This window comes from Vibrio splendidus (assembly GCF_002873455.1).
GTDB classification, from domain to species: domain Bacteria; phylum Pseudomonadota; class Gammaproteobacteria; order Enterobacterales; family Vibrionaceae; genus Vibrio; species Vibrio splendidus_J.
This window is the reverse complement of record NZ_MCUN01000014.1, coordinates 57,672-104,506: the sequence shown is the minus strand read 5'-3', so window position 1 is coordinate 104,506 and position 46,835 is coordinate 57,672. Positions and strand designations below refer to the sequence as shown.

Annotated in this window: 40 protein-coding genes, 10 tRNA genes, 1 rRNA gene and 2 pseudogenes (2 of these 53 cut by a window edge); 13 read left to right on the top strand and 40 right to left on the bottom strand. The window is 42.0% G+C overall.

The window, feature by feature from the left end; translation table 11 throughout:
* From rrf to BCU75_RS14930, 3 genes are all read left to right on the top strand, one after another.
* A 5S ribosomal RNA gene (gene rrf, locus BCU75_RS14940) occupies window positions 1-56 on the top strand; it begins 89 nt to the left of the window's first position.
* 30 nt (window positions 57-86) lie between these two features.
* Window positions 87-163 (top strand) — tRNA-Asp (locus BCU75_RS14935).
* Between the two features lie 1,236 nt (window positions 164-1,399).
* Complete coding sequence (locus BCU75_RS14930; RefSeq protein ID WP_102353152.1) at window positions 1,400-1,795, top strand: DUF2391 family protein; 396 nt, start codon at window positions 1,400-1,402, stop codon at window positions 1,793-1,795.
* Window positions 1,796-2,140: 345 nt separating this feature from the next.
* Here the strand turns inward: BCU75_RS14930 and BCU75_RS14925 are convergent.
* From BCU75_RS14925 to mutY, 13 genes are all read right to left on the bottom strand, one after another.
* Window positions 2,141-2,216: transfer RNA gene (locus BCU75_RS14925), tRNA-Asn, on the bottom strand.
* Window positions 2,217-2,245: 29 nt separating this feature from the next.
* Window positions 2,246-2,321 (bottom strand) — tRNA-Thr (locus BCU75_RS14920).
* Window positions 2,322-2,357: 36 nt separating this feature from the next.
* Window positions 2,358-2,433 (bottom strand) — tRNA-Asn (locus BCU75_RS14915).
* Between the two features lie 24 nt (window positions 2,434-2,457).
* A tRNA-Thr gene (locus BCU75_RS14910) sits at window positions 2,458-2,533 on the bottom strand.
* A gap of 56 nt (window positions 2,534-2,589) precedes the next feature.
* Window positions 2,590-2,665, bottom strand: a tRNA-Phe gene (locus BCU75_RS14905).
* Window positions 2,666-2,900: 235 nt separating this feature from the next.
* Window positions 2,901-4,526 (bottom strand): methyl-accepting chemotaxis protein, encoded by a 1,626-nt coding sequence (locus BCU75_RS14900; RefSeq protein ID WP_076672340.1) that lies wholly within the window; start codon window positions 4,524-4,526, stop codon window positions 2,901-2,903.
* Between the two features lie 381 nt (window positions 4,527-4,907).
* Window positions 4,908-4,983 (bottom strand) — tRNA-Asn (locus tag BCU75_RS14895).
* Between the two features lie 56 nt (window positions 4,984-5,039).
* A tRNA-Phe gene (locus BCU75_RS14890) sits at window positions 5,040-5,115 on the bottom strand.
* A gap of 7 nt (window positions 5,116-5,122) precedes the next feature.
* Window positions 5,123-5,198: transfer RNA gene (locus tag BCU75_RS14885), tRNA-Thr, on the bottom strand.
* A 74-nt stretch (window positions 5,199-5,272) separates the two neighbouring features.
* Window positions 5,273-5,348, bottom strand: a tRNA-Phe gene (locus BCU75_RS14880).
* A 103-nt stretch (window positions 5,349-5,451) separates the two neighbouring features.
* Window positions 5,452-6,585: a membrane-bound lytic murein transglycosylase MltC gene (gene mltC / locus BCU75_RS14875; RefSeq protein ID WP_065102928.1), complete on the bottom strand. Its 1,134-nt coding sequence runs from the start codon at window positions 6,583-6,585 to the stop codon at window positions 5,452-5,454.
* Window positions 6,586-6,654: 69 nt separating this feature from the next.
* Window positions 6,655-6,927, bottom strand: a complete 273-nt coding sequence (locus tag BCU75_RS14870) for an oxidative damage protection protein (RefSeq protein ID WP_010435637.1) — start codon at window positions 6,925-6,927, stop codon at window positions 6,655-6,657.
* 28 nt (window positions 6,928-6,955) lie between these two features.
* On the bottom strand, window positions 6,956-8,017 hold the full coding sequence (mutY, locus tag BCU75_RS14865) for an A/G-specific adenine glycosylase (protein ID WP_102353371.1): 1,062 nt from the start codon (window positions 8,015-8,017) through the stop codon (window positions 6,956-6,958).
* Window positions 8,018-8,182: 165 nt separating this feature from the next.
* Between mutY and trmB the strand changes: the two genes are divergently transcribed.
* Together trmB and glsB are read left to right on the top strand one after the other, a co-directional pair.
* Complete coding sequence (gene trmB, locus BCU75_RS14860) at window positions 8,183-8,902, top strand: tRNA (guanosine(46)-N7)-methyltransferase TrmB (protein ID WP_102474317.1); 720 nt, start codon at window positions 8,183-8,185, stop codon at window positions 8,900-8,902.
* Between the two features lie 183 nt (window positions 8,903-9,085).
* Window positions 9,086-10,006, top strand: coding sequence for a glutaminase B (gene glsB, locus BCU75_RS14855; RefSeq protein ID WP_009847707.1), 921 nt, complete (start codon window positions 9,086-9,088; stop codon window positions 10,004-10,006).
* A gap of 166 nt (window positions 10,007-10,172) precedes the next feature.
* On the opposite strand, the gene hemW is transcribed toward glsB, so the two are convergent.
* The 7 genes from hemW to BCU75_RS14820 form a co-directional block, all read right to left on the bottom strand.
* Window positions 10,173-11,360 (bottom strand): radical SAM family heme chaperone HemW, encoded by a 1,188-nt coding sequence (hemW, locus tag BCU75_RS14850; protein ID WP_102353372.1) that lies wholly within the window; start codon window positions 11,358-11,360, stop codon window positions 10,173-10,175.
* Window positions 11,360-11,959, bottom strand: coding sequence for an XTP/dITP diphosphatase (locus tag BCU75_RS14845; protein ID WP_017080776.1), 600 nt, complete (start codon window positions 11,957-11,959; stop codon window positions 11,360-11,362). The genes hemW and BCU75_RS14845 overlap by 1 nt, the downstream gene beginning before the upstream one ends.
* A gap of 49 nt (window positions 11,960-12,008) precedes the next feature.
* Window positions 12,009-12,440 (bottom strand): DUF4426 domain-containing protein, encoded by a 432-nt coding sequence (locus tag BCU75_RS14840; protein ID WP_102474316.1) that lies wholly within the window; start codon window positions 12,438-12,440, stop codon window positions 12,009-12,011.
* Between the two features lie 28 nt (window positions 12,441-12,468).
* Window positions 12,469-12,759 (bottom strand): DUF167 family protein YggU, encoded by a 291-nt coding sequence (gene yggU / locus BCU75_RS14835; RefSeq protein WP_009847703.1) that lies wholly within the window; start codon window positions 12,757-12,759, stop codon window positions 12,469-12,471.
* A gap of 29 nt (window positions 12,760-12,788) precedes the next feature.
* A complete protein-coding gene (locus tag BCU75_RS14830; RefSeq protein WP_017067798.1) occupies window positions 12,789-13,346 on the bottom strand; it encodes a YggT family protein in 558 nt (185 codons plus the stop codon).
* Between the two features lie 92 nt (window positions 13,347-13,438).
* A complete protein-coding gene (gene proC, locus BCU75_RS14825) occupies window positions 13,439-14,257 on the bottom strand; it encodes a pyrroline-5-carboxylate reductase (RefSeq protein WP_102474315.1) in 819 nt (272 codons plus the stop codon).
* Between the two features lie 82 nt (window positions 14,258-14,339).
* Window positions 14,340-15,044, bottom strand: a complete 705-nt coding sequence (locus tag BCU75_RS14820; RefSeq protein WP_102353374.1) for a YggS family pyridoxal phosphate-dependent enzyme — start codon at window positions 15,042-15,044, stop codon at window positions 14,340-14,342.
* 26 nt (window positions 15,045-15,070) lie between these two features.
* Here BCU75_RS14820 and BCU75_RS14815 point away from each other — a divergent pair, with 26 nt between their 5' ends.
* Window positions 15,071-16,108, top strand: a complete 1,038-nt coding sequence (locus BCU75_RS14815; protein ID WP_004735478.1) for a type IV pilus twitching motility protein PilT — start codon at window positions 15,071-15,073, stop codon at window positions 16,106-16,108.
* Between the two features lie 14 nt (window positions 16,109-16,122).
* A complete protein-coding gene (locus BCU75_RS14810; protein ID WP_102279316.1) occupies window positions 16,123-17,232 on the top strand; it encodes a PilT/PilU family type 4a pilus ATPase in 1,110 nt (369 codons plus the stop codon).
* Window positions 17,233-17,308: 76 nt separating this feature from the next.
* Here the strand turns inward: BCU75_RS14810 and BCU75_RS24445 are convergent, their stop codons facing one another.
* The 6 genes and pseudogenes from BCU75_RS24445 to BCU75_RS14785 form a co-directional block, all read right to left on the bottom strand.
* Window positions 17,309-17,470, bottom strand: a complete 162-nt coding sequence (locus tag BCU75_RS24445; RefSeq protein ID WP_170960663.1) for a hypothetical protein — start codon at window positions 17,468-17,470, stop codon at window positions 17,309-17,311.
* A gap of 99 nt (window positions 17,471-17,569) precedes the next feature.
* The gene (gene ruvX / locus BCU75_RS14805; RefSeq protein ID WP_017062240.1) at window positions 17,570-17,992 is read right to left on the bottom strand and encodes a Holliday junction resolvase RuvX; all 423 of its coding nucleotides are present in this window, start codon (window positions 17,990-17,992) and stop codon (window positions 17,570-17,572) included.
* Window positions 17,993-18,040: 48 nt separating this feature from the next.
* Entirely contained in the window at window positions 18,041-18,604 is a 564-nt protein-coding gene (locus BCU75_RS14800) for a YqgE/AlgH family protein (protein WP_102279318.1), read from the bottom strand.
* A gap of 115 nt (window positions 18,605-18,719) precedes the next feature.
* Window positions 18,720-19,670, bottom strand: coding sequence for a glutathione synthase (gene gshB / locus BCU75_RS14795; RefSeq protein WP_004735482.1), 951 nt, complete (start codon window positions 19,668-19,670; stop codon window positions 18,720-18,722).
* Between the two features lie 9 nt (window positions 19,671-19,679).
* Window positions 19,680-20,411: a 16S rRNA (uracil(1498)-N(3))-methyltransferase gene (gene rsmE, locus BCU75_RS14790; protein WP_017077778.1), complete on the bottom strand. Its 732-nt coding sequence runs from the start codon at window positions 20,409-20,411 to the stop codon at window positions 19,680-19,682.
* Window positions 20,412-20,570: 159 nt separating this feature from the next.
* Window positions 20,571-20,756: pseudogene (locus BCU75_RS14785) on the bottom strand (endonuclease); the annotation flags it as partial.
* A 568-nt stretch (window positions 20,757-21,324) separates the two neighbouring features.
* Here BCU75_RS14785 and BCU75_RS14780 point away from each other — a divergent pair.
* Together BCU75_RS14780 and BCU75_RS14775 are read left to right on the top strand one after the other, a co-directional pair.
* Window positions 21,325-22,926 carry a metallophosphoesterase family protein gene (locus BCU75_RS14780; RefSeq protein WP_102474314.1) on the top strand — a complete coding sequence of 534 codons (1,602 nt, stop codon included), beginning with the start codon at window positions 21,325-21,327 and terminating at the stop codon, window positions 22,924-22,926.
* Window positions 22,919-23,764: an HAD family hydrolase gene (locus BCU75_RS14775; RefSeq protein WP_102474313.1), complete on the top strand. Its 846-nt coding sequence runs from the start codon at window positions 22,919-22,921 to the stop codon at window positions 23,762-23,764. Before BCU75_RS14780 ends, BCU75_RS14775 begins: the two co-directional genes overlap by 8 nt.
* Before the next feature lie 410 nt (window positions 23,765-24,174).
* On the opposite strand, the gene BCU75_RS14770 is transcribed toward BCU75_RS14775, so the two are convergent.
* From BCU75_RS14770 to BCU75_RS14755, 4 genes are all read right to left on the bottom strand, one after another.
* Window positions 24,175-24,699: a hypothetical protein gene (locus BCU75_RS14770; RefSeq protein ID WP_102474312.1), complete on the bottom strand. Its 525-nt coding sequence runs from the start codon at window positions 24,697-24,699 to the stop codon at window positions 24,175-24,177.
* A 141-nt stretch (window positions 24,700-24,840) separates the two neighbouring features.
* Entirely contained in the window at window positions 24,841-26,052 is a 1,212-nt protein-coding gene (locus tag BCU75_RS14765; RefSeq protein WP_102474311.1) for a serine/threonine-protein kinase, read from the bottom strand.
* 126 nt (window positions 26,053-26,178) lie between these two features.
* Window positions 26,179-26,820, bottom strand: a complete 642-nt coding sequence (locus BCU75_RS14760) for a Shedu anti-phage system protein SduA domain-containing protein (RefSeq protein ID WP_102474310.1) — start codon at window positions 26,818-26,820, stop codon at window positions 26,179-26,181.
* 291 nt (window positions 26,821-27,111) lie between these two features.
* Window positions 27,112-27,318, bottom strand: coding sequence for an antitoxin Xre/MbcA/ParS toxin-binding domain-containing protein (locus BCU75_RS14755; RefSeq protein ID WP_102474309.1), 207 nt, complete (start codon window positions 27,316-27,318; stop codon window positions 27,112-27,114).
* A 300-nt stretch (window positions 27,319-27,618) separates the two neighbouring features.
* Between BCU75_RS14755 and BCU75_RS14750 the strand changes: the two genes are divergently transcribed.
* A complete protein-coding gene (locus tag BCU75_RS14750; protein WP_102474308.1) occupies window positions 27,619-32,094 on the top strand; it encodes an ATP-binding protein in 4,476 nt (1,491 codons plus the stop codon).
* Between the two features lie 334 nt (window positions 32,095-32,428).
* Here the strand turns inward: BCU75_RS14750 and BCU75_RS14745 are convergent, their stop codons facing one another.
* Both BCU75_RS14745 and BCU75_RS14740 read right to left on the bottom strand, forming a co-directional pair.
* On the bottom strand, window positions 32,429-33,808 hold the full coding sequence (locus BCU75_RS14745) for a DEAD/DEAH box helicase (protein ID WP_102474307.1): 1,380 nt from the start codon (window positions 33,806-33,808) through the stop codon (window positions 32,429-32,431).
* A complete protein-coding gene (locus BCU75_RS14740; RefSeq protein WP_277868914.1) occupies window positions 33,808-34,314 on the bottom strand; it encodes a hypothetical protein in 507 nt (168 codons plus the stop codon). Before BCU75_RS14740 ends, BCU75_RS14745 begins: the two co-directional genes overlap by 1 nt.
* 114 nt (window positions 34,315-34,428) lie before the next feature.
* On the opposite strand from BCU75_RS14740, the gene BCU75_RS14735 reads away from it, so the two are divergent.
* Window positions 34,429-34,749 carry a helix-turn-helix domain-containing protein gene (locus BCU75_RS14735; protein WP_102474305.1) on the top strand — a complete coding sequence of 107 codons (321 nt, stop codon included), beginning with the start codon at window positions 34,429-34,431 and terminating at the stop codon, window positions 34,747-34,749.
* Window positions 34,750-35,111: 362 nt separating this feature from the next.
* Window positions 35,112-35,822 (top strand): HNH endonuclease family protein, encoded by a 711-nt coding sequence (locus BCU75_RS14730; protein ID WP_102474304.1) that lies wholly within the window; start codon window positions 35,112-35,114, stop codon window positions 35,820-35,822.
* Between the two features lie 254 nt (window positions 35,823-36,076).
* On the opposite strand, the gene BCU75_RS14725 is transcribed toward BCU75_RS14730, so the two are convergent.
* The 8 genes and pseudogenes from BCU75_RS14725 to metK form a co-directional block, all read right to left on the bottom strand.
* Window positions 36,077-36,604, bottom strand: coding sequence for a hypothetical protein (locus tag BCU75_RS14725; protein ID WP_102474303.1), 528 nt, complete (start codon window positions 36,602-36,604; stop codon window positions 36,077-36,079).
* Between the two features lie 11 nt (window positions 36,605-36,615).
* Window positions 36,616-38,595 carry a site-specific integrase gene (locus BCU75_RS14720; protein WP_133148298.1) on the bottom strand — a complete coding sequence of 660 codons (1,980 nt, stop codon included), beginning with the start codon at window positions 38,593-38,595 and terminating at the stop codon, window positions 36,616-36,618.
* The gene (locus tag BCU75_RS14715) at window positions 38,558-40,399 is read right to left on the bottom strand and encodes a hypothetical protein (protein ID WP_102474301.1); all 1,842 of its coding nucleotides are present in this window, start codon (window positions 40,397-40,399) and stop codon (window positions 38,558-38,560) included. The genes BCU75_RS14720 and BCU75_RS14715 overlap by 38 nt, the downstream gene beginning before the upstream one ends.
* A gap of 4 nt (window positions 40,400-40,403) precedes the next feature.
* Window positions 40,404-41,801: a tyrosine-type recombinase/integrase gene (locus BCU75_RS14710; protein WP_102474300.1), complete on the bottom strand. Its 1,398-nt coding sequence runs from the start codon at window positions 41,799-41,801 to the stop codon at window positions 40,404-40,406.
* Between the two features lie 104 nt (window positions 41,802-41,905).
* A pseudogene (locus tag BCU75_RS14705) lies at window positions 41,906-42,463 on the bottom strand (endonuclease); the annotation flags it as partial.
* Between the two features lie 97 nt (window positions 42,464-42,560).
* Entirely contained in the window at window positions 42,561-43,061 is a 501-nt protein-coding gene (locus tag BCU75_RS14700) for a SprT family zinc-dependent metalloprotease (protein WP_102464274.1), read from the bottom strand.
* A 78-nt stretch (window positions 43,062-43,139) separates the two neighbouring features.
* Window positions 43,140-43,937, bottom strand: coding sequence for a DUF2189 domain-containing protein (locus BCU75_RS14695; RefSeq protein ID WP_076678816.1), 798 nt, complete (start codon window positions 43,935-43,937; stop codon window positions 43,140-43,142).
* Between the two features lie 368 nt (window positions 43,938-44,305).
* The gene (gene metK, locus BCU75_RS14690; protein ID WP_102464276.1) at window positions 44,306-45,460 is read right to left on the bottom strand and encodes a methionine adenosyltransferase; all 1,155 of its coding nucleotides are present in this window, start codon (window positions 45,458-45,460) and stop codon (window positions 44,306-44,308) included.
* 389 nt (window positions 45,461-45,849) lie between these two features.
* Here metK and tkt point away from each other — a divergent pair, with 389 nt between their 5' ends.
* A protein-coding gene (gene tkt, locus BCU75_RS14685; protein ID WP_102474299.1) for a transketolase crosses the window boundary here: on the top strand, window positions 45,850-46,835 show its 5' portion. Its footprint extends 1,009 nt past the window's final position; the window shows 986 of its 1,995 coding nt (coding positions 1-986); the start codon lies at window positions 45,850-45,852; its stop codon lies beyond the right edge, outside the window.

The following is a 46,835-nucleotide window of genomic DNA, read 5'->3' as shown; positions in this document are numbered from 1 at the left end:
AATAGCGCCGATGGTAGTGTGGGGTTTCCCCATGTGAGAGTAGGACATCGTCAGGCTTAAATTGCATTATGCTGAATAGACACTGCGGAGTGGTAGTTCAGTTGGTTAGAATACCGGCCTGTCACGCCGGGGGTCGCGGGTTCGAGTCCCGTCCACTCCGCCACTTATTTAGAAGCCTCGCTAGAAATAGCGGGGCTTTTTTACATCTAAATAATTGTATTTTCCCTTCGAACGACGAGTCTCGCAAAGGGGCTGCCCGAAGTTCATAACGACGACCGTTTCATCAGTTATCAGAAAGCCTAGTCTTACGACGTTTCCAGTATTATATTTGGGGTTAAACTAAAGGCTTCCCAGAAATTTAATCACTGTTCAAAACGCTTTTTTAGAAATAGTGAGGCTTTCTACATTTTGAAAGTGAGCCTAGCTCATTGAGCGGCCATGCAATCTGGGTCATTTCAGCCCCTCTCATAAAATCAGCCTTTGCAGACTAAACTTGCCCTTTACTTGAATAAGGTTTCTCAGTGCGACCTGCAATCCCAATAGCTTGCAATGCCTCATATCTAGGTACTTATGGGGGAAGCTCTGTTATCAACAGCTGGGCTTTCTTACGATTCTAATCGAGAATGACTTAGATATGTTTTAACTGTCTATATAATTAGTTACTTAACTTATTAAGGGATCGTAATCGAAAGTGTGGAGTTATAGGGGGTTGTCCCTTGGTAAATCAAGTCGTGCAGGCTCATATACAGTATCCCTAACTGTCTACCGCTATATGAGATCTATTGATAGAGGGAATGCCCAGTTTCGTTTGGGTTGTGCCATCATGACTTCAGTTAGGTTATTACTATTGCTCTTTAATATTGGCAATGTGCTTGTCTACGAACTCGACTATCCTTTCGGTCGGAATTCTTTGATGAAGATAAGGCTCTCGCTGTGCGTTAGAAACCTATTTAGAGCGTGGTATAGCTTGTCGATATTAATAACGACTCCTAGTATGCATTAACCCTAAAGCCATTTTGAAGCGTATTTGAGCGCCTTGTTTCATTTGCTTAGTAAAGGCTACCAATTCCAGATATAGCATTTAAGTGACTAGCAATTTGTTGGTTTGCAGTTAATCATTAGAATAGCTGAGATTTGAAATGACAATGTTCGATCAATTAAATAGATAGAACATCTCCCGTATCCTAGCTTGGAGGATGAATCGATACACGTCTTTGCCTGTGAGTCATTTGATTTATTGCTTACTAGTTTAAGTTGTGTGTTGGTAAAGGCGACTAGTATAAGGTTACGCAAAGTTATCTTTGTTAGTTGGTAGCCCAAATTACTCAAGATTATGAACTGATAGTTTTGGGATTGGTTCGATAAACCGATTAAGCCCTAAAGTCTTAAAGGTAGCTCTATGAAATTAAGCTTTAACTTTGAAGATGCCAGCCAGATCTTTGTAGGATCTTTTGCTTTGGCCGTACCAATTTCTTTTTCTGAAGAGGCGTGGAAGTTAGGGGAGACTTTACCTACAACTAACTTGCTGCTGTTGTTTCTATTGTCTGCTGTATTCCTGGGTTTTTACACGTATGAGAGTGTATTTCAGAAAGATATTGTCGCTCGGTTGCCGGTGTTTATTTTCAGAATAGTTATTGCTTACGTCATGACAGCAATGGTCGTTGCTTTAGTGCTAACTTGTTTGGATAAACTCCCTTTATTAAGCGACCCAATTGTATCTATCAAAAGGGTTATCGTTATTTCCATGCCAGCGTCTATGGGAGCTATCGTGGTGGATAGTTTCGATAAAGAGTGAATCGTATGGCACTTCAACTTAAGCAGCCAACAGAGCCTTTCTAGAGCTTATTTGATTCTTTATTAAGTTGTCTTGTTTCCAGACTTAGTCGTTGATTTGCTCAGCCGAGATCTTCATCAATGACATAAATGGTAAGTATATTATGAGTGACTCTTATTTAAATGTGTTGCTGTTGCTAGGCTAGGGATTCAAAGCGAATTAAAAATGAAGCTTGGTAGTTTTGTAAGAGTATCAAACTGTTAGTTACTGAATCGAAAAAGGATTAGAGAGGGGAACGTACTTGCATGGAGAAATTCGGATCTTTAAATGCAAAAAGGCCGCATCAATGATGCGGCCTTTTCTAATTGGCTCCCCTTGCAAGACTTGAACTTGCGACATACGGATTAACAGTCCGCCGTTCTACCAACTGAACTAAAGGGGAATTGATTGTTTAGTCTCTAATCAAGAGAATGGTGCCGACTACCGGAATCGAACTGGTGACCTACTGATTACAAGTCAGTTGCTCTACCTACTGAGCTAAGTCGGCATCATGAATCAAAAAGCTTATGCTTGATGATTAACTTGGCTCCCCTTGCAAGACTTGAACTTGCGACATACGGATTAACAGTCCGCCGTTCTACCAACTGAACTAAAGGGGAATTATTCTTAAAGCTTTAAAGAAATGGTGCCGACTACCGGAGTCGAACTGGTGACCTACTGATTACAAGTCAGTTGCTCTACCTACTGAGCTAAGTCGGCACATAATATTTCTTTGTGCTTTACTGTTGTTGTCTAGGACACCAACAAATAAATTGTGGTGCCCGGAGGCGGAATCGAACCACCGACACGAGGATTTTCAATCCTCTGCTCTACCGACTGAGCTATCCGGGCGACGAGGTGTATTAAACGTGTTTTCGCGTTCTGGGTCAACATTAAATTGCAAAAAAAGTATTGTTTGATGTTTTTCTATACTTAGTGGGTTGTTTTTGTTCATTTGGGGCAAAAAACCTAGGTCTAGCATGCTCTAAAAGATAGTGAAAGTACGGTTAACTACACTGAATGGGCGTCGAAATAAAAAAAGCACGTATGAAAACGTGCTTTTATATTTAAGAATTTTGCTGAGAGTTTAGTGTTTTACTTCAAACCTATTAACCCAAGCTTCTAATTCATTAGAAAGAGAGGCGAGTGTTTGAGTGCTGTTATGACTTTCTGTCACTACATTACTCAGTTGGTTGCCACTTTCTTCGATCATATTGATACGCTTCGAAATATCATCACTCACCTGAGTCTGTTCAGCGGCGGCTGTCGCGATTTGATGACTCATTGATGAAATAGACTCTAACGCCACAACTATCTGTTGTAATGCTTCAGAGGCATTCTGGGACTCTGTTACGGTGCTTTCACTGGTAGTCGCACATACTTCCATAGTTTTTATCGCGTTACGAGAGCCTTCTTGAAGGTTATTGATCATTAGCTGGATTTCTTTGGTGCTTGACTGTGTTCGACCCGCAAGGTTGCGAACTTCATCTGCTACAACGGCAAATCCGCGACCTTGTTCACCAGCACGCGCCGCTTCAATTGCCGCATTCAGTGCTAGAAGGTTAGTTTGTTCTGCAATATCACCGATGACGTCTAAGACCTTAACGATGTTATGTACATCACTGTCTAAGTTAGCGACGGCTTCACTTGCTGTGCCGAGTTGGCCTGCCAGACCTTGAATGTTATCTACTGTGTTGTGAATTAGGCGCTGAGTATGTTGGCTCTGTTTATCAGCTTCGTCAGTATTACGCGCAGTATCGCCAGCTGAATCAGCAACGTTGTTGGCTGAAGAGGCCATTTCCGTCATAGCTGTCGCGATCATCTCAGTCGACTGTTGCTGAGTCTCGGTCAGCTGAGCTATGGAACCTGCACGATCTTCCACGCGCTGTAACTCACCTCTTAATGCCAGCATTGATGCATTAAGGTTTGAGACTAGCTCGGCTAACGACTTACTCATTTGTTGTACGGCGTGATAAATACTGCCGTTTATTGCCTGAGTTTCAAAAGAGGTTTGAATGCGGCCTTCTGCTACGGCTTGTACCGCTTCTCTTACATCTTTAGGCTCGCCGCCAAGAAGCGCTAGCATTCGCTTAATAGATACGATTAGGCTTGATAAAATAAGGCCAGCAATCACGACACATAGAAATAATTGCCATTGAGCCGTTGACCAGAAACGTGCATTGACTTCATTGAAGCCGATACCTGTGCCGACAACCCAACCCCAATGCGGGGTCTTCTCTGCAATAGACAGTTTTTCTTCAATCGTTCCGTCTGGAAGCTTTTGTGTCCAGGTGTATTCAATGATCTGGCCAGTGCGATTGCCAAGTACTCGTTGGATGAGTTGGCCAACGCTATTTCCATCACCGTCTTTAAAATCATTAAAGCTGGTTCCGTGTAGTTGTGGATCCAGAGGTGTCGCAACAAATGTCATGTTTTCATCTGCAACATAAACGTATTCATTGTCTTTATAGATGTTGTTACGCAGTAGGCGAGTAGCAAGTTGTTTAGCCTGTTGTTCTTCTAGAGTGCCATCAATAGCCATTTTTTCGACTTCAGTAAGAATGCTGTATGCGCTCTTAAATAGCTCTGTCACACGAGCTTTGTTGTCCATGTTACTAGCGACTCTCAAGGTCCATAAACCAGTAGCAGTTAGCGCCAGCAGAGCGATCAAGATGATGCCCGATAATAAGTAAGCTTGCGTTTTTAATTTCATATTTTCCTGCGTAGCGATTCAATAATTAGTATTAGATATAATTCATCGAATCTTAATCTAAGTCGTGTAGGGCAGATATCAGAAAGATATCAAAACATGATGAAGATTAAATTTACGAAGCAAAAAAAGTAACAGGCCGTCATTCTGTTTGTTTTTATGTGACGATACGCGGCTAAAGGTGCTTAATTTCAGAGGTGGTTTAGTTTGTATCGAGAGGGTTTGAACGAATTCAAGGATGGATACTGTCGAGATAGGAAAGGGGATGCTTTAACTTTATGGGCGTGATCAGGGCTTGATGTTGAGTTGGCGGCAATACTGAATAGAGTTAGCTTTTGCTCAAACAAAAAAAAGCCAAGTCTTTCGACTTGGCTTTCTTGAATGTGGCTCCCCTTGCAAGACTTGAACTTGCGACATACGGATTAACAGTCCGCCGTTCTACCAACTGAACTAAAGGGGAATTACTTGTCTTAACATCAGGTCTATAAAGACCATTATTTGTTAAGTACCAAATAATGGTGCCTCGAGGCGGAATCGAACCACCGACACGCGGATTTTCAATCCGCTGCTCTACCGACTGAGCTATCGAGGCAAAAGAATGGTGCCGACTACCGGAGTCGAACTGGTGACCTACTGATTACAAGTCAGTTGCTCTACCTACTGAGCTAAGTCGGCACACTAAATTCTTTATGCTTTTGTTCGTGTTGCTACTCCCTGTTAAAGAGTAATGACACCAACAAATCAAATTGTGGTGCCCGGAGGCGGAATCGAACCACCGACACGAGGATTTTCAATCCTCTGCTCTACCGACTGAGCTATCCGGGCAACGGAGCGCTATTAAACGGATTTTCTGCATAACCGTCAACACCTTTTTTGAAAATAATTAAAAAAAACGTTCGTTAGTTGTTTTTTTATTCAAAAGTGAGGCTTACGTTTTACCTTGGTTAAAATCTTTCTTGAATTTTGTTACTTTTTCTAAGTATCGACGCGACTCTTTGTTTGGGTGTTTCTTTGTCAGTGCCCAGTACGCTTGACTAGGTTGCAATGAGTTTAGGTCACGCATTGCCCGCTTTCTGTCCTTGCTGAAGGTATTGAGTACCCCACCAGTGCCACCGTTGTATGCTGAGATCATGCTGTATTCAAGTGTGGTTGGGTGTTGCACGTCCTTCAAATAACGATTTTTAAGGATGTAAAAGTACGCAGTGCCAGCATCTATGTTGTTTTCTGGATTGAATAAGTACTCAGGACTAGGCTCTCCAGGTTTCTTTTTGACGAGTTTAAAGACATCTCGGCCTGCCGTTTTTGGGACCACCTGCATAAGACCATAAGCATTCGCCCAGCTCACGGCGTATGGATTGAAACTGCTTTCTGTTTTGATGATTGCGTAAATCAAGTCTTCAGGAATGTCATAACGTTGAGATGCGCGACGAACGATATCGGCGTACTTATAGCTTCGTTTGCTGGCGTGATCGGCCACCATTGGAATTTCGACGTAATACGCTTTTTTAAAGTCGACTTCCTTGGTTTTTAGATTATTGGCGATCAGGTAATCAGCAAATTTGTTAGCACGCCATGTCCATTGGATAGGCTTCTTATCCTGATCAACGACTTGGTTATAGAGGAAAGGTTGACCTTCTAACTTGATGCTTTTGGAAGAGAATAGATCGACATTCGCAGGATCATCTGGCGTTAACAGTGTCGTCATTATTGCATTTTTGAGGTGCTTTTTAGGATCAGTTGAGGATACGGTTTCAACTGTGATTAGACCTTGGCTAAAGTTTACTTCTGAACGGCTCAAGTAATTATCTATGTATTTCACATAGTTACTCTTACCCGCCATCTTTACTTCACTGCTGCCCCAACGTTTTTGGATATTGCCAGAAAAGCTATTAATTAAAGAATCTAACGCCCCAGTGTCTTTTTCAAATTGACCGGGTAGCTCCGCTAAATTACTTACAAATCGGTTGGTTGGTTCGTAATTAACATCATAAATGCTTTCGACAAATTCACGACTGCACCCAGTTAACAACAAGGCTGTTAGGAAGTAACTTAGCTTTTTCATAGTTCCTCATACAAAAATGACATCGCAGCGTTAACCATGATGTCATTAAAATTTGCTTAAATAAATGTCTTATTCGCTTGGTGGAGTGTAGCCATCAATAACGACATCTTTACCTTCGAAAAGGAAGTTAACCATCTCAGTTTCAAGAAGTTTACGATGCTCAGGATCCATCATGTTTAGCTTCTTTTCATTGATAAGCATAGTTTGCTTGCTTTGCCATTGTCCCCAAGCTTCTTTAGACACGTTGTCAAAGATACGCTTACCTAAGTCACCTGGGTAAAGTTGAAAATCTAGGCCTTCAGCATCTTTTTGAAGGCGAGCACAAAATACAGTGCGGCTCATAGTGGTTCCTCTTATCGCGTTCGTTGATTCAAACGTCGTCGTTCAGTTCAAAGGGTAGGCTCTCAATAAGCTGCTTTACAGGAGCGGCTAGGCCAATTTCTTCCGGTTTTGATAAGTTATACCAGAGACCTTTAGTCCCTTCCATTATCAAATCTGGTTGTTTATCTAATTTTACTAATACAGGTGTGATATCTAAGTGGTAGTGGCTGAAAGTATGTCGAAACGCAATCATGGTCTTGATCGAATCGGTTTCATTGTCTTTGACCGAACGAAGATCTAACTGATGTTTGATCTCTGCGTTTTCATTTTGAGGGAAACAGAATAGTCCTCCCCAGATACCAGATTGAGGGCGTTGTTCGAGCCACACTTGATTGTCGTGGTACAGAATCACAAACCATGTTTCTTTTATCGGTTTTTCTTTCTTAGGCTTCTTGCCAGGGAAATCGAGCTGTTTATCGAGTTTCTTAGCTTCGCACATGCTTTCAATCGGGCACAACGTACATTTGGGCTTGCTACGAGTACAAACCATCGCCCCCATATCCATCATAGCTTGATTGTACTTATCAACATCTTGATTGGGAGTGTGTGCTTCTGCGTGTTCCCAAAGCTGGTTCTCGACTTTCTTTTGCCCAGGCCAACCTTCTACTGCAAAGCTTCTCGCCAAGGTGCGCTTGACGTTGCCATCAAGAATCGCATGAGGGAGTTTATGCACAGAGGACAGCACTGCAGCGGCAGTAGAGCGTCCAATACCCGGTAGCGCGTTCATTTCTTCGATAGAAAGCGGAAATTCACCACCGTATTGCTCGGCAACAATCTTGGCAGCCTTATGTAAGTTACGAGCTCGCGCGTAATAGCCAAGCCCTGTCCATAGGTGCAGCACCTCATCTTGTTCGGCGTTCGCTAGGTCAATAACCGTTGGAAAGCGTTCTAAAAAGCGCTGGTAGTATGGAATCACCGTGGCGACTTGAGTCTGCTGAAGCATGATTTCAGATAGCCAAACGGTGTAGGCGGTTTTGTTTTGTTGCCAAGGTAATTCTTTGCGCCCAAAGGCGTCATACCACTTTAATATGGCGGTTGCGAAAGGAGTCACGACATGCTCTATGCTTTGCTATTATTAGGAGTGAAATTGCACCACACTTACGGTTGGATGTAAAACAGACAAATTGTGTGGGAATTTATCCACGGAAAGACTTGCACCGGAGGCAATTCTTTGGATAATCCCCGCTTTGATTAATCAATGTGCAGGCAAAAATCAATGAGTGAAGTGACCACTAACGAATATACTGAAGACGGCAAACTGGTTCGTAAGATCCGTAGTTTTGTTCGCCGCGAAGGCCGCTTAACAAAAGGCCAAGAAAACGCGATGAACGAATGTTGGCCAACAATGGGTATCGACTACAACCCAGAACTTCTTAATTGGAAAGAAGTGTTTGGCAACGACAACCCTGTTGTACTAGAAATTGGCTTCGGTATGGGTGCATCACTGGTTGAAATGGCAAAGAATGCACCTGAGAAAAACTTCTTAGGTATTGAAGTTCATAGCCCAGGTGTTGGTGCGTGTTTAGGTACAGCTCGCGATGCTGGCGTAACTAACCTGCGTGTAATGTGTCACGATGCAGTAGAAGTATTTGAACACATGATCCCAGACAGCAGCCTGCATACACTGCAACTGTTCTTCCCTGACCCATGGCATAAAGCTCGTCACCACAAACGTCGTATTGTTAAAGCTGAGTTTGCAGAGATGGTTCGCGGTAAGCTGCAACTTGATACTGGTATTTTCCACGTGGCAACAGACTGGGAAAACTACGCAGAACATATGATTGAAGTGATGAACGTCGCTCCAGGCTTCAAGAATATCGCTGAAGATGGGGATTACATTCCTCGTCCAGACGAGCGCCCACTAACGAAATTTGAAGCTCGTGGCCACCGTTTAGGTCATGGTGTTTGGGATATCAAGTACAAGCGTACTAAGTAATTCTGAATAAAAAATGAAGGTGAGATCGGATTAAGATCTTAACCTTACATTTTATGGGATTGATAAAAGCCAACATTATTGTAATGTTGGCTTTTTTGTCCTTAGGCTTTTATTGCGATAAAGGTTTAAGGACAAAACTGAATGTCACACCCCTACAAAAATAACAATAAGAAGTAAGCTCACATGAAACCAACTCAAGCTATTTTAGCCGAGATTTTAGACGAAGTTCGTCCCTTAATTGGTCAGGGAAAGGTCGCTGACTATATTCCTGCATTAGCTCGCGTATCGAACCAGAAACTGGCGATTGCGGTATACACCAATGAAGGTGAAGTTATTCAAGCTGGTGATGCTGATGAAGCATTCTCAGTGCAATCTATCTCGAAGGCTTTAAGCCTGACGTTGGCGATGGTGTTGTATAAGCCTGAAGAGATATGGCAGCGAGTAGGAAAGGAGCCTTCAGGGCAAGCCTTTAACTCGATGATTCAGCTTGAGATGGAGCACGGCATTCCTCGTAATCCGTTTATTAATGCTGGCGCGATTGTCGTTGCCGATTTATTACAAAGCCGCCTATCAGCACCAAGACACCGTTTATTAGAATTTGTCCGTCAGCTATCAGGTGATACTCATATTGTGTATGACAAGGTTGTGGCGGCTTCTGAGATGATGCACAGCGATCGTAATGCTGCTATCGCTTATTTGATGCGTTCATTTGGTAATTTTGAGAACGATGTTATTCCTGTGCTCAACAATTACTTTCATGCTTGTGCGCTTAAAATGACCTGTGTTGACTTGGCGAAGACCTTTAGCTATTTGGCAAACAAAGGCGTGTCGGTTCAGACTAAGAAAGAGATCATCACGCCAGTTCAAACCAAACAGCTGAATGCTTTGCTTGCGACATGTGGTTTGTACGATGGAGCGGGAGAGTTTGCTTATCGTGTTGGTATGCCCGGGAAATCTGGTGTCGGTGGTGGGATTATTGCGATTGTTCCTGGCGAAATGACGATCGCGGTGTGGTCTCCGGAACTGGACGCATCGGGTAATTCACTGGCGGGAACTCAGGCTTTAGAATTGCTCTCTGAGCGTATTGGTCGTTCTATTTTTTAGAAGAAAGATGCGAGATGCGAGCACGGACTTCGTCCTATAGAGCGCTTCGCTTCGAGAAAGATTCTTACAATAAAAAGGGTTGACCCTAAAGCCAACCCTTACGCAATACTTCTCGAATCTCGAATCTCGAATCTCGAATCTCGAATCTCGAATCTCGAATCTCGAACTATTCGTCTTCTTCTGCCATAAAGGCTTCAAGTAAATCGTTTAAGAAGAGTTTTCCTTTTTCAGTGATCTGCCAATGAGTGTCGGTTTCATTCAAGTAGCCTAGCTCTTTTGCCCATTCAATAGTTTCTTGAATAGAGTCAAAATCAAGCCCAGTCGTATCAATGAAGTCTTGTTTTGGACACGCTTCCATTAGCCTGAAGCGGTTCATGAAGAACTCGAAAGGGCGGTCGTCATTAGGTACTTCAAGTTCATCCGACAGATAGGGCTTCACCAGATTCTGATACGCGGCTAGGTAGCCTCTAGGGTGTTTAACCTTAGTGGTGCGAACAATACGTCCATCTGCAAAGCTCAGCTTGCCATGAGAGCCACAGCCAATACCTAGGTAGTCACCAAAGCGCCAGTAGTTGAGATTATGCTGACACTGATATCCCGGCTTGCTGTAGCCTGAAATTTCGTACTGTACATAACCTGCGTCTGCGAGCTTCTTATGGCCTAAATCGAAGATATCCCAAAGGTCATCATCGTCAGGCAGCTTTGGCGTTTTGTAATAGAACATGGTGTTAGGTTCTATTGTTAGTTGATACCAAGACAAATGTGGAGGGTCGAGCTCGATCGCTTTGTCCAAATCAGCCAAGGCCTGATCAATGCTTTGATCGGGTAAGCCGTGCATTAGATCTAGGTTGAAGCTGTTCAATCCGATTTTATGCGCTAAGTGAGCTGCGTTGACCGCTTCATCTTGACCGTGAATACGCCCAAGCCTTTCCAGTTTCTCTTGCTCAAAACTTTGTACACCCACCGAGATTCGAGTAATGCCAGCCCTTTGGTACCCTGCGAAACGTTCAGCTTCAATGGTGCCAGGGTTGGCTTCCATGGTGATTTCTATTTCAGGTTTGAACGGGATGCGTTGTTCAATTCCTTGTAGTAATCGGCCTATCCCTTCTGGAGAAAATAGGCTTGGAGTTCCGCCACCAATAAAGATCGAATGCAATGGGCGAGGTGCGCCATTGAGTTGGTATTTTTCGATATCAGTATCGAGATCCTCAAGCAGAGCATCTATATACTCTTTTTCAGGAATCTCGGCTTTTAAAGCATGAGAGTTAAAATCACAATACGGACACTTTTGTACACACCATGGGATGTGGACATAGAGGCTGAGTGCGGGTGGTATTAGCGCTGCATTGTGCATTACAGAGCTTGCTCCTTGAGAGTCTTGAATAATGACGCGAGGGCTTTACCACGGTGTGACAGTTGCTTCTTACGTGACGATTCAAGCTCTGCTGAGGCGCAGTTATCTTCTGGTACAAAGAATACAGGATCGTAGCCAAAGCCATTCTCACCGTGTTCTTCAGTCAGAATGCGACCTTCCCATTTACCGTGACATACTAATGGAGTCGGATCGTTTTCGTGACGCATTAGCACCAATACACAGTGAAAACGAGCTGTGCGTTTTTCAACGTCGACACCTTGCATAGCATCTAACAGCTTTTCGATGTTTTGCTTATCAGTCGCCCCTTCACCTGAGTAACGCGCTGAGTAGATACCGGGTGCACCATTAAGGTAATCAACTTCTAAGCCGGAATCGTCAGCAATGGCTGGCAGCCCTGTTTCTTTCGCTGCATGGCGAGCTTTGATGATGGCATTTTCAATGAAAGTCGTTCCCGTTTCAGCGACTTCTGAAACGTTAAATTCACTTTGCGCGACAACGTCGAAACCAAACTCAGACAGAATATCTGCCATCTCGCGAACTTTGCCTTGGTTGCCTGTTGCTAAAACAATCTTACTCATGGGAATGTGGCTCTAAATAAGTTAATGACTAGAAAAGTGAGCGTTGAAACTACTCTTCTATATAGAATTTTTGTGTGAAACGTAGAGGTCCAGCCCCTTTCAAACCAGCATTGATATCGATGGTGAAAGTGATGTTCTCTTCGTGAGTGATAGGGAACTCAGCAAGGTAATAAATTGCATCACCTTCCTTTATTTCACGGAAGTTAAGCGTACGAGTATTGCCTACTAGGTTTCGTGCTGTTCCCGTAATTTTAGCCGTTGTTGCAGGCTTGCCGAGAGAAGCGTTGTCTAGCACGCTGATATTTAGAATCGCTGAGTATCCGTTTCGTTTCAGCTTATATTGCTTAGCGACTTGCGCAGTTAAAAACGTGGAATTGAAAGCCGAGTAATGAACCTCGACATCCTTGATACTTTTAAACTGTCCTGCCGAGCTTGGTAGGGCAATCAGAGCGGTGAGTAGTGCTGTTATCCATAGACGCATAATGACTCCAATAAATAGCAAAAAGCCATCATAGGATGGCTTTGACTTCAGTTGGGATCTGGCTTGGTGAGCATATTCGAACTTGCTTATGCCGACCGAGCTCTCCTTTTTCTATCTTAATTTGCCCTTTCGCGACCTTAAATTGTTTCGCAAGGTATTTCGCTAAATGAGCATTGGCTTTGCCATCAACCGGTGGTGCAGTAATGGCAATTTTCAGTTCCTCTCCGTGTAAGCCAACGATTTTATCGCGGCTTGCCTTGGGTTGGATATAGAGCCGAAGAAGAATATCGTCTTCTTCGGCCCAAACTGCTTTTGGCATCGTCAAAGTACCTGAGGTTCGTACTTGAATTATAGCTGATACCAAATAGGACCGATCATGTCGCCCATTAGGAAGTTCGCAAATTGCAGAACAATGAACAGAACCAGCACACTTAGGTCGAAGCCACCCATATCAGGAAGGATGCGGCGAATTGGAACTAGCATTGGTTCTGTTAATTGGTGGAATACGTATTCGATTGGGCTACGGCCTTGGCTAACCCAGCTCAGAATTGCACGGATTAGCAGAACCCAGAAAATTAAGCCACCAGCTGCTTTGAGCAGAGATAGTGCACCAAAGATCAGGAAGCTGATATCAAATACAGCCGCACCGCCAGAGATAATCAAGTTTAGAGCGACGAACTTAAGTACACACAGCACATAAGCGAATACAACCGTCGCAAGGTCAAGGCTGCCTATTGATGGAATAACTCGGCGTAGTGGGGCAACAACCGGTTGTGTCGCTTTTACGATAAATTGTGAGAACGGGTTGTAGAAATCTGCACGTGATGCTTGTAGCCAGATACGCAAGATCACAACCATGATGTAAAGATCAAAAACGGTCGAGATCAGAAAGCTCATCGAATTCATATTGTTTCCTTTTTCGGATTTACTTGCCGCTTAGGTATCACCTGAACGACACAATGCATTTGTACTGTAACTTGTATTAAAACATTAAAGCATTAAAACAGTTTTTCCATCTCTTCAGCTCGAGTAACCGCCGCTTGCATGGCTTTGGCTACGATGTCTGATAGTTGATGTTCGTTAAACGTGCGTAGTGCTTCCGCGGTTGTGCCGCCTTTTGAAGTCACCTGTTCACGTAGAGTAGATAACTCAGTATTTGGATTTGCAACCACCATTTCTGCCGCACCTAATGCAGACTGCTGCACTAGTTTACGAGCGGTTTCTTGGTCAAAACCTTGGTTAATTGCTTCAGCTTGCATCGCTTCCATAAACAGGAAGAAGTAAGCCGGAGCACTACCCGCCGCCGCAATGATGTTGTTGATGCCAGACTCTTGTTCAACCCAGCTTACTTCACCTACGGCATGCATTAGCTGAGAAGCGAACTCTTTATCGCTCTGACTAACCGTTGAATCAGCATAAAGGCCACTCATCCCCTTACCAAGCAATGATGGCGTGTTTGGCATAACACGTACAAGATTTAGTTGGCAGTTTAACATCTCATTGAGTCGATTCGCATTAATACCCGCTGCAATTGAGATAACCAGTTTGTTGCTAAAGTCGATGCTTTGTAAGGGTTTGCATACATCAGCCATCATTTGTGGCTTCACGGATAACACAACAACGTCTGCTTGCTCTGCTGCGGCAATATTATCGCTGGTGGTATTGATGCCGTATTCTTGCTCTAACGGCAGCCTTCTGGTGTCAGAAGGTGCTGTTGCAGTAATCTTTTGCGCTGGGTAACCACTCGCCACTAAGCCCGCTACAATAGAGCGAACCATATTTCCCGCCCCAATAAAGGCGATGTTCTTATGTTCCATATATAAAATCCTGAGCGTGTCGCTGCGCAGTTAAAGCGAAGCGGTATCAATACTTGTACTTGTCGTTAGTTACTTACTAAGGCTATTTCGTGTAATCACGAGCTCCGAAAATAGCCGTTCCAATACGAACCATTGTGCTACTAGCCTCAACTGCTGCATCCATATCACCACTCATACCCATCGAAAGGGTATCGATGTTTGGATACTTCACGGCTAGCTTGCCTTTGAGCTCCGCCAGCTTAGAAAATGCATTAAGCTGAGATTGATAGTCAGATACGTTTGCAGGAATCGACATCAACCCTCTTAACGTGAGGTTGGGGAGCGATGAAATCAACTCTGCGAGTGCAAAAACTGTCTCTTCTGACGTTCCTGATTTCGAATCTTCACCACTCGTGTTCACTTGAATTAGTACTTGTAGAGGTGGAAGCTCGTTTGGTCGTTGATCATTAAGCCTTTGCGCGATTTTATCGCGATCGACAGAATGCACCCACTGGAAGCTTTCTGCGATAGGGCGGGTTTTATTGGATTGAATTGGGCCAATAAAATGCCATTCTAAATTTAGGTTAGAATGTTGTTCTGAAAAGTGTTTTACTTTATCGACACCTTCTTGAACATAGTTTTCACCAAAGGCAACTTGGCCTCCGAGTGCGGCTTCTAGAATCGCATCAATAGGTTTAGTTTTACTGACGGCTAAAAGTTGCACGGACTCTGGAGCTCGTCCGCACTTTTGCTCAGCACTACGAATCTGTGAGGTGATTTGTTCGATATTTTGTTGAATACTACTCATAGCTGACTTTACTTAAGGGAAAATAAATGGATATCACTGAGTTACTAGATTTTAGTGTAAAGCATAACGCGTCAGATCTACATCTTTCTGCGGGTGTATCTCCAATGGTACGTATAGATGGTGAAGTAAGGAAGCTTGGAATACCAGCTTTGAGTCATGCCGATGTGCATCGTTTGGTTTTTGAGATCATGAGTGATTCACAACGTGGTGAGTTCGAAGAAAAACTGGAAGTCGACTTCTCTTTTGAATTACCCAATGTTGGTCGTTTCCGTGTTAATGCTTTTAATCAATCTCGTGGTTGCTCTGCTGTATTTCGTACCATTCCAGTAGAGATTCCTACCCTTGAACAGCTAGGGGCTCCTGAGATCTTTGAAAGAATATCTAATTACGAAAAAGGTTTAGTCTTGGTGACAGGGCCGACGGGTTCAGGTAAGTCGACAACTTTGGCGGCGATGGTAGATTACGTTAACCGTAATCATAATAAGCATATCTTGACGATTGAAGACCCGATCGAATTTGTTCACACCAACAACAAATGCCTAATCAACCAACGAGAAGTGCACCGCGACACTCACAGCTTCAAAGCTGCGCTGCGCAGTGCGTTACGTGAAGACCCAGACGTTATCCTTGTTGGCGAGCTTCGTGACCAAGAGACAATTAGCTTAGCGCTAACCGCAGCAGAAACAGGCCACTTAGTGTTTGGTACTTTGCACACGAGCTCTGCGGCAAAAACTATCGACCGTATTATCGATGTATTCCCGGGTAGCGACAAAGACATGGTGCGTTCAATGCTGTCTGAATCGTTACGTTCGGTGATTGCTCAAAAGCTGTTAAAGCGTGTTGGTGGCGGTCGCGTGGCTTGTCATGAAATCATGATGGCGACACCTGCGATTAGAAACTTGATCCGTGAAGATAAGGTCGCGCAGATGTATTCGATTATTCAAACGGGCGCGGCACACGGTATGCAAACCATGGAACAAAATGCGAAGCAGCTGATGGCTCAAGGCTTGGTTGATTCAGAAGAGGTCGAGAAAAAGATCGAAATTGAAACCTCAATGTTTTAATCAAGGTGAACAAAATGGAATTGAATCAAATTCTTGAGGGGATGCTTTCTCAAAAGGCTTCGGATCTTTATATCACTGTCGATGCTCCAATCCTGTTTCGTGTGGATGGTGAACTGCGACCTCAAGGAGATAAGCTGAATTCGGCTCAGGTTGCTCAATTACTTGATGCGATGATGGATCAAGACCGACGTGATGAATATCAGCAAACGCGTGAGGCTAACTTTGCCATTGTGCGTGATTTTGGTCGTTTTCGTGTGAGTGCATTCTTTCAGCGAGAGCTACCAGGAGCGGTCATTCGTCGTATCGAGACTAACATCCCAACCTTTGAGCAATTAAAGCTTCCTGATGTACTGCAAGACCTGTCAATTGCAAAGCGTGGACTTGTGCTGGTGGTTGGAGCGACGGGCTCTGGTAAATCAACCTCAATGGCTGCAATGACAGGCTATCGCAATACCAACCGCTCAGGGCATATCTTGACGGTTGAAGACCCGATTGAATTCGTTCACGAACATAAAAAGTGCATAGTGACTCAACGTGAGGTTGGGCTCGACACCGAGAGTTATGAAGTTGCGCTTAAGAACTCTTTGCGTCAAGCACCTGATATGATCTTGATTGGCGAAATCCGTAGCCGTGAAACCATGGAATACGCGATGACCTTTGCTGAAACGGGTCACTTGTGTATGGCAACTTTGCACGCCAATAACGCTAACCAAGCGTTAGAACGTATTCTCCATTTGGTACCGAAGGAACAAAAAGAACAGTTCTTGTTTGATCTGTCGATGAACTTGCGTGGTGTGGTCGCTCAGCAATTAATCCGAGATAAGAATGGCAGCGGTCGTCATGGTGTGTTTGAGATTCTACTCAACAGCCCAAGAGTGTCTGACTTGATTCGCCGTGGTGAGTTACATGAGCTAAAAGCAACGATGGCGAAATCGAAAGAGATTGGGATGCAGACCTTTGACCAAGCTTTGTATGATTTAGTCGTTGCTGGCAAGATTAGCGAAGAGGATGCGTTTCACAGTGCAGATTCAGCCAATGACTTGCGCTTGATGTTGAAAACCAGACGTGGCGATGATGACTACGGGACTGGCGCTTTGTCTGGCGTTAAGATTGATATGGGCTAGATTCAGTGCTTAGTGCTTAATCTTAAAACCAATAAAAAACCCGCTTTAGAAGCGGGTTTTTTGTGAAGCGAGTAAATTAGTGGTTTGCAAAGCTGTTGTTATCGTTCGAGTAACCGCGTTCTTTTTCTAATTTAATTTTAGTCGGATATTGTTCGCCAGTGTAACCCGCTGAGCCACCACCCATAGAACTACATGCTGATATTGCTAGAGCGGCGAAGATTGCTAGAAAAATTTTCATGTGAACTCCCACGTTCTTATTTTTGAATTGCATCGACATTACGATGTGAAATTCGAGTGGGATCACAAGTTAGATTACATTTTGCTCACTTATTTTTCGTTATGAATATTGTGCTTCAAACCAGCTCTCTAAAATGACGACTGCAGACTGGTTATCGACATTGCCTTTGCTTAGTGCTTTATAGCCACCCATTTCAAAAAGGTCGGCCCTTGCTTCTGTCGTAGAAAGTCTCTCATCATGCAATTCAACATCCACACCAAAGCGTCCCTTAAGACGGTTAGCGAATTTCTTCGCTCTGGGTGTAATGGTTGCTAGGTCTTTACCGTGAAGATCGGTAGGCAGACCAACCACGATAAGATTCGGCTGCCATTCCTTAATTTGCTTCTCGATGTCGTCCCAGTTTGGGATGCCATCTTTCGCTTTAAAGGCTTTCAAAGGGCTTGCTGTACCTGTGATCTCTTGTCCTATCGCACTGCCGATACTTTTTGTACCGTAGTCAAATGCCATAATTGTTCGTGACATGGGGCTTCCAAATTAATCTGTGTTTGAGAGTTTATATACTGATTTGAGCTAGGCGTGGCCAGCGTCTGCTGAAAGCTGAGCCGCATTGATACCTAACATTTGTACGGCAACTTTCCAGCGATCCGAAATAGGCGTATTGAAGATAACCTTTGGATCGGCTTCGACGGTTAGCCATGAATTTTCAGTCAGCTCAGTTTCCAGTTGTCCTGGTTCCCATCCGGCATAACCAAGCGCGACCAGATAATGCATAGGTTCATCTTCTGTCCCTAACACCATTAGAATATCTTTCGAGGTTGTTACCGAGATTTGATCCGTCATGTTGATGCTGGATTGATAACTGCCTTTGGGTTTGTGCAAAATAAACCCACGATCTTCTGCGACTGGCCCACCATTAAGTACTGGCTTATCAAGGCTTGCTTGGTTGGGTTTCGGCTGTTCAGAATCAACCTCAACTTGCTTAAGCATACCGCCAACAGTGACATCGATAGGAGCGTTGATCATCAAACCCATCGCACCTTCGTCATTGTGCTCACAAAGATAGATCACCGAATTTTGAAAGTATGGGTCTTTCATTCCGGGCATAGCGACCAGAAAGTGGTTCGTTAAATTCATAGAGCCTCCTGCCAGTGTGTTCCCAGTAAAGGAAAAAGAGCGGCGTAAAGCCGCTCATTGTTCTTTGCCTAGATATTTTTGTGTTTCGAATAGCTAAGGCTTTCTTTAGTTTAGGCTATTTAGCGTTAACGCGACGCTCGATTGCATCCATTAATTTGCCCGTTACCGAAATATCAAAAGCAGCTTCAATTTCACGGATACAAGTAGGGCTTGTTACGTTAATTTCAGTCAGCTTGTCGCCGATAACATCAAGCCCAACAAAGATTAAGCCTTTCTCTTTCAGTGCAGGGGCAACTGCTCTTGCGATAGCCCAGTCTGTTTCACTTAGAGGACGAGCTTCACCTGTACCGCCAGCAGCAAGGTTACCTCGAGTTTCCCCTTTTGCAGGAATACGCGCTAGACAGTAAGGCATTGGTTCACCGTCAACCACAAGAATACGCTTATCACCATTGCTGATGTCTGGAACAAAGGTTTGTGCCATTGCGTAGTTTTGACCGTGGTTAGTCAGTGTTTCAATGATCACTGATACGTTTGGATCGCCTTCTTTCACTCGGAAGATAGACGCGCCGCCCATACCATCAAGTGGTTTTAGGATCACGTCACCGTGCTCTTCTCGGAACGCTTTAATCTTTTCAGCTTTACGAGTCACGATGGTGGTTGGTGTCAGTTCAGGGAACCAAGCCGTGAACAACTTCTCGTTACAGTCACGTAGGCTTTGTGGCTTGTTGACGATCAGTGCACCGTTCTCTTCAGCACGCTCAAGAATGTAAGTCGCGTAGATGTACTCAGTATCAAACGGAGGATCTTTACGCATCAGAACCGCATCTAAATCAGATAGCGCGATAGTCTGTTCTGATTTGAACTCGTACCAGCCGTTTGGATCTTCTTTTAGTTCAACAACCTTAGTGTCAGCAATGGCTACGCCTTGATCTAAATGTAGATCATCCATTTCCATGTAATGGATTTCGTAACCACGACGCTGAGCTTCAAGCATCATGGCAAAGCTAGAGTCTTTTTTGATGTTAATGGATGAAATTGGATCCATTACGATGCCAAGTTTGATCATTTTTTTCTCCTAGCCTAGATCGCCAAAACGGACTTGTAAGGCAGTAATTGCGGTTAGAGCTGCTGTCTCGGTACGAAGTACACGTGGGCCGAGTAGCGTCTCTTCAAATTTGTATTGTTCTGTCATGCCGATTTCTTCAGCTGACAGTCCGCCTTCAGGACCGATCAATAGGCGCACCTTACTGATGGGTTCTGGAAGGGTATTAATTGAGTATTTTGCGCGAGGATGCAGGTTTAGCTTTAACGCTTCACTCGGTTCGCTGCACCACTCTTCAAGTTGCATGATTGGGCGAATAACCGGAACCGTATTGCGACCAGATTGTTCACATGCTGCGATAGCAATCTTTTGCCACTGCGCGAGCTTTTTCTCGAAGCGTTTAGTATCAAGCTTAACGCCACAGCGCTCTGAAATCAGTGGGGTAATGGTGTTTACACCAAGCTCAACCGATTTCTGAATCGTGAATTCCATTTTATCGCCACGTGAAATCACTTGGCCTAAATGTAAGTCTAACGGAGATTCGCTGCTACGCTCGATACGTTCAGTAACATTAACTGTGACGTTCTTTTTTGATACTTCAGCAATTGTCGCGGGGAATTCAGCGCCACTGCCATCAAATAGAAGAACATCTTGACCTTCTTTCATACGAAGGACTCGACCAACATGACCCGCGGCATCTTCGCCTAAAGCGAGTGAACCTAACTGATGAATGCGTTCTGGGTGATGGATACGAGGGATTCTCATGCTGGTAAACCTATAAATAGTGTCATTTGGGTATTTTGTCTCTGCTTAACATGGATGCTTTTAATTGAAAAAACAAGGGTAGAGCAAGAGTTTCAGGAGCAATTCTGAAACTCTTGTTTGAGATGGAGGCAATTGGAGATGTTGGTTGCCTGAGTCGTGTTATTTACAAGCAGGAAAAACAAATGGGTTGTGATTGCCTTGGATAGCATGGATTCGCTCATCACGAGTACATTCCCACTTATCGACAGGGAATTGCTTGTTCCACGCCATCATCAGGTTAGTCTGCTGCTTAGAGAGCTTGAAATCATACTCTTGGCTCATGTAAAGGTAAGTACGAGCTACTGTTGCGATTTATTTTAGATTAAAGCTTGTAAATTTAATATATATCAATGTGATAGATTAAATAAAAACCACTTCTCAAAAAATGTTCTTACGACGTTTTTTTTGAGAAGTTTTAACCAAACTGTTCTCAATAACTATCTATAGGCTAGCTTAGTAAAGCTGAGGGACTGTAGGATAGTAATAACAGTTCATACAAAACGCTCAAGTAACCCTGTTTCGTGCTGTTCTAAATGATACGAGATCAGAAATAAAGACTCATACTAGCTCTCGAGCACCCACACACGTTTACTTAGTCGCCTAAAACGTATTTGGGCAAAACTTTATTACGAACCCGTATTGATTGTAAAACCTTGGATAAGTACTGCTAAGGTAAATTATTCAAAATACCTGCGAGCTAGTAGCTAGTTTTAGTAATCCACTACAAGTTACTCATTCACTTCAAATTAACACTATATAGCCTATCCGTAATAAAGGGTAAGTATGTATACTTGATTAAATAATAATAGAATCACATGCATACGAATCCCGAGTGAGCCCTAATGATACCTTTAACCAACCTAAGTGAGCACTAATGAACTCTACTCTTCTATTACGCTTTCGAGACCTGTCTTGCCCTAAAGGCGAAACAATTAACAGACACTCAGACCTGATTGAAGAAAAGGGATTTGCGTGGTGGGGTTGGTGGAACAAAGGACACGAACAGTTACCCTTTGACACCCTAATTGACCTAGGGCTAAGAGACAGCCAGACAAAGATGTACGTCTACCTCTTTGATAGTGCACAAAAAACGTTCTACAAAGCTGAGTTAAAGGACTATAAAGCTGAAGTTGGTGTTGAAATACCAACTCCAGACGCAAACCTTACTCCTAACTATTATAAAGAAAATCTCCACCCTGTTTGGTTTAAATTCAAAGAGATAGAAGAGATCGACCCTTTTGAAATAATTCAAAAAAAATCGTATGAATCGATGAATGATCTATTTTTAGAAGAATCTCATTACAAAATGTACGACAGTAAAATCATAGCATCGGCCGAAGAACTAGCTGAACAAAATCGTACTGTCTGGAGAATCAGAGATAAGCTTGATAATGATAAAACTAATGAAATCCGTCTAAGAGGTATAACTGAACTCCAACCAAGACATTTTGATCATTCGTACAAAGCCACAAACAAAGACAGTCTATTATGGCTTTCAGATCCTCATTTCACTGAGAACGGCTTTCATGGGTACCCCCTGAGTACCACTAACTCGATTAAAAAGACTCTCGCAGAAACAATACAATCTGCATACTTCAAAACTAACAAGAACATTGCTTCTCTATTAATCTCCGGAGATCTGACTTGGAAAGGAGATAAAGAAGAGTTTAATCTTGCAGGTGACTTTATCGACCACTTAACTAGTGTAAACAATTTAGACAAATCTTGGTTGTCGATTTGCCCAGGGAACCACGACTTATCATTCTATGATGGAGCCGATAAAGAAAGTACAGATGTGATCGAGAAGAATTATCAAGACTCTCGTGCAGCTTATAGTGATTTCTACGCTAGATACTTCGATATGAAGCCAAACGAATCCATGAGCTCAGGTAGAAGATTACTGCTAAACAATTCCATACCTGTAGAAATTGTATTGCTCAATAGCGTAACGCTCCAACAGACTAAAGGTACTTTTCAAGGACATGGCTATATAGGACAAGAACAACTAGAAGCTGTGGAACAAGAGATGGGGTTAGAAAAAGGCAAGCCAAGAAATGTGACACGTATTTGTGTTATGCACCATCACTTAATGCCTGTATCTCTATCACAAGAAGCTTATCATGATGCGAAGTATTCAACTGTCTTAGATGCAGAAAGGCTTTCACGCTGGCTCACTAAGTACAAGTTTGATTTTTTACTCCATGGGCACATGCACCAGAACTTTAATTGCACCATCGAACGAGCTGAACTGACACATAAACCTGCTTGTAAAGAAGAAAACCCGACCAATAAACTTCATGTACTTTCACTGGGTAGCAGCGGCGTATGTATGAATCATACAGGCGAGTCAAAAGGTAATTGGACTTGTAGAATAGAGTTCGGAAATGAAAAAATCATCTTCCACTACGGTAAAATTAGCCCGGAAGATGCTACGTTATCAGATAAATACAAACTGGAGTTCGACTACAATGCCTAAATTATTGATAACTGACTTAGACAATACACTTTATGATTGGGTATCATTTTTTTCCCAATCATTCGAAGCTATGGTTGACTCTATTGTTGTATTGACCGGTATAGACAAAAGCATATTGCTTCGAGATTTCAAGGATATCCATCAAAAGTACAATAGTTCTGAAAGGCCCTTTGCTGCGTTAGAGGTCAAAGCAATCATCGACTACTTTGGTACTACTGATAAAGATGTTCTGAAAAGGGAACTAGCCCCTGCTTTTCGCAGTTTTTCTGAAACAAGAAAAGAAACTCTGAAGCTATACGAGGGTGTAACTGAAACTTTAGCCAAGCTTAAAGAACAAGGCGTTATTGTCGTTGGACATACTGAGTCGTATGAAGTTAATGCAGTTTACAGAGCCAAAAAACTAGGACTAGATAAATATCTAAATCACCTTTACACCATTGGTTCAAACTCTTCTTCTCACCCAGATCAAACCAAACCAATGATTGACCCTAGTGATGCCGAGTGGGTTATAAAGTTACCTGAAGAAGAAAGAAAGCCTAATCCTAGACTTGTTTTAGATATATGCGAAAGGGAAGGGATATGCCCAAGTGACGCGTACTATATTGGTGACTCAATAGTAAAAGATATGTCTATGGCTAATGCCGCTGGTGTTAACTCAGTTTGGGCTAAGTACGGAAAGGACTTCCAAAGCGCAAACTGGAAACTATTGGTTAGCATCACTCATTGGACAGATGAAGATGTAAGAATAGAAGAAGATTTAAAAGCAATGTACTCAAAAGAAACTCCGATGTTCGAAGTGTCGTCTTTCTCTGGACTACAAAAAATATTTAAATCCTAAATCAATACATTAAAAGGGCTATCATTCATGTAGCCCTTTTTTCTATCAATACAGGGCTACTATTAAACGACCCCTGAAAATTTATTTGACACCAGTCTCCATGCTTTGTTTTGCGCTTTACTCACTGGAATTTATGACAAATTGTTAGTCCTACTTCAGATACCGTCATGGATAGTCACTAAAATTAAGTGGAGACTCAAAGCTAATTATTGCAGCAATGAATAACGAAAAAAGGCAAACTCAGGTTAACAAGATATGAATGAGTGAAAGTTCTAACGCACAACGGGGTACAAACGTGCTATCGGTGATCGTGCTGGTATGTGATCGTGCTGGTACGTCTCTGGACAGAAGCGGGTTAGGCGGCTTTTTGGATAACGTCAAAAGCTAATAATTGACGCCATAGCCGTATGTTAACTTTCACCTTTCGATTGGGCAATTAGATCATTTCTCCACTCTGAAACTAAGTCTGAAAGTGTTTTATAACCAAATTCTGATTCAATTAACTCTTGAAGCTCGTTAATCAGAAATTCACCGTCCATTGAGAATGCTGTTAGAACGCGAGTAGTGTAATTTTCAGGCCAAGGATCGCTCCACTCATCTCGGTGTTTGAAATAATTAGCAGTACAATTAACCAGTTCTATTAGCGAATAACCCTGAACTTTTACACGTTGATTTTTATATGCACTTTCTTTGGCCAATTTATTGAGCCCTAAACTAACTCTAATTTCGTTAATATCACGTAAGCTACCGATACAATAAGCTTGGGCTGAAACAAGCAAAGAGCCGTAAAGAACTTCACCGTACTCGTTCATCCATAACCCATCAAACCAAGGTTCAGTGCGATTCCTCTCAAACAACTTTGCTATACCTGCCTGGATCGTTTCCTCTACATCGATTAGCGGGCCAAGACCATAGTCAACCTCCAAAATGTTCATAGTGCTCCTGAAAGTTAACTTCCAATTAATGTGTGAGCAGCATAAGCACCGAACCCACACTGCGTGGTAAACGCTAAACTCAACTCGAAGTGAAAGCGCTTGGCATTACGATACACTGTTGAATTGTTTGTATTCTGTTCCTCAAAACGGAATATCGTCATCAAAGTCCATGCCTGCGGGTTGCTGCTGTGGCCGCCCCCAAGTAGATTGTTGAGGTTGTTGCAGTACTTGTTTAGTAAGGCACTTACTACAGCCATTTGATGTATCTTTGCCCATATCTTGTTTCTTCAAATAGGAACCACAACTACTACACTCTGGTACTTTGAATAGCTCAGTACCACATCCTCCACAGAAACGGGTTTCGGCTATGGGGAACCCACACGTACATTGATAGGTTAATTTGTCACCACAGCAAGTGCAGTGAATATCAATACAGTTTTCTGTAAAGTTAGCTCCCTTGTAGTACCCATTTGGTGACCATTGCGCATCTGGACATTTTAAATTGGCGCAAAGTGCTTTGCTTGGTGTATTAATGGTGAAATACCCTGCGCCAGAAATGCTTTTTAATTCTCTCAGAATGTCATCGACATTTTGATAGCGATTATTTACATCATAATCTGAAGCCTTATTTATGAGGTTTCGCAGAGCATAAGGAATTGATAGCTCAGGTTTGTCTAGTGCTTTAAGCGTTGGTGTACCCGTTAGCAATTTGCAGAGTGTTAGCCCCAAAGAGTAGATATCGGTACGAAAATCAACGTTTTTCATATCGACGTTTTGCTCTGGAGACATGTACTCAGCAGAACCTAAATGGTCTCCGGTTCTTGTCGCTCTTGTGAAGTTCGGGTTGCCAGAAGGTGCAAAGCCAATTGAGAAATCGATTAGGTAAGCGTGACCGGCTGACGATAGCATGATATTTGAGGGTTTTATGTCTCTATGAATAATTCCCTTTGCATGCACAAGTGACAACGCATCGAGAATCTGAGTTGCAATTGTTATGACCTGTCGTTGCTCAATTACACCATGATTTTGGATATGATCTTCTAAATTTGCACCTTCGATATACTCCATAACGATATATGGAACCAAATCATGCTCACATTTAACCTCTCCATGAGTGATGACATATGGTATCGCTGGGTGTTGCGCCTCTGCGAGTATGAACGCTTCTCTCTTAAACTTTTTCTTTAACTCGGTGTTATTTCGATTAATTGCGCTATCAAAAAACTTTACAGCAACTAGTCTTTCCAGAGAATTTTGCTTGGCTTTCTTAGTTTTACCCGAAAGCCCACTTCCAATGTCCTCAAGTAGGTCAAAGCCTTGTCTCTTTAGATGAATTGAATACTCGTCCAACATTTCCTCCTGAGCTTTACAAAAATTGTAACGCTCGATTATGCAGCCCGAAACGATTTACAGACTTTACTGCACAGCACCGTAGCCACTGAGATGTCTGTTAAAAATGCCGGCCGCGTAAATTGTTTATTAGGCCAGAAGGTTTCGCCAATTCCCTAGGTATGAATACTGACTGCAATACTGACTTAAGCCACGAGCAGGCAACGAGACTGGATTATCCTCAAAGCTCCAAAATGAATCTTGAAATTTTCCATAAAAGTCTAATGTGTCGTAAAAAGTGTCTGTGCTGTGAATTTCAATATTGCTAGTTTGGTTATGATGAGAGCGCCACTGAGCAGCATGCTGTTTTTGCCATTCACTTCTACGACCTGCTACGAGAACATAGCGAAATTTAGATACAGCACCAAAAATACGTTGCTTTTCAGCTGGCTGTTGATGAAAGTAGCGCTCCCAAGACTTTACTTGCTCAATAGCATGGTTCAGCTCTCTTGCTGGATCGCCTGTTTGTGTAAATAACTTCATAGAAGGCTTTTCAATCTCAACCAGCACCCACTCAGGACCGTCTGAGCTGTCATTCAACCAACAAAAATCACAGCGAAATTTGTCCCCAAATGGGACTTCTGCAAAGTTTGGCTGAATACCAAACTTTCTATCATAAAGGTCATGGAACAAGAATGAGTTGCTTTTAAGCACTCTTAGCAACTCTACCTCTGAGTCATTCTCAAATGCCTGATCCAACTGTTGTTTTACTACATTGATATCAAAAGCCATACTTACCTTTCTACTACTAAGACCTAACGACATTTATACGTTTATGAGCTCGTCTACCGGATACCGCACAATCATTTGCCTACATCGAGAGTATGAAACTTTCAGATTTAACTCAATGAATTTTAATCCATTTCTTGAGTGGCAGCATTCAAAGAGGCGGTACTTAATTGTTTATACGTTCAAAACTTACTGTTCTAGTATTTTTGAAACGGTACAAAAAGCAAAAGATGGTATCCTGTGAATGAGTACGAACCTAACAAACTTTGGGGCAAAAGTTTGTAGCAACAAAGATCACGAAAACACTCCATGCTCTAAACGGCCAATCAAATTTAGTACAGCCTTGGTGTCTTCGGCTGTCGAAAGCATATCAATTGGTCGTTTGTTGCCAAGCCCTCGAACTGGGTGCTTAAGCCAATTATTAACAGCTTTTTGACTACCAAATAGTGCTAACGCAGCCTGAAATACTTTGTCAAAATTCTTTTTGGTTTCTTTATTCACTTTAAACTCCGCCTAAATTTATGTGACAAGTCTTATGCACCATACCTACATCAGGAAAAGTTGGTCAAATAATGATGAGCGAGCAGATAGGTAGTAATGAGCTCAGTAATAATGGGGCATAAATGTGCCAAGACGGTTCGACCTGACGTTTACTTCCATTAATGAGATGTAAGTCATTGATTGGATAATTGAATTACGTCAACAAAGTATTCTAGTTGTTTGATATATTATTTCCTTCCGAGTCGTTATCTATGAAACCGCAATCTCGCAACCTCCCAGACAGGAAAAGGACATACAAACTTGATTGATTTTTCTTCTATAAATGCCTTCAACAAAGGACCTAGAGAGTCCTTTGAAGATTTAATTTGTGTGCTTGCTCGTCGAGAGAACCCTGAAAATGGCCTCGAATTCCAATCGAATGATGGCTGCGGAGGAGATGGAGGTGTCGAGGCACTTTGGATTCTAAACAATGAAAGGAAAATTGGTTATCAAGCGAAGTATTTCACTTCCATTGGTGACTCCCAGTGGAGTCAAATGGATGAGTCGGTAGAACAAGCGTTAAAGGTACACCCTGAGCTTCAAACTTATGTTTTCGCAATACCAAAAGATTTTACTCCACCTAGGGGGACAAAAGGTAAATCTCAACGCGAAAAGTGGGATGAGCGAGTAACTAAGTGGAAAGGTTGGGCGGAAGAAAAGTCAATTGACCTTAAATTCGAACTTTGGTCCGAAACTACCCTAAAAGACATGCTTCTTCGGGAAGATAATGCAGCATTGATCAAGCTTTGGTTTGGCGGCGATGTATTGAACGATAGTTGGTTTAAAGATCAAGTTAGTGTAGCTAAGTTAGCATTGGATGATCGTTTCAATCCTCAAGATCACGTCGAAGTGTCCATTGAATCCCTGTTTGACACCATAGCCCGAGGTCCAGGCATTACTAAACAGTTGGTCGGCGCGTTCACTGATTTAGAGGAATCAATAGTTCCTACTATAGACTCTACCTCCATAGCTCATGCACCTGATGCAGACGCATTCTTGATAGCAAATAATGCATGGCGGGAATTGGTGGAACTTAAAGGTTCGTTTACACACGACTTTACTAAAGAATGGGACATTGGTTCGGCAACGATTATTTTAGCTCGCCTTCAAAATGCGGTTTGGACGCTTGAAAGGCAGTATGACTCAATAAAAAAAAATATATTGGAGAAGGATGAGCAAAGCAAACTTGAAAATGTGTCCCGAAGTCTCCGTTCGCTTTCCTCCTCTTGCTCTTCATTAAGCGAAATTTTACGAGACTCAAATCTTCAAGCTGAGAAATTACGGTGCGCTGTAGTCTATGGTCCAGCAGGGGCAGGAAAGTCTCATATTCTTGGGCAAGTGGCAGAACAGCGAACTCGTGTTGGTTTACCGACAGTCCTGATGTTAGGTCAGAACTTCTCGAGGTCAGTGTTCTGGGAACAAGTCGCTGGTATTTTGGGGTTGGAAGGTAGAACCGTAGATGATGTTTTGGGACCGCTTAATGCGGCCGGAGAACGTAAAGGTCAGCGAACAATTCTGCTCTTTGACGCAATCAATGAAGGCGTTGGCGCACATTATTGGAGGCAGAATCTATCGGAAATTGTACGCGCGATCCAGAAATATTCTCATTTATCAGTAGTATTTTCTTGTCGCGAAGAATATCTTCGATATGCATTTCCAGATTCTCTTTCAGAGATATTACCTAGTTTCTTTATTGGTGGATTTACTACGCCTGAAGAGCTAGAACAAGCGGCAATTCAATATCTTGATGCCAAGGGTATTGCTCGACCTAATACACCATGGTTATCGCCAGAATTTAGCAACCCACTATTCCTAAAAAGTACCAGTGAGGCTTTGCGTGCGAAAGGACTTACAGAATTTCCTCGCGGGCTAAATGGTATATCGCAAATTATGGCGTTGTATCTCGATGCTTTGAGTTGGCGCACTGGGGTAGAAGCAACAAGTTCAGATGGAATTTTAACCTCAATAATAAAATGTGTCGGCCTGGTGGCAAATAAGATGGCGACAGATGGCTGTGACTTCATCGAAATTGGAGAAGCAATTACATTTGCAGAAGAGAGCTTTAGGGGGAGAACACCGCCAGAGGGAAAGACTTGGATACAAGTTTTGATAGAAACAAGTTTGTTTCGACGAGATCCGCCTCCTTATTCGGAAGATGTTGATCCCTTTAACCCACCATCGGAACTAGTACGCTTCTCGTTTCAGAGATTCCAAGATCATCTCATGGCAACATATTTGGTTTCTAAGGTATCTGTAGTTCAAATAAATGCAGCTTTCGATGCAGGCGCTCCTCTTAATTTCCTATTTTATGATGGACAACCAGAGAATGGTTTTCGCTATCAGTATGCGGGATTAGTTAGCGCACTATCAACAATATATCCGGAGAAGCTCGGCGTCGAATTTGCTCAAACACTACCAGACTGGGAACTGCATTGGGAAAGAGGGCTGCCGCTCCAAGAAAGCTTTGCTGAGAGTTTTAAATGGAGAAATACGGATGCATTTTCGGATGATACGCGAGAATTACTGAACCGATTAGATGGCCGCAATGTTGAGCCTCTAGGTCTCCTCTTAGAGGTTTCGATGACTATTGGTCATCCTTTTAATGCTCTTCACCTTCACGAGCGTCTGAAACAATGGCAAATGCCAGAAAGAGATAGTCATTGGACACGTTGGATTAATTGGGCGTCGCGAGAAGAACTCAATCAAGTTGAAAGAATTGTCTCATGGGCGTTGTCAAAGCACAGTCGCACCGCAGATTTGAAACATTTGGAGTTAGCTTCATTAGTTTTGGTATGGTCCTTAACTTCGTCTCACCAGACATTGCGTGACCGAGCGACCAAAGCACTAACGACATTATTTTTAGTAAACTCAAACATATTTATTTTCCTACTTGAAAAGTTGCACGCTTGCGATGATCCGTATGTTGTAGAGCGACTCTATGCGGCAGCCTTTGGAGCTTGTTGCATCGATAAAAGCTCTGAACGTCTAAATGTTTACTCGCATGAAGTCTTCGCCAAAGTTTTTGCAGACAAACAGCCCCCGGTAGCTCTACTCACTAGAGACTACGCATTGGGGATCATTGAACTTGCCAATAGTAAAAGCGCATTGAGTGAAGGAATTAGCCTTGAGGATTGCTATCACCCGCTAGGTTCTGAGCCGCCAATATTTGGTCTGACTAAAGATGGAGTGGAAAAAATAGCTGAAGAAAGAGGTGGAAAAGAAATTTTTAGATCTGCTTCAAGTGAATGGGGTGACTATGGAAAATACAGTATTCCAGGTCGCGTGAGAAATTTCTTAATAGCTCCTCTTGATGGTCCAAAGCCGGTGTCGAAGAAGGAATTAAAGCGAGTTTTCGTTGAGGAGGTGATACATCCCTATGCTGAGCGCGTTGAGGCTCTAGAGGCTTTTGAGAAAGCATCCAGTTCCAATTTTCAAGCTATGTTTTTTGCCCAACCAGAGAGTGAGGTTGTCCATAAGGAAGCAGCTGCTCTGGAGGAAGCAATAGTTAATGCTCGCCACCGCTTAGAAAGCCTATTAAGTGGAGATGAGCGCGAAAGGCTTTCGTTGGACTACCTTCGCGAGGATGGTGGCTACGTGGACTTTGACGAAATTGATGTACAACAATGCAGATTATGGATCACTAAGAGAGCTTACGAGCTTGGTTGGAACTCCCAACTTTTCCCTCGGGATGGGTATGGTACTAACAATTCTAGACATTATAATGATTTGGAGCGCATCGGGAAAAAGTACCAACGTATAGCACTAGATGAAATTCAAGCTAGACTGGCAGACAATTTTTGGGTACTCCAAGGATGGCCTGAAGAGCCGAGTGTGTATCGATATAGCAACCATGATTTTCGACGAAACCTTGAACCGACTATACTGCCGTTTGAAAAACAAGTCAGTCGCCCAACAAGTTGGGTTGTCGAGCCTATTATCCAACTCCCCGAAGTTGCGGAACAAGATTTAAAGCAGTGGCCATTTGAGGAAGATCCGACGCAAACAATAATTGAGAAGCTCTCTAGGGTTGATGAAGACAATAAAAACTGGAGTGTATTGTATGAGTTCAATTGCGTTAGTGAAAAATATCAAGGACCTAGAATAGGCATGCATGGAATGCGATATGAAGAATTTAGATTCCTTTATTGCGTATTCCTAAAAAAGGGAAGGGCGAGAAAGCTAGCAGAGTTCCTTGAAGAGAAGAAAAGTCTTGATGTTGACTCTTTTAAACCGAGGGAATTTACTGACGGTCCGTACCTTCGAGAAGCATATTGGCGAAATACATGGGAATCTGAAAAGTTCTCAGAATGCCTTTGGGATGGCCCTGACGAATGCGCATTTGCAATACCTATAGTTAATTACCATTGGGAGAGTCATTTAGATAAATCTCTTCCTGATGGTTTTTCGAATTATATGCCCCAAAAATGGTTTGCCGATGAACTTGAATTATCGATGTCTGAAGATGAACCAAATAAATGGTTAGATAAACATGGAGACGTTCTACTGCAAGCCCAAGAGCCTTTTGAGCATCAAACCGCAGTAGTTATTGATGAAGAAACTCTCAATTACTATGTTGGCAAGTTTGATATCGAGCCTATTTGGATCATGGTTGCAGAACGAAACACGTGGCCTAATGGAGATAATGATGAATCTTGTTGGCGTCGTTCTGAAGGTATTGTGTGGCGTGAGGGAAGGAACTGGCGAAAAATAGCGTGGAACAAAGATACAAAACGTTAATCCATCCTAAAAGACAAGGAACCAATTAGCGCAAGTCAGCAAAGTACGACGACGTCAGTGAGTGAGCTTTTCCTTTCACTGGCGTCTGGTATCACACACTCTAACCGATTATTCAGATTACTTGCCTTAGAGAAAACCCGATTATCAGGATGTGGATGAGTTTCCAATCTAGCTCATAATGGGACATTTTGAGCTAGCAGTATTTACTAGCACTTTCGGGCCTAGAGCAATCCAAAACTGAAGTGTGGTATTAACGCCCCCCGAGCAGCACCACCCAGAGCCGAAACGCTAAATCTTTATTGAGTTAAGCGACTTGGTAAAAGAATAGGTCTACTCAAGAAACCAAAAATGCCGATATTACCCGCTGTCTAAAAGCCCCGAGCCGAAGCTCATCAAACGAGCCAAGTGTGACATCAGTATTCTCAGTGCGACTTGTCGTGCTATTCCATACCAGCTCAGAGCTAAGTCCTTCTCGCTCTTCTAGTAACTCCTTTTCGGTTAGATGGTTACGCTTAGTGTCTGGCTCGGCTTCTGCAAACTTTGCCCACTTTGCATATATACACGACTCGGGAATATCTTGTTCAATCCTTTCTGCAAACTCAATTAGGCTTTGTTCTGCAAAGGTGAATAACCACGCTTGTTGATTTTTCGCGTCGTTCACACGAAGAATTCGCCCGAGTACCTGCCTAAAGTACAATTCAGTTTTGACTGAGCTCATGTGGCAACAAACTTGAAGGCGCGGAATATCTGTCCCCTCACTAATCATTCCAACGCTAACAATCCATTGAGTATCGCTTCGTCTATAACGTTCAATCTCTGCTAAAGGTTCTTCATGCCGATATGTCACTATTGAGGCCGATTGAGCGTATTTTTCAGAAAGTACCTTTTTGATTATTTGTGCGTGTTGAACTGATGCGGCAACAACTAACCCTCCAGCACCAGGAGAGCGAGAGCGGATTTCTGCGAGCTTTTTACAACCTAATCCAAGTAAGTACTCAATTGCATCTTCATTACGAATGATGCTTTGATATGAGGCCTTAGTTTGCTTAATCATTTCCAATATTGAAGAAAAAGATTCCATCTTATCGTCGTTAGTTACGGTCAAATGTTCGTTATCGACCAAAACAACCTTTGGGGCTCTGCAAACCTTATCGCCAATTGCTTGCTTTAGCGTGTATTGATAATCAACCAAAAGCATTCCGTCTGGATTGCTGTACTCACCCAACACTATCGGTAGAGAGTCTGAACGCCATGGGGTTCCTGACATTGCAAGGGTATATGTGGCTAGTCCTTGAATCTTAGTAAGGACTTGTTGCCCCCAAATGTTCGCATTTTTAATCTCTGAGCCAGAGCAATGATGTATCTCATCAAAGACCACAAATACTCGGTGATTACGTAGGGTTAGCCAAAATTCTTCATTTAGAAACTGGATTGACTGATAAGTGAGAGAGCGTCCAATAGAGCCTAATCCACCATTAAAGGTGCAATTAAGAATCTGTGAAAAGGTTTTCTTTGTTCCGCTTGAAACTGTTAAAGAAGGTGAGAAACACAATACAAGATCGATCTTGTCCTCTTGCAGTAATTTTGAAGCAATCGTCGCAGCCAGTACCGTTTTTCCTGCCCCTGGGGTTGCTTGGCAGAAAAAGTGCTGCTGGTTTGAACTATATTTCTGTAATGCTTTTTCTGAGCATTCTACCTGCCATTGCCTTAGCACTACTGGTTGTCCTCACTGAGTGTTTTTAGAACACTGGTGAGGACATTCACTCTTCCTAACAACTGCGCTGAATGCTCTCTTGCTTGATCGAGAAGCGGAAGTAGTCTTGGTTCTAGTTCAGGAAAGCGGCCACAGAGAGATTGATACTCATTAATTTCCCCAAAAACAATCTCTAGCTCACCTTTGTACTGATTGCGTTCGTGTCTTAATACTGAGTAATCGGACGAGGTGGAGAAAGTAACCTTAGTGTTTTCTAATCCAGTATCGATTTGAAGACCTTTAAATAAGTTTGTTTGAAAGTATCGTTTCTGCTGTCCCGTCCCTTCAACTCGAAGCAAATTGTTCTTCACCAAACGAAGGAGTTGTCGGTAAACCTTACGACGAGCATCATCCAGATCAACATAGGAGTCATCAATAGAAACAAATGCATCTCTTAGCTCAACAACTAAAAAACCATCCATCTTTTTTTCAATCAATAGGTTGTGCATTTCATCACTGATTTTCAAAGAACGCTTCATGTACCGCATATACCATTAAAATACTAAGGATTGCTTAGTATACAGAAATCAGTAAAACTAAGAAAATCTTAGTTATAATGAGATAAGAGATATGAAACTCAAGTGCCATTCGAAAATCCAATTCCAGTGCGGCTCAAAGAAGCACGTAAAAAAGCAAACCTCTCTCAAAAAGCATTGGGAGTGCGTATAGGTATGGATGAAAGCTCTGCTAGCCCTAGAATGAATCAATACGAGAAGGGTAAACACACTCCAGATGTACACACCTTAAAGCTAATAGCTGATGAACTAGGAGTCCCTTTAAGTTACTTTTTCTGTGAAGATGAAAGCACCGCTGAGTTAGCATGCATCATTTTTCAAATGACCGAGAGCGAGAGAAAAGAATTAGTTTCATTATTGTTGGCCAAAAGTAAACTTGAAGTTTAGTGGCACTATCCAGACTTAGATTTGGTCTGCGGTCTGACTAAATAGTTACTATTTAGGACCTGACTATTTTTAGCCTTAATAGACAAAACGGTTGAGAAGCAATATCTCGCAGATAACACTCAAGTCTTATAGATTTTGCCTCCAATTATTTAGAGGCTTTCTCCTGCAGGGTCAAATACTCATCTCTAAAGTATGCTCTGATGTCTGTCGCAACTCATTGGGCAAAAACGGTTTTGGTAATTACAACATGTGGCTTTGCCTGGGAAAAAGCCAATAGATATACATCAACCCTTTTCAGAAATCCTACCTCTGATAAAGTAATCAGAGCAAGTGCTTCACTATGCCATTAAAAGGAAGTATCTATGCATTTATGTGTACTAACCCTATTAACAACAGCTATTCTTTTCGCCCCTACATCATGGGCTAGCAATGTTATTAAGTTGAGCAATAGCGGTATTTGTCATGATGAACAATCAGCAAGCTACAACCGCACCAAAAACTTCACTTCCTTTAACACATTGGAAGCCTGCTTAGATGAAGGTGGAAGATTGCCGAAGGGGTACACGCCAGACTCAAACATAGACTATGAGTATTCGCGTAGTAAGTTTGGGCACGGTTGGGCAGATCTTAATGGGGACTGCCAAGATGCCCGTGCTGAAGCTTTGATATCTCAATCGGTTTCTACTGTTTCTTTTAAAACCAATAAGGCGTGTCGTGTAGTCTCTGGTCGTTGGGTATCCCTTTTTACAGGTAATACCATCTACTCCGCTTCAGATATCGACATCGACCATGTAATTCCTTTGAAATGGGCATGGGATCATGGAGCTGATGGTTGGACCGAAGAAAAGCGAAAAGCCATAGCAAACGACCCTGCTAACTTAATCGCTGTAGAAGCCTCATTGAATCGTCAGAAAGGTTCGAAAGGCTTAGATGAATGGTTACCACCAAAAAATCAATGCCAGTATATTTTGAGGTTTATGCGTATCAAACAGAAGTATGGCATTGAGCTAAGTACATCAAAACGTCAGTCGTATAGAGACTTACAAGCACATTACTGCAAAGGATCTAAGTGAAACTGTTATGACCCCAACTTATTAGGCGTTACACAATAAGATAAGAAAAAGTAGGTCAAATTACCTCTCTGTGACTCATTGGACTGTGCCGTCGGCACTAAATAGGGCAAGAAATACATTGAAGAAAAAGCACTAGTTGTCACTGATGGATTTCCTTGCTTTGATGGTTTAGTCGATGCAAATATCTACCATGATGTTGAAAATCAGAACAAAGCCGAGAGTTCTTGAAGAAGTACAATAGTATTTCTAATATTTTATTGTTTATTTCTTGAATTCAAATCTTCGTCTTGATTTAATTCGTGAACTTTTGAGTTCCACTCTTGCTTCAATTGAACTTCTAACTCATGTAAACGAAAAATTAATTCGGACTCGCGTAGCACTGCTAGATCTAGTGATGCTGATAGCGCATTCATCTCAACGAAGTATTCTTTTTTCAATCTTGTTTGTTGCTGCAGTGATGTTTCTGATTCTTCTGGGGATGACTCATCATTGGTCTGGTAGGATAATGATATATTTAACTTGTGTGCTTTTATTGCCGCCTCAGCCGTTACTCTAAATTCTGGATACGATTTGATTGTACCGTTACTAACCTCTGCTTCTCTATGAATAGCAGAAAAATTAACTTTGCCGTTAAGGTTTTTTGGATGATTAGGTTTTTGAGCAATCAATCTGTTTAGCGCCAAATATAGAGATGCTTCTGTATTATTCCTTGGCTGAGGTAGTTCATTAACACCAAGAAGCGCTTTTAGCTCTTCAATCTCAGTCAAAATGATATTCTTCACACTAAACTCCTTTAAACTAAATCAGGACTAAGGATTTTGCCATCAAAAGGCGTATGCTCAATTTTATGTTCATCTAAAGTTAATTCAATGGACTTAATCTCGATAAGCATTTTTTCTAAGATAGCCTGTGAGTAAGGTTTTCCAACATTATACTTATTAAACCTAACTATTATTCTATCGCGAGCTTTTGCCTGATACATCGCTTTTTCATACGTTACAATCTTGGTTTGGCAATCATGATTGAAGCATGTTTGGGCGCAGTCTTTTTTTATACAATAGCCAGTTGGTAACTCAACCAAAGTTATCATTTTATTCTTAATATTATTAAGAATGTTTTCTCTACTTTTATAGATAGTGCCTTGATAGAATTCACGCTCTTTGAGTATTCTTTTGCCTTCTCCTCCTGATAGTGTTTCAGCCTCATTAAAAATATAGAAAAGTTCGTCTGCAAAAAGGTCGTCATTAGCCTCTTTAATCATACCTGCTAACTCACTATCCATCTCGAAATCTCTTAACGCTGATAGATCGGCTTGGTTTGTATAAAGTGCGGTCATGGCTAGATTTTTATGTTTTGTCCCATATCTTATTGTTAGCAGATTGGCTAAAGAGTTTCTTTTAAGAAATACTGCGAATGTTCTCCTTAATGAATGTGGAGTTAAATGAGGTAGAAATCCCCCTAACTCTAACTGTCCAACTCTGGTTGGGTTTAGCATGTTAAATTCTTTGACAACATCAATAGTAGCTGGAGAACCATATACAAATGCAAACGATTGAATAAGTCTACCTATATGCCCTACTAGGAGGGTTGTTGAACTGCTATTACCTGCTATAGATATAAATGTAGATTTGGCTTCCTCAATTAGTTTTTCTTTATCGGCATCTGTTCTGTTGCTCTGAGGTATTTTGTCCAAATATATTTTTCGCATGTTCTGGGTAATGTCATAAGCCAATGTTAATGCCTTTTTTGATACCTCATGCGTAGGATATATTTCTTTTTTTCTACGACCTCCTCTTTGATTTTTTGTATTATAACCGACCAGTAATGGAGTAGATATGTTGTTAATTTTAATGGTTTTGTAATTACTTTTATAGAAGCTAAATATCTCCCCAATTCTAACTCCGGAGAAGCCTCCTAGGACAATTATACAAGCAGTTTGAATACTGCTAATTAGTTTTTTTCTAGATTGTTTTTGTGCATTCCTTTCAATTACCCTATTAACAAATTCATTATCATTCACCAATTCAAGATCGATATCTTTACCGTACTTCTTGACGTACTTGTGAAATTCTTGGGTGGATTTACCTGTTTTTTTGAATTCTTGTAGTAATTCATAATATTTCTTATTAGCTAAATTTATCTTATGTCTTATAGGGTAATATTTCTCGACATAATTAAGTGCTTCTCCGTAGACTTCGAACATTAATCTTTCAGGTATGGCTATATTTTGCCCGTTACCTGTATCTGGATCGGATATATCTTGAATGAATTTTTTCTGCCCCCCTATACCATGATTACGATTAATATATCCGGTTAGATATAAATCGTTTAGTGAACATGCTATCCGCTCTACACCAGCAGGTGACCGTCTCTGGCTTTTTAATATCTTTCTATACTCCCGATATACTTCATCATTGTCTAATGCATTGAAACTCTTTCCGCCGATAGCCAACTTGATACTATAGTAATTGTATTTGATTGTTTTTAAATAAGATATTGATACCGTCCCGGAAATGAGTATCTTTTTATAAACAGCCTCTTGAATCTCTCTCCTCATTGTCTCATCTATGTTCTTAAAGCTAATTTCTGTCGCCTTGCCAAGCCCGACATCAACATGACCAGTAAAGACCCACACTAAGTCATAGATATAACCTAAAGGTTTCCCATCTTTCGAAAGACCATAAGTTGGAATACGAGAAGTACGATTGAATTCTTTAAGTTTCTCTACCTTTAAGTCAGCCATTATAAATACTCGCCATGTCATCAAATGCATATTCATTGTCCCATAATGGATGTGGGCCAATTCTATTTAACTCAATCCCCTTATCATAAACAGATAGGTGTTCTTGCTTTAATCTGTTTAGGATATGGTTTATGGAGTAAAGGCTTTCTTCTGTTTTCTCATTGACCTTTCGATTCACTCCATTAGCAGCAAATTTTTCCATCAAAGAGTCCCGTAGAGACAGTAACTTATGCACTTCATCGACTTCGACAAAAACACCATGACAAGGGCATCCAAAACAATCCCAGAAAGCTATACACCGACTCAAGTTATCAATGTATTTTCTATTCTTTCCCGCTTCCTTGTGTACTTTTTTGTTATATTCCTTATGATTCCTGTTACATTTTCCAGAAGGAGTATCTTCAATCTCATTTTTAGAAAAATCTATATCTTTTAAAGGGTCATAAAACCGCGTCTCATGCTCTTTTATTGCTACTTTTTTGTCTTTGCCTTTTATCATGTCATATTGAGCAATAAATGCTGACGTCAAAACACGTTGGTGTGTTTCATCTGCACCAAATAAGTAATCTTGCTGTGCCGTTTTCTCAGTTTGATTATTAGCATCGGCAACAATTGTTACGTCACCTCCAGTTGCTCGAAAAATTTTGTCAGAACGTGTTTTTCTGTATATTGATGGTGTAATAGTTGAGTAGCCAAACGATGACAATATTTTATTCAAATGATCTTGCGGGTTTAAGTGTCTTCCAAAGTGTGTCACACCATTAGTTTTACTTAAGAAAGGAAAAACTGGGTCGCAACCTGATGGCTCTTTTCCTGTTATTCTGTAAATCCTATCCAAACCTCGAATCCAGCTTTCAAAGAATGTCTTCGTATGTTTGGTAAAACCAATCTCATTGCCTTGAGATTGATATAACGCTCTTCCTTTTACACTGTTCAATTCATAGTAATCACCTACACCTTTCTTGAATCCGTGTTTTACATCTTTAATTTTCATCTCGTAAAGTGGAGTTCGGTTTATTCCAGTGTACATGTAACACAACATTAATGCGTGCTTGGTCATGTTATTAACCCATGTGTAAGGATTCATCCCTTTACTTACTCTTCGTCGAGCTAAACCGCGTTGTATATTTATTTCTAGCTGAGTAAGCCCCATTTTTCTAAAACGGCTTTCATTAAAATGAGGACAAATTTCTGGAGATTGACCAGCATTAATATACCGCCTATAACACTTATAGGCTTCTAGAATTTCAGATCCTATCTTTACATATTCTTCATCATCAAGTGTCGGGTGATTGTTACTTTCAGAGTGGCTAAATGACGGAAAACTCTGGGTTAACTTGGTGAAACCATATTCTTTCAGTATTTTTGCTATTAAACCTTTATTTCTCAAAGCAGTACTTGATTTAATATCACCTCTATCGACAAGAGCTTGTAGATAAGCCATATATTCATCAACCATGTACTTTGGGTTGAAGAAGTCTACAGGTATATCTCTTTCATCACAAAACCGGAAAAAGTGAACAGTTTTGGAAAAGTCGTCTTTTTGAGTGCCAGACTCGACTTTTTTTAAGAATTCATATATGAGATCTACTTGATTATCTCTATTCATATGGATAAGAATGGTGCCGTCGCGAAATTTTGCACCATTTCTTTTCTTTAATAATGGGCACCCTTTATATCTTAATCTTATAAAGTATGATTTACCTTCTTTGCAATCTAATATAAGGTTTTTGTAGTAAGTATCGTTTTTAATTAGGGTGGGTTGTTTATTTTCGACAGGATTAGATTGCTTGTCTTTTACTATTATACGTTTTCTTTTTCCTGATAATGCCATCTATTTACACCTCAACTTCAAAGTCTTCGTTGTAAGTCTTAAATAAGTGTTCAATAACCAATTCGGCAATGTGGTGAGCTGATTTTTCATTAATGGCTTGATTCAGGTACGCTTTCGTTTCCTTTGGGTCTAAATGTCCCATTTCCTCCTGAAGTTTTGTTAAAGCATCTCCATATTTATATCCCGCATTAATCAATGCTCTTAACCTTGTAACTGCAAATGTCGAACGGAGGTTGTGTTGTTTGTGTTTAAATTCCGATCTAAGCTCTTTTTGAATTGTATTCCTTATCTCAGACCAACGAGCGTTTAAAGTTGCATTATCAAATCCTTTTCCCGTATTTGTCAGAAATAAATATGAGGATTGCCTACTCTCTTGGTTGGTATTCTTGTATTTAGACTCTCGCTTTATATATCTATCACTGTTAATGTAGTTGTAAAGTTGCTTCATCAATAAGGCCGGAATACGGACAACCCTAGGGCTACCATTCTTCGTACTGACGCCACTGCTAGGAGCAATATCGACCAATATATCTCCAAGCTCAAGCTCTTGCTTAGTAGGATTCTTAACATGACTCCTCCTAATAGTTGCAACTTCTGCTCTTCTTAGCCCAGACCATCTCATTAGCATACACATGTATGAATATTCAATGGGAAGTGAGGCTATACTCAATTTTCCTCTTTTATCTTTTTTTAGTATTTTCTTTTTCTGTTTGATAATTACATTTACAAGTTTCCATTCATCATCGGATAGCGATTTTAGAGGACGCTTTTGCTCAGCTTTTGATCTTGTCTTTTTTACATTTAGTTTTAAGTCAGAACTCGCTACTATCACCTTTCTCGTCGGGTTCATTCTGCGGTCCCCCGCATTTAAATTAATAGTAATATTTTTATGGTGAAGTGGGGGGTTTGCGAACTTATATCCACGCTCTAAGTAATAGCAGTAAAAATTTTTAACAGCACTCATATAATTACAAGCCGTTGAGGCTGCCAAATGAACTTCGCTTGATGCCGACTTTACAGTGGTTTCGAGATAGTATTTAAATTTGTATGTAGGGCGTGAAGAGTCTCTGAATGCAAATTCATCCCAATCTAGCCCCCATTCAAGTAGTTTAGTAAAGTATTGAATGAGACCGTTGCTATGATGGTTTGTATCTTTTATGTTTTTGTTGATCTTCAAATCAATTAGATAGTTGTTTGCAGGAATAATCGGGTCATAGGCGATGCACTTACCTTTATCATCAAACTGAACATAGTACAGAAGTCTAATTCTATTTATGAAAGTTGCGCTTGATTTAGCAGGGTATGAAACTTCATATGCTCCGGTTGTCTTGTTCAATACAATAGTGGGCGTTTTGAACTCTACATTCTCTAGTTGGTGTCCTACTACTTCCTTTGTTCCCATGCTGAAAACTCACCTATCATTCTCATTCACTAAGATCAAGGTAGTATATTATTTCTCAATAAAAAATCGTAGAAGTTGGATTTCTAAGAAAAATCGCTAGAGTAACGCGCGATAGAACCTTTTGCTCTGTCTGGTGGCATAACCTTACGCTGTTTGAAGTTGACCTGCATTTCGCATTGACCATAGCTCACGCCGTCCATTCCATTCCATTGACTGAAGTTGTAGTTCGAACGATCACCGTTCACCTCGCCAATTGCCGGAGTCAGGTTATGAAGGTCGGCTTCCATCGATTTAAATATTTTGTCATTGCGAGTGCAGTTCTTACGTCCGCCATCTTGCCAGCACTGACGCTGGTGGCCAAATTGCCAAGCTGGAACCACGTGTTCCCATTCAATACGGGAAGCACGCTTTTGTTGTTTTCTCACTTGATAACCACAACCGTCGAGGTCGGGGATACCTTTCTTTTTGTCTTTCCAAGTGATGTCACAACCACAATAAAATGAAGTCGGGTGATCGAGATAAATCTTCACGGCTTCTTTTTTTGCTTTGGAGAACGAACTTGGTGGAGCGGCGAAAACGCTTTGGGTTACCAGTAGGCCAAATACTATTGATAGGTAGAAAGACACCGATATGCCAAATGCTTTTTGAGTGGTTTTTTGCATAGAAAAAGACTGATGAAAGTATGATAAACAACAGTCTAGCACTCAAATGTTAGTTCTCTCTATTACATTTATTCGCGTTAACTTGTGAGATTAAGACTTAGCTCAATTGAAGGCCGGTAAAAGCTAAGGTTTGCTGACATTGTTGGCAACGATACGTTGATTGGTTACGGATGACTTTGTTGTGTCTTCTAATCGACAGGGGATAAGTAGTGCAATCACAGCGGTACTCAAAGGTTTTTCCCTGAACTGAGGTTATCTCTAAGCTGTGGGTGGTTCTGGCCGGTACATTGAATACCTTTTCCATCACATATTTCCACTCATTCCCGTGAGGCCTAACTCGTCCGAATACCTGATGTGTGATCAGATGTGCGAGTTCATGAGGCACGACTTCGTTAATAAAGGCGTCTTCATTTTCGCTGAATAGCACTTGGTTGAGTTTGATCTCGTTTAACTGAAGGTAGGCTTTTCCCGCTGCCTTTCCTCTTAACTTGTAAGTGATGGTTGGGCATGGAAATTCACGAGAAAAATGTTGATTAGCGATAGCTAGGCATTCGCCCAGTTTCTTATTTACTCGATGTTGTTGCGGGGTGTAAGACAAGCGTTGTTAACTCCAAAAAAAGCCTCAGCGTTTAAGCTAAGGCCTCATCATAACATTGCTCATCGACGGTGAAACGATTTAAACGTGATGTTTCTTTTTGATGATTTCGTGGTAAGCATGCCATGTTCCGTAACCAAGCAATGGCATCGTTACAATCATACCCACACCGTAGGTCGCAAAGCCGACTAAGATACCAGCGCCAATGATACCTGCCCAAACGATCATCGCAGGAATATTCGATTTAACAGCGTTGAAGCTAGTAAAAATAGCACTCATCACATCAACACGTCTTTCCATCATCAATGGAATTGAAAATGCTGAGATGCTGAATATCAGACTCGCGATAACCAAGCCAATCACTGAACCTGTAATCAGGAAGGGAGCAAACTCAGTTAATGGCGCACCTTGAACCGATGGGTACAGCGCGTGTAGCAATGCGGCTATTCGCATCCAGAAAATCATTGCGACCATTAAGACAATTGCAAAGGCCCATTGGTGGGTGGAGTTGCGAGTAATCGCTTTCATTGAGTGGAATAAGCTTGGGGAATGTCCTTTCTCTCTTTCCCAACTCGCGTCGTATAATCCCAAAGCAAGGAATGGTCCTATCAACATATAGACTATCAAGCTTGGCATGACGACTAGGTGTGTTCCTTGCCATTGGACTAGTTGTACGATGGCGATGGCCGCAGCCATAAAACACAATCCATAAAATGCGCTGATTATTGGCATTTTCACTAAGTCATGCAGTGCAAGCGATAACCAATGGAATGGAGCTGATATGCTTACTTGGTTACAAGGAATGGTGCGAGCGTAATCCTGATCGCTGACCTTGTGTTTCTTATCGTTCAGTTCGGATGGGTGCACGGTACGAGGCATAGATCCCCCTAGTTAAATAACGTCCTAGTTATAATTCCATAAAGCTCAGCGATATCGCTAACGTGAGTGTCATGGTGTTGAGCTAAATTGCTCATTGTCATCCCAGTTTTTGTTCTAGCGTGCATTTAACGAGCTTTATCAAACTGAATTACTTTGAGTTAAATGTGAGCTTGATCGCTTAGGAGTTACCTTAACTATTGTCAGTACTGTTAGAAAACACAAATTATCAACGGCTTTTTATACTTACTGGTTAACGGTAAAGAAGATTTGGACGATGTGTTCTAGCAGGGAAAGGTTTGGTAAGTGCATAAAAATAAAGCCCTTACTAAGAAGTAAGGGCTTTAAAGAAACAAATCGCAGTGGCTAAATTATTTTAGGCCAGCGAAGTCTGCAAGCATTGCTGCTTTGTCCGTCGCTTCCCAAGGGAACTCTTCGCGACCGAAGTGGCCATATGCAGCAGTCTGCTTGTAGATAGGCTGAAGAAGGTTCAGCATCTCTTGAAGACCGTATGGACGTAGGTCGAAGTTTTGACGAACGGCTTCAATGATGATTTCGTGAGCTACTTTCTCAGTACCAAACGTTTCAACCATGATAGATGTTGGATCTGCAACACCGATAGCGTAAGACAATTGAATCTCACAACGGTCAGCCATACCAGCAGCAACGATGTTTTTCGCAACGTAACGAGCTGCGTAAGCTGCAGAACGGTCAACTTTTGATGGATCTTTACCAGAGAATGCACCGCCACCGTGACGAGCTGCGCCGCCGTAAGTATCAACGATGATCTTACGACCGGTTAGACCACAGTCACCCATTGGGCCACCGATTACGAAACGGCCTGTTGGGTTGATGAAGAAGTTAGTGTCTTTGTTGATCCACTCAGCAGGAAGTACTGGCTTGATGATCTCTTCCATTACCGCTTCACGTAGGTCAGGTGTTGTGACTGAATCACAGTGTTGAGTTGAAAGAACAACTGCGTCGATACCAACAATCTTACCTTGGTCGTATTGGAACGTAACTTGAGATTTCGCATCTGGGCGAAGGAAATCAAGCTTGCCGCTCTTACGTACTTCAGCTTGCTTCTTCACAAGTAGGTGAGAGTAAGTAATTGGAGCTGGCATTAGGATTGGTGTTTCGTTAGTCGCGTAACCAAACATGATACCTTGGTCGCCTGCGCCTTGATCTTTAGGATCGGCTTTATCAACACCTTGGTTGATGTCTGGAGACTGCTTACCAATTGTGTTTAGTACTGCACAAGAGTCAGCGTCAAAGCCCATATCAGAATGAACGTAACCAATTTCACGAACTGTTTCACGAGTGATTTCTTCGATATCAACCCATGCAGACGTTGTTACTTCACCGCCAACCATAACCATGCCGGTTTTTACGTAAGTCTCACAAGCAACACGTGCTTTTGGATCTTGTTCCAAGATGGCATCAAGAACAGCATCAGAGATTTGGTCTGCAATTTTATCTGGATGGCCTTCTGAAACAGATTCAGAAGTGAATAGGTGCTTAGCCATGAGAGCTCCACTTTTAGTTTTTAGTTGCAATTAGTTTTTAGTTGCAAACAGTTAAATGCAAATAATTTCAGGCGTCGCAAGCTAGGAAGCGCCGCCATTAAATACAGTATATTTTGTAGGTGTTTCTACATCTAGACGGCTATTCTAAATTCCAGCGGTCGAATTACAAGCTCTTTTTTATGATATGTCATAACTAAACGTTTGCGTATCGGTCGAGATAACGCATTGCTAAGTGATGTAAATGTTCGAAAATTGCGAAAAGTGACCGTTAAAATGCCAGTAAAACGTTTGCAGTCGCTAAAGTCGTTTGAGAGAATACCCGCGCTAATAAAAATGAAAACTTTAGCATCAATCTCTTTTTTAAATCGCTTATGTACTCAGGAGCAGACATGCCTTCTCGTAAAGATCTAGCCAATGCAATTCGCGCACTTAGCATGGATGGCGTTCAACAAGCAAATTCAGGCCACCCTGGCGCACCTATGGGTATGGCTGACATAGCTGAAGTTCTTTGGCGTGGTCACTTGAACCACAACCCAGCAAACCCAGAGTGGGCTGACCGCGACCGATTTATCTTGTCTAACGGCCATGGTTCAATGTTGATTTACTCTCTGCTTCATCTTGCAGGTTACGAGCTTTCAATTGAAGACCTTAAGAACTTCCGTCAACTGCACTCTAAGACTCCTGGTCACCCAGAGTACGGTTACGCTCCTGGTATCGAAACAACGACGGGCCCTCTAGGTCAAGGCATCACTAACGCTGTTGGTATGGCGATGGCTGAGAAAGCACTTGCGGCACAGTTCAACAAAGAAGGCCACGACATCGTAGACCACTACACCTATGCATTCATGGGTGATGGCTGTCTGATGGAAGGTATTTCTCACGAAGCATGTTCTCTAGCTGGTACGTTAGGTCTTGGTAAGCTGGTTGCTTTCTGGGATGACAACGGCATCTCTATCGATGGCGAAGTTGAAGGTTGGTTCTCTGACGATACACCTAAGCGTTTTGAAGCATACGGCTGGCACGTAATTCCTGCGGTAGATGGTCACGACTCTGACGCTATCAATGCTGCAATTGAAGCGGCTAAAGCGGATCCTCGTCCAACACTTATCTGTACTAAAACTATTATCGGTTTTGGTTCTCCAAATAAAGCGGGTACGCACGACTGTCACGGTGCTCCACTAGGTGCTGATGAAATCACAGCAACTAAAGCGGCACTTGGTTGGGAACACGGTCCTTTCGAAATCCCAGCTGATATCGCAGCTGAGTGGAATGCGAAAGAAGCAGGCGCTGCGAAAGAAGCGGCTTGGAATGCTAAGTTTGACGCATACGCAGCGGCTCACCCAGAGCTAGCAGCAGAATTTAAACGTCGTACGAA

Excerpts from the sequence above, each read along its gene's own strand:
- BCU75_RS14930 (WP_102353152.1), top strand. The coding sequence starts at position 1,400 with ATGAAATTAAGCTTTAACTTTGAAGATGCCAGCCAGATCTTTGTAGGA.
- BCU75_RS14900 (WP_076672340.1), bottom strand. The coding sequence starts at position 4,526 with ATGAAATTAAAAACGCAAGCTTACTTATTATCGGGCATCATCTTGATC.
- mltC (WP_065102928.1), bottom strand. The coding sequence starts at position 6,585 with ATGAAAAAGCTAAGTTACTTCCTAACAGCCTTGTTGTTAACTGGGTGC.
- BCU75_RS14870 (WP_010435637.1), bottom strand. The coding sequence starts at position 6,927 with ATGAGCCGCACTGTATTTTGTGCTCGCCTTCAAAAAGATGCTGAAGGC.
- trmB (WP_102474317.1), top strand. The coding sequence starts at position 8,183 with ATGAGTGAAGTGACCACTAACGAATATACTGAAGACGGCAAACTGGTT.
- glsB (WP_009847707.1), top strand. The coding sequence starts at position 9,086 with ATGAAACCAACTCAAGCTATTTTAGCCGAGATTTTAGACGAAGTTCGT.
- hemW (WP_102353372.1), bottom strand. The coding sequence starts at position 11,360 with ATGCACAATGCAGCGCTAATACCACCCGCACTCAGCCTCTATGTCCAC.
- BCU75_RS14845 (WP_017080776.1), bottom strand. The coding sequence starts at position 11,959 with ATGAGTAAGATTGTTTTAGCAACAGGCAACCAAGGCAAAGTTCGCGAG.
- BCU75_RS14840 (WP_102474316.1), bottom strand. The coding sequence starts at position 12,440 with ATGCGTCTATGGATAACAGCACTACTCACCGCTCTGATTGCCCTACCA.
- yggU (WP_009847703.1), bottom strand. The coding sequence starts at position 12,759 with ATGCCAAAAGCAGTTTGGGCCGAAGAAGACGATATTCTTCTTCGGCTC.
- BCU75_RS14830 (WP_017067798.1), bottom strand. The coding sequence starts at position 13,346 with ATGAATTCGATGAGCTTTCTGATCTCGACCGTTTTTGATCTTTACATC.
- proC (WP_102474315.1), bottom strand. The coding sequence starts at position 14,257 with ATGGAACATAAGAACATCGCCTTTATTGGGGCGGGAAATATGGTTCGC.
- BCU75_RS14820 (WP_102353374.1), bottom strand. The coding sequence starts at position 15,044 with ATGAGTAGTATTCAACAAAATATCGAACAAATCACCTCACAGATTCGT.
- BCU75_RS14815 (WP_004735478.1), top strand. The coding sequence starts at position 15,071 with ATGGATATCACTGAGTTACTAGATTTTAGTGTAAAGCATAACGCGTCA.
- BCU75_RS14810 (WP_102279316.1), top strand. The coding sequence starts at position 16,123 with ATGGAATTGAATCAAATTCTTGAGGGGATGCTTTCTCAAAAGGCTTCG.
- BCU75_RS24445 (WP_170960663.1), bottom strand. The coding sequence starts at position 17,470 with ATGAAAATTTTTCTAGCAATCTTCGCCGCTCTAGCAATATCAGCATGT.
- ruvX (WP_017062240.1), bottom strand. The coding sequence starts at position 17,992 with ATGTCACGAACAATTATGGCATTTGACTACGGTACAAAAAGTATCGGC.
- BCU75_RS14800 (WP_102279318.1), bottom strand. The coding sequence starts at position 18,604 with ATGAATTTAACGAACCACTTTCTGGTCGCTATGCCCGGAATGAAAGAC.
- gshB (WP_004735482.1), bottom strand. The coding sequence starts at position 19,670 with ATGATCAAACTTGGCATCGTAATGGATCCAATTTCATCCATTAACATC.
- rsmE (WP_017077778.1), bottom strand. The coding sequence starts at position 20,411 with ATGAGAATCCCTCGTATCCATCACCCAGAACGCATTCATCAGTTAGGT.
- BCU75_RS14780 (WP_102474314.1), top strand. The coding sequence starts at position 21,325 with ATGAACTCTACTCTTCTATTACGCTTTCGAGACCTGTCTTGCCCTAAA.
- BCU75_RS14775 (WP_102474313.1), top strand. The coding sequence starts at position 22,919 with ATGCCTAAATTATTGATAACTGACTTAGACAATACACTTTATGATTGG.
- BCU75_RS14770 (WP_102474312.1), bottom strand. The coding sequence starts at position 24,699 with ATGAACATTTTGGAGGTTGACTATGGTCTTGGCCCGCTAATCGATGTA.
- BCU75_RS14765 (WP_102474311.1), bottom strand. The coding sequence starts at position 26,052 with ATGTTGGACGAGTATTCAATTCATCTAAAGAGACAAGGCTTTGACCTA.
- BCU75_RS14760 (WP_102474310.1), bottom strand. The coding sequence starts at position 26,820 with ATGGCTTTTGATATCAATGTAGTAAAACAACAGTTGGATCAGGCATTT.
- BCU75_RS14730 (WP_102474304.1), top strand. The coding sequence starts at position 35,112 with ATGCATTTATGTGTACTAACCCTATTAACAACAGCTATTCTTTTCGCC.
- BCU75_RS14720 (WP_133148298.1), bottom strand. The coding sequence starts at position 38,595 with ATGCATTTGATGACATGGCGAGTATTTATAATGGCTGACTTAAAGGTA.
- BCU75_RS14715 (WP_102474301.1), bottom strand. The coding sequence starts at position 40,399 with ATGGCATTATCAGGAAAAAGAAAACGTATAATAGTAAAAGACAAGCAA.
- BCU75_RS14710 (WP_102474300.1), bottom strand. The coding sequence starts at position 41,801 with ATGGGAACAAAGGAAGTAGTAGGACACCAACTAGAGAATGTAGAGTTC.
- BCU75_RS14695 (WP_076678816.1), bottom strand. The coding sequence starts at position 43,937 with ATGCCTCGTACCGTGCACCCATCCGAACTGAACGATAAGAAACACAAG.
- metK (WP_102464276.1), bottom strand. The coding sequence starts at position 45,460 with ATGGCTAAGCACCTATTCACTTCTGAATCTGTTTCAGAAGGCCATCCA.